The sequence below is a fragment of the Aquicoccus sp. genome (genome assembly GCF_041686535.1).
Classification (GTDB): domain Bacteria; phylum Pseudomonadota; class Alphaproteobacteria; order Rhodobacterales; family Rhodobacteraceae; genus Aquicoccus.
In genome coordinates, this window is the sequence record NZ_JAWLDS010000011.1 from 6,184 (window position 1) to 60,545 (window position 54,362).

A 54,362-nucleotide genomic window follows, 5' to 3' on the forward strand; every position below is an offset into this window, starting at 1 on the left:
CGGTCTTCGAAAGCTTGAGATTCCTGAGTCCGAACGCCAGGTCTTCCTCGACGATCGGATAGACGATCTGGTTGTCCGGGTTCTGGAACACGAAACCGACATGCCGCCTGAGATTCTTTCGTTCAGGCACCCCGTCCAGCAGCAACTTGCCGGATGTCGGCATCTCGATGCCGTTGAAAAGCCGTGCGAAGGTGCTCTTGCCCGACCCGTTGCGGCCGATCACGCCGACACGACGTTCTGAAAGACGGATGGATATGTCCTCAAGGACGATGACATCGCCCTTTTTCACTGTGACATCTACGAATTCGATATTCACTCGGGTCTGCCGGGCCGTCCCGCCCCGTCGGCCGGAGTCCGGGGCTGGATGATCGGGTAGGAGCGTTTCACGGTCATGATCACCCCCGCTGCGATCAGCGCCTTCACGATGTCACCGGGGATGAAGGACAGCGAGCCGGTTAGCGCCGTCCAAAGCGGGATCTTGGCAACGAATGCCACCCACGGCACGCCGATGGCATAGAGCACGATCACACCACCAAGGATGCAGATCGTGAAGGCAAGGACAAAGTTGAGCCGATCCCACAACCACTCGGTCATGTAGCCGATCGCGAAAGCCGCAACAATCCAGCCAATCAGGAACCCCCCGGTCGGCCCGAGAAACACGCCGAACCCACCTCGTCCACCAGGCAGAAGCGGCAGTCCGATCGCCACAAGGAGAAGAAACAGGACAATCGCAAGACCACCCCGAACCGCACCGATTACGCCACCCGCCAGCATGACCCCGAGGGTTTGCGCCGTGATCGGAACGCCCGCCAGGGGAAGCGTGATCGGGGGGAAGGCGGCAAGCGACGCGACAATCGCGGCAAACAGAGCGATGAAAACCACATCACGGGTTTCAAGAAGCGACCCCGACTCCGTCCGAAGTATAGCCATGGCAGTTTATCCAGTATTGGCAATCATTGAATGGTACCGCCCAAGGGACGGCCATATTCGTGGTAAGGAGGGTCCATATTCGCCCGATACGACAAATTCAATCCATTGTCAGTTTGCGGCGGCCGCACTCCACGCGAGGTCAACCGAACCGTCGATCGAGCGCCAGGCCGATCTCGTCAAGACTGCTTGCGATCTCGGCACCCGACTCCTTCAACAACTCGATCTTCGCGCTGGCGCTGTCTGCTTCATCGCCGATCATTGCCGCGACATGGCCGAAACTGACCCCTCTGGGATGATTTTCCTGGAAGCGCCCGGCGACGATCGCCACCACAGGTTTGCGCAATCGCCCGGACCGTAACGCGGCTGCGACCTCGGCCTCGTTGCCGGTCCCCGGTTCACCGTAGATGACCATTGCATCGGTTTGCTCGTCGGCATCAAAGAGTTCGAGATATTCACACATGGATCGCCCGGTTGTCCGGTCTCCACCCATCGAAACCGCCGTTGAAACACCATATCCAGAAGCCTTCAACGCCATGGCGATCTCGGCCGACATGCCTCCGGAGCGTGAAACCACGCCAATACGTCCCGCCGGATAGAGAGCGTCGGGGTTATCTCCTCCGATCCCACCGATCTTGCACTTTCCCGGAGAGATCACGCCATTCGTATTGAAACCGACCAACCATGCCCCCGCCTCTCTCGCAGCGGCCACGGCCCGGACCGCATCATGCCGGGGGACATTCTCGGTCGTCGCGAGAATCACCCCAATCCCGGCTTCGGCTGCCTCGGTGACAGCATCGCATACGCCGTTCACGGGGACATAGAGGACAGCGGCATTCGCATCCGTTTTGGCGACCGCCGCAGCCACGGTATCGAACACGGGCACGCCCTCAACCTTCTCACCGCCGCGACCAGGCGTTACGCCGGCAACGATATTCACGCCGTAATCGAGCGCGAGGCGCGTATCATAGCGCCCTTGGTTGCCCGTAATGCCCTGTACGACCACGCGGGTCGACTTGTCGATCAGGATGCTCATGCCGTGGCCCCCTCGTCTTGTTGTGCACTGACTTTCCGGGTCGCCTCGACAATCGCGCGGGCACCGTCCAACAGCGAAGCACCGGATGGCAGATAGGTAACGCCGCCGATTTGCGCCGCGAGCGCCCTTGCCTCGGCCTCACGTGGGCCGAAGAGCCGCAGGATGATCGGAAATCGTGATGTGTCCACCTTGTTGCGCTGCACTGAATTGGCGAGCGCCTCGACCACCCTGTCCACCGGTGCCATCTGAAGATGGTTGTAGCCGATCAAAAGGCTCCGGCTGCGCGGGTTGGTGAATACGGCATCAAGCACGGCCTCGGTCTTGACGGTGCCGGGGGCGGGGCTGATGTCGGAATGGTTGGCAGGTCGTCCGCCAAGATCGACGATCATGTCATGCTGAAGAAGCCCCGCACCACCGCCGGCGACAAGCAAACCTATATCGCCATCGAGTTCCACATAGCGCGCATCCCCCCCCGGGTTTGCACGGTTGACATCGTTGACCATTCGTTCGCGGGGATTGTCGGGACGTTGCGATGGAACGTCCGAAAGTTCCGGATGACGCCCGAGCGCACCGTCATCTATCTCGATCATCGTGCCCACCATCGAAAGGCGCCCGTCTGCATCTACCGCAAGCGGGTTGATTTCCATCATTTCAGCGTCCAGCTCCACAAACGCGCGCCAGAGCTTTGCCGTGAGGCGTCCGACATCGGCAAGCGAGCGACCTTTCAATCCGGCTCGTGACCAAAGGTCGATGGCTTCCCATGGCCGCAATCCCTTCAAGGGGTCGATCGGCGTCGTGACGATCCGTTCGGGCGTGGTCGCATGAACCTGTTCGATCTCGACGCCACCGGCTGTTGAGATCGTGATCATCGGCACCCGGTCGGAAAAGCTGAATGCGAGATAGAATTCCTGCGCAATCTCGGCACCCTTCTCGACATAGATCCGATCCACATAGCCCAGATCGGTTTGCCGCCCCAGCATCTCGGATGCGGCGCCTTCCGCATCGGCAGCCCCGACCAGGCGCACAAGGCCACTCTTGCCTCGCCTGCCCGTCGGCAAAAGCGCCTTCAAGGCAACCGTTCCCCCGAACTCCGAGGCCAGTTCACCGACCTTGGCCGCCGTTTCGGCCGGTGCACCCTCCGGCACCGGGAGTTTCAGTCGCCGCATGAGGCTTTTCGCAATATCTTCCGTGAGTTTCATGCAACCTCCCAGTCATTTTCTCATGTCGCTGTCGCCAAGCGAGTGTTCAGGATGGACATTCCCTTTAGGGTATTAAAGAATGTTAACAAACGCATTGTCAAACAAAAAGCCGCAGCAAAGGAGATCGCATATGTCGTGGCAACCGGAAGTGGATGAAATCGCGAAGCGAAGCGCATGGGCCGAAGAGATGGGAGGACGTGAGGGCGTCACCCGCCAGAAAGCCCGTGGACGCCAGACGATTCGCGAACGAATCGCCGCCCTCGTTGATCCGGGGTCGTTCCGGGAAGTGGGCAAACTGGCAGGAACGGGTGAATATGCCGACGGCAAACCTGTCTCGGTCACGCCGTCCTCCTATGTCATGGGATTGGCAAGGATCGACGGACGCGACGTCGCAATTGGCGGCGAGGATTTCACCGTGCGCGGCGGGACCGGATCGACCGCACGCCGCAAGGGCGGACAAGGCGGGTTTGTCGAGGACCTAGCCCATGAATACCGGATTCCCCTGGTCAACCTGATCGACGGCGCGGGGGGATCGGTCACGTCGCTCAAGCGCCGAGGATACGCGCCGATGCCCGGGACGGATGATTTCGGGCGCTCGGTCGAGCTTCTGGGCGAGGTTCCGGTGGTCACCTCCGTGTTGGGAACGGCGGCCGGCGGGCCGGCGGCACGGGCGATGCTGGCACATTTCTCCATGATGGTCCGGGAAACGTCACAGGTATTCGCCGCAGGTCCGGCTGTGGTCGAACGCGCGCTGGGCGAGACCCTGACGGCCGACGAACTGGGCGGGGCTTCGGTCGCGGTGGATATCGCGGGGTCAATCGACAATGCGTACCCGTCCGAAGCGGAGAGCTTTGAAGCCATACGCAGGTTCCTCGGTTACATGCCGCAAAATGCCTGGTCGGCACCGCCCTTCGTCGGGACCGACGATCCGGTAGACAGGCGCGATGACAGGCTCTTGTCACTGGTCCCACGCAACCGGCGGCAGGCCTACAGCATGCACAAACTGATGTCGATCATCGCGGACGAGGGATCGACCTTCGAGATCCAGCCCACTTTCGGCAGAGCCATCATCACCCAGTTTGCACGTTTCGGTGGCCATGTCGCCGGGCTGATCGGAAACAACCCGATGCATTATGGTGGCGCACTCGACGCGGACGGCGCACAGAAGATGACCCACTTCATAGATCTGTGCAATCAGTTCGGCATCCCGATCATCTATCTGGCCGACGTCCCGGGCTTCATGATCGGCTCTGCCGCGGAACGTTCCGGCGTGTTGCGGGCAGGGGTGCGCGCAGTGCATGCCGGGCTTCAGGCCAGCGTGCCATGCATGACTGTCATCATCCGCAAATGCTACGGCATGGCCGGGATGGCGATGGTCAATCAGAAGGGGCTGAACCTGAAACTCGCCTGGCCGTCAGGTGAATGGGGGTCGTTGCCGGTCGAAGGCGGTGTGGCTGTCGCCTTTCGGCGCGAAATCGCGACGGCGCCCGATCCGGCCGCGCGAGAGGCGGAGCTCGAGGCGGAATTCCGCACCTACGCCAATCCCTTCAGAACCGCAGAGGCTTTTGCCGTGGAAGACATCATTGATCCGCGCGACACACGGTTTCACCTCTGCCGCCAGATCGAGGCGGCACAAGAGAGACTGCGCACCGATCGGGGTCCGCGCCCGCAAGTCGGGGTCCGGCCATGAGCCGGACCCCCCGTCCTCGACAGGCGCTCACGCCATAAGGGACTTGCGCCTTTCCTCGACAAAGCCGGTCCAGATCTCACCGGCCCTGAAATCGGGATCGTTCAGAACCGCGATGAGAAACGCGCGGTTCGTCGCAGGCCCTTCGACCCGGGTCGCCTCGAGCGCAGCGCGCAGACGATCTATTGCGATGGTCCGATCCTCGCCCCAGGCGATGAGCTTGGCAATCATCGGGTCATAATAGGGTGTGATCGTATCTCCGATTCGCACCCCGGCATCGACCCTGATGCCTTCCATCTTGTCGGGAAGATCGAATGCCGCAAGCGTGCCCGGCGATGGCAGGAAGTTCTTCGCCGGGTTCTCGGCGTAGAGGCGACATTCGATCGCCACGCCAGCGCTCGAGACCGAGGCGAGCGTGTCGTGCAACTCCTCGCCCGCCGCAAGCCGCAACTGCAACCCCACGAGATCGCACCCGGTAACCATCTCCGTAACCGGGTGCTCAACCTGGATGCGGGTGTTCATCTCGAGAAAGAAATACTCGCCGGTCTCCGCATCAGCCACGAACTCGACCGTTCCGGCCCCGGTATAGTTCTGTGACGCGGCAAGCGCGCGTGCCGATTCCGCCATTCCGGCCACGGCCTCGGCCGAGAAGCCCGGGGCCGGGCTTTCCTCGATGATCTTCTGGAATCGCCGTTGCAACGAGCAGTCACGCTCGAACAGGTGAACGGCACGTCCATCGCCGAAGCCGAAGACCTGGATTTCGATATGCCTGGCCTTGGGAATGAACCGCTCCAGATAGACCGAGCCATCGCCGAAGCTGCGCTCGGCCATGGACTGCGTCGCCTCGACGGTCTTGCGCAGTTTCTCCACGCTGTCCACACGCCGCATGCCGATACCGCCCCCCCCGGCCGCGGCCTTGACCAGGAGAGGATAGCCAACGGCGTCGGCCATCTCTTCGAGTCCATCCAGGCCTCCGGGCAGTAGCCGGTCGGATCCTTGCGCAACCGGAACACCCGCCTTTTGGGCGAGTTGGCGGGCACGCTGCTTGTCACCCATGGCCTCGATCGTTTCCGGACGCGGGCCGACCCAGATCAATCCTGCGTCCATGACCGCACGGGCGAAATCCGCGTTCTCGGCCATGAAACCATAGCCAGGATGGATCGCATCGGCTCCCGTTTCCTGTGCCGCGGCAAGAATCGCATCCTGCCGGAGATAGCTCTCGGCGGCAGGCGGCGGGCCGATCCGCACAGACGCATCGGCCATTTCGACATGCATCGCATCCGCATCCGCGTCCGAATGGACCGCGACAGCCTCAAGCCCGAGTTTCCGGGCGGCCCGGATCACGCGACAGGCGATCTCGCCTCGATTGGCAACCAGTATTCGTTTCATTTCCTGCTCCCTGTCAAATGCGAATCGTGCGGCTCTTGACGCCCAACTGCTCAGGCAGCAGCCGCCAGGCATCATCCAGCCATTCGTTCAACAAGGAACGCGTTTCGCGGGGGTCGATGATATCGGGAACCTTGAACCGCTCGGCCGTGAGGAACGGTGATTCAAGATGATCGTACATCTGTTCCAGCTCGGCCAGCCGCGCGGCGCGATCCTCCGATGACAGCGCCTCGAGCTCCTTGCGATAGGCCGCTTCCACACCGCCGCTGACCGGGATCGACCCCCAGCGCGCCGAAGGCCAGGCATAGTGAAGGTTCAGCCCCTGAAGGCGCCCATATGTCGTTCCGGCCAGTCCATAGAGGCGCCGGACGATGATCGCGCACCAGGGCACCTGGCTTTGTTCGATCGCCGAAACGACGCGAACGGATCCCTTGACCGTTCCCTGAAGCTCGGCCTCGGGGCCCACAACGGTGCCCGGCTGATCGACGAAATTCACCACCGGAAGGTGGAACGTGTCGCACAGGTCGATGAAGGTCTCCATCTTCTCCGCGGCACCCCGGGTCAGGCCACCGCCATAGTGCATCGGGTCATTGGCGATCACGCCCACGGGCCGCCCGTCGAGCCGGGCAAAGCAGGTCACGACCGACCGGCCGTAATGCTTGGTCAGTTCGAAAACCGAACCCTTGTCCATGACCAGTTCGATCAGGCGCCGGGGCTTGTAGATGCGCCGTCGGTCGCGCGGGATGATCGAGAGAAGCTCTTCTTCGCGGCGGTCGCGCGGATCGTCACATTCGGTGACGGGCGGAATTTCGAAGACGCTGGAGGGCAGATAGGACAGGAACTTGCGCACCATCTCGAAGGCTTCTTCCTCGGATTCGGCCTCGTTGCCGATCACGCCGCTGCCCCGAACATGGACCTTGGCGCCGCCGAGGTCTTCCTTGTCGACCTTCACACCCATGCCCCGCTCGACCACGGGCGGGCCGCCCGCGAAAACCTGCGAGGTTCCCTTGACCATGACCGAGTAATGCGCACAGGCCGCCTTGAGCGCCCCGAGTCCGGCACAGGGGCCAAGGGCCAGCCCGACAACCGGAATATATCCCAGTTTCGAGGCCATCAGCCATGTCGGATAACCCGGAATCTTGGTCGATGCCTGCTGTTCCAGGAGGCGCACACTGCCACCAGCGCTCTCGACGAGACGAATCAGTGGAATACGCATCTCGAGAGCATAGTTCTCGGCGTAGATCCATTTCTCCGAAACAGTCGCCTCCGAGGAACCGCCGCGAATCGTCCAGTCGTCGCCGTCAACCGACACCTTGCGTCCGTCGATCTTGATGGTTCCGATCACAGCGTTGGATGGTCTTACCGACACAAGATTGTGGTTCTCGTCATAGGTCGCCTTGCCAGCCAAGGCGCCCAACTCATGAAAACTGCCTGGATCGGCGAGCTTGTCTATACGTTCGCGAACAGTGAAACGTCCGGCCGCATGTTGACGCTCGACCGCTTCAGCTCCGCCAAGGTCTTCTGCGATCTTTCTGCGTCTTGCTATTTCATCGACTTCTTTTTGCCAGCTCATACGGGATTCCCTCTTTGTATCTCCATCACCGGACGCGCCAGTGTGGGGTCAGCGTAACAAGTATTGTTGACATTGTGAATGATTTCATCATCAATCGGAGTCAGATTACGAGCGGAGGAAACACAATGTCCCGACACGAAGAGCTTGCCGATGATCTGGAGACACGCCGCAAGCGCGTTCTTGAAATGGGTGGCCAGAAAAAACTGGCCGCGCGCAAGGCGGCAGGCCAACTCAATGCACGGGAGCGAATCGATCACCTGTTCGATCCGGAAAGCTTTGCCGAAACCGGAATGCTCGCCACGTCGCACATCCCCGCGATGCGTGAGAAGTCGCCCGCGGACGGCAAGGTTTGCGGCTATGGGCGGATCGAGGGGCGGCCCGCAGCGATGGTGTCCTGCGACATCACCACGCTGGGCGCATCATCAAGCCTGACCAATGTTCGCAAGATGGGGCATCTTCGTCGCACCGCCATTCGCAATGGCATGCCGATGATCTTCCTGAACGAAACATCCGGTGCGCGCATCCCCGATACCATGGGTGCCCAAGGCACGGGAGCCTTGGGCCAAGACCCCGAGCAGTTCATCCGCGGCCGTGAAATCCCCTATGTTTCGGCTTGCCTTGGGCCGAGCTACGGCACCGGCACGTGGTACACCATGTTGTCGGATTTCGTGGTGATGCGCAAAGGTGCATGCCTTGCGGTCTCTTCACCGCGCGTGACCTCGCTGGCGATTGGCGAAGAGGTGCAACTCGAGGAACTGGGCGGCTGGAAACTGCACACCGAAAAGACCGGCCTTGTCGATTACGCGGTGGACAGCGATGAAGATGCGCTCGATCTGATAAAGCGGTTCCTGTCCTATCTGCCCTCCCACGCCGAGGAGCTTCCGCCGGCGGTCGAGCCGCCGGACGAAAGCCAGTATGATGGGTCTGCGATCACCGACATCGTTCCAGCCGAGCGGCAGAAGGTCTATGACGTGCGCAAACTCATCGCCGCGATTGCCGATCCGGACTCGGTTTTCGAGCTCAAGCCGCGATTCGGACGAGTCGCCACGACTGCACTGACGCGCATGGGCGGCAAGGTGGTCGGTGTGGTCGCCACGAACCCGATGTTCAAGGGGGGCGCCCTCGACCCGGACGGATGCGACAAGATCACCAGCTTTCTGGTCCTCTGCGACAGCTTTCACATACCGATCGTGATGCTGACCGATACGCCGGGTTTCCTGATCGGTGTCGAGGGCGAAAGGCGCAAGGCACCGGGGAAAATCATGAACTTCATGTCCGCATTGCAAATGTGCAGCGTGCCGAAGCTCTCGATCGTGACCCGCAAATCCTATGGGCAGGCCTATCTGAACATGGGCGGCTCGCGCAACTCGGATGAGATGGCAGCCTGGACGACCGCGGACGTGGGTTTCATGGACCCGAATATCGGTGTCAATGTGATCTACGGGGTGACTGCGGAAAGCGACCCGCAAAAATTCGAGGAACTCAAGGCGGAAATATCTCGGGAAACATCGGCCTATGATCTTGCCGCGATCTATTCGGCACAATCGGTCCTTGATCCCCGAGAGACGCGCCAATGGCTGTTGTCGATGCTGGACGTGCATTCCCGGGGCAGGGATCGCGGCTTTTCGCGTCGGGCACTCGCCACCTGGCCAACCACATTCTGACGAACCGAATCACTCAACAGACCAAGAAAGAAAGGTAGAAGAGACACCATGGCTGAAGAAAAAATCTGCTCGGAAATCACCGGAACCGTCTGGAAGATCGAAATGGGCGTGGGAGATTCCGTCGAAGAAGACGATGTAATCATGATCCTTGAATCCATGAAAATGGAAATACCGGTACTCGCACCTTGCGCGGGCACGCTTAAGGAGTTTCTTGTAGATGAAGGAAGCGCAATAGCAGAAGACCAAGTCATTGCCATTGTCGACACCTGATTCTATAGGTCGTGCTCAGATAAACAATGAGTGTTTCGACTGGAATCTGATGTGACCTTGGGAAGTGTAAATCGTCTTGAACACAGTTTGGGATCAATCCGCCCGGGCTTGACGGAGGGGCCACAGGCCCTTTCGCTTGCCGAGCAAATCGCGACGCAACTCGCGGACTCGATCATAAACGAGGAATACGCGCCTGGAGCGCGAATACACGAGATTGCCGTTTCCGAGCAATTTCAGGTGAGCCGGGGACCAGTGCGTGAGGCATTGCGCATTCTCGAAAACGCCGGCCTGGTCTCGATCCAGCCAAGGCGCGGCGCCATCGTGACCAACCTGACGGTGGCGGAAGTCGATGACATTTTCGAAATCCGCGCCGTTCTCGTCGGACTGGCGGCGCGGCGCCTGGCACGCAGCTCCCCGCCCAAGAACCTGTCCCAGATCGAAGAACGGATCGCGAAGCTCCAGCATCTGACAACGCAGGCCGATCAGGATGCAGCGCGCTATGTCACGATCAGTCAGGAGTTGAGCTTTCTTCTCTGCGCAGGCACAGGAAGCGAACAGCTCACGTCGATCGTCTATTCCCTGTTCCACCAGACCATTCGTTACACCCGCATCGGCCTGTCAACGCCCGAGCGGCGACAGACCTCGGCCAAGACCTGGGCGAAACTGCTGGAGTATATCCGCGCCGGTGCAGAAGACGACGCGGAAAGGACCGCCCGCGAACTGGTCGATAATTCGCGGGCAATGGCGATCAAGATGCTGCGCAGCGAAGAGGGCACCAGCTGAGCTTGCCTCAACCGGCACCGTCCTGATCCATCGACTGGCGGACACTCACCCAGGATGACATCGCCCCAAGTGCGCGTGCGGCCTCTGGCAACTCGTCGAACACTGCAAGACCGGCCTTTCGCGCGCGTTCCTTGTCGCTACGTTGCCGCGCGTCGGTTGCCTCGGACCCGTCGGACCGCAACACGAGCACGATACGCGGCGCCTCTGGCAGCGCGCTGACGCGCACCGCCTCACGCACCAACCCGCCGATCACGTCGACGGACTGGTTGGCCGAGCTGGTGAATACCGGCAGGTTCACATGCACGACGATGGCATCATAGGCATCTGCGCCGGCAAGAATATCAAGAATCTCGCCAGCCACCGCACCGTCCCGATGGCGCAACGTGCCGGCCGGCGTATCGACGGGATTGGAAAGCCCGGTCCCGGGCGGAAGCCCGAGTTTTTCCAGTTCCTGCAACGCATTCCGCGGCACCTCCGGTGTGGTCAGCCCGGCCCGGGAAAAGGCGTCGGCCGCCAGGACACTGGTGCCACCGCCATTGCCGAACAACGCCACTCGCCGCAGCGGTCGCGCGGGGCGATCGGCCTCGGTCTGACAGATCAACAAGGCATCGAGGAAATCATCCAGTGTCTCGGCGATCATCATGCCCGTCTGCTGGGCGATGCCATCCCACAGACGCGCCTCGGCGGCCAGTGCGCCGGTGTGAGAGGCCGCCGCCCGGCGACCTTCCGCGGTCCGCCCGCCTACCAGCAGGACAACCGGCTTGCGCGCACCGGCCTGCCGCAGGCGCGCCACGAAACGACGACCGTCCCGGACGTCCTCGACATAAAGCCCGATCACCTTGGTCTCGGGATCGCACAGATGATATTCCAGCAGATCGGCAGGGCCGAGATCGGCGCTGTTGCCAAGCGTGGTCACGGCCGAATATCTCAGACCGCGCTGCTCACCGCGCAGGATCACATCGACCGCAAGCCCCCCGGATTGCGAGATCACGGCGACACCACCGGGTTCCGGGGTGGAACCGCCGACAAAGGTCAACCCGCCGCGGGGGCTGTGTATGCCCAGGCAGTTCGGCCCGATCAGTCTCGTTCCGGCGTCGCGCGCTGCCTCGAGAAGGCGGGCCTCCCGGTTCTGGCCGTCCTCGGCCTCGCCAAAGCCCGAGGACATCACCTGAACGAAGCGCGCCCGCCCCGGGGCCGCGGCAATGGCGTTGATCGCGGCTTCCGCGGCAACGGCGACATAGGCGAAATCGACCGGCTCGGGCAGGTCGGCAAGCGTGGGAACCGCCGCGAACCCCTCCACCTCGGCGGCCTTGGGATGAACGGGTTGAATCCGCCCCTTGTAACCATAGGCAAGGCTATGGCGGATCACCTCGTTTCCGAAGCTCGTTCCCGACGCAGAGGCGCCAAGCACCGCGATCGACTGCGGCCGGAACAGGGGCCGGAATGTCTTTTGAACGGCTTCGGGATCGAGAGGCGGCGGTTCGGGCACCGGCTGAAGGGGGGTGGGCGCAAGGAGAATGCGTGCATCCACCGCAATGGCGCCATCGCCATGCACGATCAGCGGATTGATGTCGATGGCACTCGCCTGTCCGTCAAGCGCAGACATCAACCCATCGCGCCCGCCCAGAGCCAGAAGCGCGGAAATGATCGCCCCTTCGTCACAGGGTGCCATTCCACGCGCGCCGCGCAGCAGCGGCGCCGAGCGCAGGGCATCGATCATGCCGCGTGCATCCGCCTCGGTGATCGGACAGGCCCGAAAGGCGACATCCTCAAAGATTTCCACGAAGACACCGCCAAGCCCGAGCATCACGCAAGGCCCAAGCCGGGCATCCCAGAACCCGCCAAGCACCATCTCCAGACCGGGCGCGCTTTGCTCCTCGACGAGAAACCCGTCAATGGCGGCCCCGGCGCGATCGGCGGCCTTGGCGATCTCGTCGAGCGCATGGCGTGTCTCCGCCGCGGTCTCAAGGCCGAGCCTGACGCCGCCGAAGTCCGATTTATGGGCGCCATCACGGGTCAGGACCTTGGCAACCATGGGCGCACGCAAGCCTGCAAGTGCGGATTCGGTGGCGTCCTGCGCAGTGCGCAGTCGCCGCCCCTGCGGCGCCGGAATCCCGGCGGCCCGCAAAAGCGCCTTGGCTTCGAGCTCCGAAATCGCGGTCGCCTCTGCCTCACGTGCCGCATCGGCTGCGCGTGTCGCGGTCTCGATCAGCGAAATTTCCATTCCGGCGTCCTTTTCTCGTTGAAGGCGCGCACGCCCTCGGCCCGATCATCGCTGGCCGAGAGACGTTGATGAACGGAGACTTCCAATGCCAGGCCAACCTTGAGCGGCGCATCAATGCCACCATCCATCGCCCGCTTCGCGCCTTGGACTGCAAGCGGTGCGTTGGCCGCGATCCGCCGCGCCACAGCGATCGCGGCTTCCAGTTCTTCCCCCGGCGGATGCAGCGCGTTGACAAGCCCCCAATCATGCGCCTCGCGCGCAGCGAACTTCTCGCCCGTGAGGATCAACTCCTTGGCGCGGCGCAGGCCGAGGGCGCGCGGCAAAAGCTGCGTGCCGCCCGCGCCGGGCATGATTCCAAGCGTGATCTCGGGCAAACCGAAAACCGCGTTCTCGGCCGCATGAACGAAATCCGCACCAAGGGCGAGTTCGCACCCGCCCCCGAGTGCATAACCGCGAACCGCGGCGATGACGGGCCAGGGAAAGTTCCACAGGCTTTCGAAGGTATCGCGGTAAAGCGCGTGCTGCTTGCGCCATGCGTCGTTCGACATCCCGGCGCGTTCCTTGAGATCCGCGCCCACGCTGAAGGCCCGCTCCCCCGCGCCGGTCAGCACCACGGCGCGGATGTCGTCGCGCCGCCTGAGCGTCGTGCCGAAAAGCGTGAGCATTTCTTCGGCCATGGCGGTGTCGAACGCGTTCATCGCCTGCGGGCGATCCAGGGTGACGACGACCACGCCGCCCCCTGTCTCGGAAAGCTGCAGTCGCCGTGTCATCGCAACACCCCCGGCAGCCAGGTTGCCAGCCCCGGCAGGAAGATCATGAGGACAGCATAGACAATGCCCACCGCGACGAACATCAGTGCATTGCCGAACGCCCGATCCGCAGAGAGGTTGATCACACTGGACGCGGTGTAGAGCCCGACACAGACCGGTGGGGTCAGCAACCCGAGACCGGCAAAGGCCGTGAACACGATGTAGAGATGCGTCAGCGGTATGTCGAGGCTGATCGCGACTGCCATGAACACCGGGACTGTCAGATAGAACACCGGAACGATCTCGACGAACGTGCCCAGGATCAGGCAGATGACCCCAACCACGAAGAGGAACATGATCGGCGTTACGCCATATTCGACAAAGAAGGTGGTGAGCTTCTGCGGCGCCTGGGTATAGGTCAGCACGACCGACAGGAAGGTCGCCATCGCGATGATCGAAAAGATCACGGCCGTGGTAACCGCCGTTCCCTGTAGTGACTGCCAGAGCGTCTTGTAGGTTAGTTCACGGTGAATCGTGAACCCCAGGAAAATCGCCCAGATTGAGGCGACGGCCGCCGTTTCCGATGGTGTCAGCAACCCGCTGTAAATGCCGCCCAGGATGATCACCGGTGTCAGCAAGCCGGGCAGCGCCTCGCGAAACGTGCTGAGCCGATGGGCCAGGGTTGCACGCTTTTCCCGCTCCATGTGCCGACAGCGGATCACAACGACGATGACGAGGATCACGAGAAGCGTCAGGCCGGGGAATACCCCGGCGGCGAAAGTATCCGATACCGGCACGCCGGTGAGCGCCGAATAGATGATCGCGGCGTTTGACGGGGGGATCAGGGCCTCAAGCAGGCCCGCCGCCGCGGCAAGTGCCACGGTGAAAGGCGCGGAATAGCCCTTGCGCAACATCTGCGGCATCATGATCGAACCGACCGCCGTGATTGCGGCAAGGATCGAACCGCAAAACGCGGCGAAAAAGCCCATCGTGATGACCATCGCAACCCCGAGCCCGCCGGGCCAGTGCCCGACAAGCGCCATCGCGAAGTCGACCAGTCGCCGGGCGACACCGGAACGCAGCATGACGAGGCCGGCAAAGACGAACAGCGGAATGGCGAGCAACACCTGCTTGGTGACCGCGCCAAACGCGACCTGGATCAGTGTGGACCAGGGCAGGTTCAGACCCTGGGTTGCAACCGCACTCGAACCGATACCGAAGACAAGGAAAATCGGGAGCGACAGGAAAAGAAGAACGAGCGACAGCCCGATGACGACAGGGACCATGGATCATGCCTCCGCTTGGTTGGGTTGCGTTGCGGAAACGTCGGGATCCGTGTCCCCGACAATTGCTTTCAGGAGATTCTCCAGCGCGAAGCTGGTCAGGATGGCAAAGCCTACCGGGAAGGACAGGTAGATCCACCAGATCGGGAAGGCCCACTCCATCTCGGTCTTCTGTCCAACCGTCTTGAACAATGTCGTGGCATCAAAACCGGCATAACAGAACGTGACGCCGGCCCCGATCGCGATGAGCGCAACAATGGCACGCAGCGCGCGGGCGGGTCGCGGAGACAATCGCTCGGGCAGGAAATCGACCGCGATATGCGATCCGCTGCGCATGAGGATGCCGGCAACCGGAAAGATCAGCCAGGGCATGAGGATCGGCGGCAGCTCCATCACCACGTTGTATCCGATGCCGGTCACATACCGGGTGACCGCTCCACCAAACACCGTCAGGACCATGAAGCCGACCAGGATCCCTGCAAATGTCTTGACGACGATCTCAAGAATGTTGTTGAGCCCGACAAGGGCGCGCAGCGCGGATGTCATTGGAATCTCCCCGAAAATGAATTCAGTATGGGGGCTGCTCCGCACATGGCGGAGCAGCGCCGATATGGTGGTCTACTGGCTGGAATACTCCAGCACGGCATCCATCACCTCGGGGTCAATCATCTCGCTCAACCCGGGAAAGACTTCCTCCCGGTTGATGCGCTCGAACTCCTCCTGCGCTTCTTCGCTCAAGGTGTCCACCTGGCCGCCTCGTTCTTCGAATTCCTCCAGAACCTCGTCCGAGAAGGCCATGATCGATTCCGTGGATTCCTCCGAGATTTCCTCGCCCACTTCGATCAGCAGGTCCTGAACGTCTTCGGGAAGCCCGTCCCACCAGGCCTGATTGGCGAGGATGAACGAATCCGCGTAGAACTGGTGAGGCAGTTCCGCATACTTGATATGGTCCCACCAGCTATAGGCCTTGATGGCCGAGGGCACCGTCGCGAAAGTGTCGATCATCCCGTTCTGAAGCGCCGTGTAGACCTCGCCTGTGGGCATCGAGACCGCATCCGCGCCAAGAGCGCTCCAGCGCGGCCGTTCGACACCACTGAGATAGCGTGCCTTGAGACCGTCATAGGCGTCGGGCGAGGTCAACGGACGCTTGGCCGTGAAGGACATGAAGGGTCCGGTGGGATTGTAGGCGATGAACTTGGTGCGCGTCCGGGTTAGCACGTCATTCCAGATCTCTTGGCCCACCTCGGTTTCACGGAAGAACTTGCGAAGATGATCGAAGTCCTCGAAAACCCCCGGAAGCGCTTCGACGTTATAGTTCTGGTTCACCGGCGGGAAGCTCACCGTTCCGACAACGCCGCCAAGCTGGACAGAGCCCGAGGTCAACGCGCTCATGATCTCGCGAATGCCGAAAAGCTGCCCGGACGGAAAGGTTTCGATCCGGATCTTGCCTTCGCCTCTTTCATTCACCCGGTCGGCGAATTCCTGGCTGTATATGGCGCTGTGGTGTTTGGGGGCCCAGTGATAGCTGAGTCGCGCAACAATCTCTTCGGCCGATGCGACGGGGGCCCAAACGGCTCCCGCGACTAGGCCAAGCCCCAGGGTTGTGGCGGCACGGACGCGCCGCAGCGTGTTTGCAATATTCTCTGACATGTTTCCTCCCTACGTCCAGTTCTGGACTGCTTAGCGTCGCAATCCAAGGCAGGGCCAAAGATTCGACTACTGATGAATGTTGACATTCTTAATTTCCTTACGTCAACTCCTCTTTGTCCAAACAGGAGGGAAAACAATGCTGCGCACTGAATTTCAAAGCGATACTGTACTGGTCACGGGGGCGACGGCGGGCTTCGGGCTCGCAATCGCCCGCAAGTTCCATTCTGCCGGCGCCCGAGTCGTCGCAGTCGGTCGCCGTCAGGACCGGCTCACGGCCCTGCAGGAAGAACTGGGTGACCGCCTCTTGCCGCTTGTTCTCGATGTCGGAGACATGGCCGCCATCGCACGGGAAATGGAACAACTACCCGCAGACTTCCGCGATCTCACCTTGCTTGTGAACAACGCCGGGTTCGGCACCGACCGGGGCGCCGTCCAGGATGCGGCACTCGCGGATTGGGACGACATGGTGAACGTCAATATCCGGGGCCTGCTGCACATGACCCACCATGCGCTCCCCGGAATGCTCGCGCGGGGCCGTGGCCAGATCATCAATATCGGCTCGGTTGCGGGCCGGGCCGTCGGGCCGACCAACGCCGTCTACAGCGCAACGAAATCTTTCGTTCTTCAATTCACCAAGGCCCTGAAAACCGATCTGATCGGCACGCCGGTCCGCGCAAGCTACATTGCGCCCGGTGCGGCCGAGACCGAATTCTCGCTGGTCCGCTGGCAGGGTGACGAGTCTCGGGCCGCCAAGGCTTATGCTGGTTATCAGCCGCTGACCGCCGAAGACATCGCCGAAGCGGTGTTCTTCGCGGCCGCGATGCCCGCGCATGTCGATGTCACCGAGCTGGAACTGATGCCGCATCAACAGGGGTTCGGGCCGCGCATCTTCGCGCGCGACCAAGGGTAAGGCGGCGTCGGTCAGGCGCCCCCGCCGACATCGAGCGTCGAGCCCGTGATATAGGAGGCCTCGTCCGACAAAAGCCAGACTATCGCGTTGGCAACCTCGTCCGGGGTGCCTGCGCGCCCCATCGGCATCCGTGGCCCGACCTTCTCGATCCTGCCGGCCATCCCCGCGCGCGCGTGAATGGGCGTGTCGATCAGTCCGGGGCGCACCGACATGACCCTGATCCCCTCGCGCGCCACTTCCAGCGCGAAACCATGGGTAAAGGCATCGAGCGCCGCTTTCGAGGCCGCGTAGTGCACATAGAGTTTCGGAGCGCCATGAACGGCCGCAAGCGACGAGACATTGACGATCGTGCCCCCCGGACCGCCTTTTTCGGTCGACAGCCGTGCCGCGGCCTCGCGGGCGGCGATCATCGCCCCGGTGACATTCACGCGCATCAAACCGTCGATCTCGTCGCCATCCATCTCCTCGAGACGCATGGCGCGCGCAGCAACCCGCGCCGCATTGTTCACGAGGCCACCAAGCGGCGGCAAGGCGGCGTCCACGGCGCGAAACAGCTCGATCACCTCTTCCTCTTTGCCCATGTCGGCGTGAAAGGCCTGCGCCACCCCGCCCGCATCGACGATATCGGCGACGACCTTCTGCGCGCCTTCCCGACCGGACCTGTAGTGAACGGCGACGGCCCAACCCCGGGCAGCGGCAAGCAGGGCGGTCGCGGCGCCGATACCGCCCGCTGCACCGGTAACGATCACGGTCTTCTGTGTCATGCTTCTGTCTCCTTCTCGATTGCCTCTGTTCCCCGGACGACCACCACCGCGCTTACTGCGAACGCAACGGCAAGAAAGACGATGCCCGGCGTGTAGCTCCCGGTTGCCAGGACCGACATGCTCAACAAGGCAGGGCCAAAAAGCCCCCCCAGATAGGCAAAGACCATCGACCCCGCGGTCGCGGACAGAACCCCGCCCTGGCCGCCGCGTGCCTCACCGGCGCGCGCCACCTCGGCGAGCAACACCCCGCTCCAGCCCATCGGCACAAAGCCCAGCGCGATACTGATCAGGGCGATGGCCACCCATGGCCATTCCGGCCCCAGGAAAAGCAGGATCATCAGCAGCCCCGCCCCCGACCAGGCAAGCCATGACAGAACCTGCCGCGGGCGCCCCGAATCCGCGCGCCATCCCCAGTAGAGCCGGCCGAAAATGCTCGCCGTCATCGTCAGCGAAAGCATCGCCGCGGCGCCTTCGGGTGGCAGCTGGCTTTCGCGCCAGATCATCGCGATATAAACCGACATGAAGCCGAACTGCGCCATCGAGAAAGCAAAGACCGCAATCGCCAGACCGCGTTGCACCGGATCGGCCAGCACGTCCCGCGCCGGCGCGAAGGGCAGCTTGAACCGGATCGACACGCCCGCGAGTCCGTCCTGCCCGAGCCTGTTGCCGACAAGCGGTGACAACCCCGCAACCAGGATCGCCAGTGCCATGGTGGCGATTGCCGCCATGCGCCAGTCCGACATCAGCACGATAACAGGCAGGACAAAGCCCGCGGCCGCACCGCCGATCGCCACGCTCGATTGCTTGAACGAGAACACGAGGTTCCGGTGCCGGCCGACCGCGATCCGATTGAGCAGCCGCGACCCGATCGGATTGACCGGTCCATAGCCGATCCCGATCAGGATCGCGCCCAGCACAACCAGCACCGGCCCGTTGGCAAGCGCAAGGGCCAGCGCACCTAGGGCGACGACGGCAAGCGATGCCGACGCACCGTTGAACGACCCCCATCTTGCCACGACTCCGGCCGTCCCGGTCGACGAGACCAGCGCCGTGGCAAATATGATCGCCGTGAAAATCCCGATGAAATCGGCATCAAGGCCAAGCCCCAGCGCCGCGAATGGAGCCAGGACAGGGGCGGTTTGCACCGCCGCCACCACCGCCGTCTGGTAAATCAGCACGAAGCCGATTCCAAGAACGGCATTCTGGGGTGATGGCTTGCTCATGTGATCATGCTCCGCCAGGCCCACGGTCCGTGCCGGGCAGGATGGCACGGGTTCACGCCCAGGATCGAGCGATCTTCTTTCATCAGGTAACCTCGCGCAATGCCGGGCGCTTGGCGCCGCCGAGCGCCCGGCCCAAGGCCGGAAGGCTTCGGTGCAGGCGAAAGGCGATCTGGGGAATGGCCGTCATGTCGCCAAACCGCCCGCGTGTCAGCAAGCCGAAAGCCCAGATGCTCTCCTGCGCGCGCCCGTCATCGTCCAGAACGCGCCCGTCGCCATCGACCTCGAGACCCAGGCCCATGCTGTCGCGCTTCGCCAATCCGAGATCGCACAAGGCGCCGACGAACGGATCATCCGACAGGGTCTTCGGCCCGGTGCAATTGATCACGGTGTCAAAGCTCTTGCAGGTCGTCGTCCGGTCGCGCCCCACCAGCTGCGCCTCGAGGCGGTCGCCGCGCGCCTCAAGCCCCGCCAGGCGAGCCACGCGAAATTCCAGCTGACCGGCTTCCTCCATCGCCGCGACGATGGCGCCGGTCTGCGGCACCATTCGATACCGGTTGACGTCATACCACGGCTTGAGGTGGCGCAGGAACCGGCGCTTCTCGGTCTCGCTGAAATTCGGCCAGAGCCATCCCGCGGCATCCCGCGCCTCGTCGAAAGGGGCCTTCAGGTCGCGCCCTTCCGCGATGGCCGCCGCCATGTCCCGGCGCAGGGCCCGGACGGCAGCCCGGAGCGTCAGCCCCTCGCCGTGGCGCTCGATGAAACGCGGCATCGGCCGCGCCAGCCGCTGCATGAGCGCCGCCACGTCCGGCGCCTCGCCCTGGGGCTGGGGCAAGAGCCCCCTGCGCGATATCGCGGTTATCGGCCCGCGATGCCCCTGGCGCGACAGGGTCGCCACGACATCCGCCGCGGTCAGGCCCGTCCCGACAAGCAGAACCGCGTTATCGGGTGGAACCGCTGATACCGCCTCCGTGTCGAACGGATCACCGACATATCCGGGGTGGCTGCGCGCATCGGTCGTGACCGCCCCGGGCGGCGACGGGCGCTGCCCGCCAAACGCGAGGATGGTCAGATCGGGCTCGAGGGTGCGCCCCGAGGCCAGCGCGATCTGCACCCCGTGATCGACGCGGCGCGCGCCAACCGCGCGATCCCGGACATGGCGAACCGTGGACCCGTGGGCATTTGCCGCAAGCGTCGTCTGCAAGGTGTCGTTCATGTAACGGCGGACATCGGATCGGCGGACATATCGGACCCCTGACTCGGCGCGCGCCTCCGGATCCCCTGCCGAGGCCCCCGCAGCCTCGTACCAGCGCGCGAAATGACCTATGTCATCCGGAAAGAGAACCAGGAGTTCATGGGTGCCGTTCACCCGGTGGTCGGGATCATCGCCACCATAGGCAAGACCCCCGCCCAGTTCCTCACGCGGCTCCACGACCGTGATGCTCAGTTGCGCCGGCACGCTGGCGCAAAGTCGAATTGCAACGGCGGTCCCGGTAAAGCCGCCTCCGATGATCGCTATTTTCCGCATGCCATGTCTCCGCCTCGCACACAGACTGACGCGAAAATATTAATATTGTCAACATTAGTAACTTTTGACGTCCTCATGCTGCATACCCCCGATCCCGTCTCCGCGCGACCGGCGCTTTCACGAAACGTCCACATGGCAGGCGATCCGCCTGAAAATCAGGCATAATCGCATTGGACTGGTGGCGCAGAGCGCGCGGTCCCGGGCTCCGACTGGCTGTTGCAGGTCACGACGATAACCTCGGGCCACCAGTGACAAGAGACCCGCGATGATCGCCCGCACCGCCCCACCGTCCACCCATCAACGCAGCCAGGGTGCGGCGCATGTCACGCTGTTGCCCGGGCCGAACGGCGGGCGGCTCGACCGGCGGCATCAGGCAGGATCGGCCAAGGCATTCGTGCATCCCGGCCAGCCGGGACCGGAGATCGTCCTGCTCAACACCTCGGGCGGGCTGACCGGCGGCGACCGGCTCTGCTATCGCATCGACCTTGGCCCGGGATGTCGCGCCACGGGCACCACCCAGACCGCCGAGCGGGCCTATCGCAGCGCCGCCGGCGCAGCCGAGGTCACGGTGCACCACGCGGTCGGCGCTGGCGGGCATCTCGACTGGCTGCCGCAGGAAACCATTTTGTTCGAAGGCAGTCATCTTGCGCGGGAAACCGGTATCGACCTCGCGGCGGATGCCTCCTGCCTCCTGCTGGAAGCCATCGTGCTGGGCCGCGCCGCCATGGGCGAGACGCTGGCCCGTGTCACGCTGAAAGACACGCGTCGCATCCACCGCGCGGGCCGGCCGGTGCTGGTCGAACCGCTGCACCTGGGCAGCGCCGCGCTGACCGCCGGGCCGGCAATCCTAAACGACGCGCGCGCCTTTGCGACGCTGGCGATGGTGTCGCGAGGCAGCGAAGACGCGATTGGCCCGGTCCGCGCCGCTCTCGACGAACCCGGCGTGACCGGGGGGGCCTCGGGCTTCGACGGCAAGCTGGTAATCCGGCTGATGGCCGCCGACGGCTGGCCCCTGCGCCGACAGATCATGCGCCTTTTGCACATCCTGCGCCCCGGGCCCCTGCCCCGCGTCTGGCAGATCCAGGAGATACGACAATGAACCTCACCCCCCGCGAGAAAGACAAGCTCCTGATCTCGGTCGCCGCGATGGTGGCGCGCGGGCGGCTTGCACGTGGCGTCAAGCTCAACCACCCCGAGGCGGTGGCGCTGATCACCGATTTCGTGGTCGAAGGCGCCCGCGAAGGGCGCTCTGTCGCCGACCTGATGGAAGCCGGCGCCCATGTCCTGACGCCCGAGCAATGCATGGAGGGCATCCCGCAGATGATCCGTTCCGTGCAGGTCGAAGCCACCTTTCCCGACGGCACCAAGCTCGTCACCGTCCACGACCCGATCCGCTGAAAGGACCATCTCCATGCGCCATATCCTTCCCGTTCTGCTGCTGACCCCCTCATTCGCCCATGCCCATCCCGGCCCGCACCTGCACCCGCACGGAATCGACGTCATGTGGCTGGTGGTGGTGGCCCTGCTGGCCCTAGCGGGCGGGTATGTCATCGGCCGGGGCCGCAAATGACCCCCGGAGAGATCATCCCCGCCCCCGGTGACATCACCCTCAACGCCGATGCCCAGGTCACTGTTCTCGAAGTCGCCAATACCGGCGACCGGCCCGTGCAAGTGGGCAGCCACTACCATTTCGCCGAGGCCAATGCAGGGCTCAGCTTCAACCGTGCCGCCGCCCGTGGACAACGCCTCGACATCCCCGCCGGCACCGCCGTGCGCTTCGAACCGGGCCAGACCCGCGAGGTGCGGCTTGTGCCCTATGGTGGCGCGCGGCGGGTGTTCGGCTTCAATCAGCAGGTCATGGGGGAGCTCTGACATGGCCACGACCATCTCCCGCCACGCCTATGCCGGCATGTATGGCCCCACCACCGGCGACCGCCTGCGGCTGGCCGATACCGATCTCGTCATCGAGGTCGAGCGCGACCTGACAACCTATGGCGAAGAGGTGAAGTTCGGCGGCGGCAAGGTGATCCGCGACGGGATGGGCCAATCCCAGGCAACCCGCGCCGAGGGCGCCATGGATACCGTGATCACCAATGCGCTGATCGTTGATCACACCGGCATCACCAAGGCCGATATCGGCCTGCGCGACGGGCGCATCGCCACCATCGGCAAGGCCGGCAACCCCGATACGCAACCCGGCGTCGATATCGTCATCGGCCCCGGAACCGAGGTGATCGCGGCCGAGGGCAGGATCCTGACGGCCGGGGGCCTTGACGCGCATATCCATTTCATCTGCCCGCAACAGATCGACGACGCGCTGCACTCCGGCATCACCACCATGCTGGGCGGCGGCACCGGCCCGGCGCATGGCACACTGGCCACCACCTGCACCCCGGGGGCGTTTCATCTCGGGCGCATGTTGCAGGCCGCCGATGCCTTCCCGATGAACCTCGGTTTCGCAGGCAAGGGCAACGCGAGCCTGCCCGGCGCGCTGATCGAGCAGGTCCATGCCGGGGCCTGCGCGCTCAAGCTGCACGAGGATTGGGGGACGACACCGGCCGCGATCGACAATTGCCTCTCGGTCGCCGATGACATGGATGTGCAGGTGATGATCCACAGCGACACGCTCAACGAAAGCGGCTTTGTCGAGAACACCCTTGCCGCCTTCAAGGGCCGCACCATCCACGCCTATCACACCGAAGGCGCGGGCGGCGGGCACGCACCCGACATCATGAAGGTGGTGGGCGCGCAGAACGTGCTGCCATCCTCAACCAACCCCACCATGCCCTATACCGTCAACACGATCGAGGAACATCTCGACATGCTGATGGTCTGTCACCATCTCGATCGCACGATCCCCGAGGACGTGGCCTTTGCCGAGAGCCGCATCCGGCGCGAGACCATCGCCGCCGAGGACATCCTGCACGACATGGGCGCGTTTTCGGTCATGGCCTCGGACAGCCAGGCCATGGGGCGCGTCGGCGAGGTGATCATTCGCACCTGGCAGACGGCCGACAAGATGCGCAAGCAGCGCGGGCGCCTGCCCGAAGAAACCGGTGACAACGACAACGCGCGGGTCAAGCGCTACATCGCCAAATACACCATCAACCCCGCCATCGCCCACGGAATGAGCGCCCATATCGGCAGCATCGAACCGGGCAAGCGCGCAGATCTGGTGCTCTGGGATCCAGCCTTTTTCGGCGCCAAGCCCGAGATGGTGCTGATGGGCGGCTCGATCGTGCTCGCACAGATGGGCGACCCCAACGGCTCGATCCCCGCCCAGCCGGTGCATTCGCGCCCCATGTTCGCCGCCTTCGGCCGGTCGGTCGAGCGTTCCTCGGTCCTCTTCGTGAGCGCCGCGGCACAGGCCGACGGGATCGGCGCGGCGCTGGGTCTGGCCAAGGACACGCTGGCCGTGTCGAACACCCGCAGTATCGGCAAGCGCGACATGATCCACAACGATCTCACACCCGAGATCGCGGTGGACCCCGAAACCTACGAGGTGCGCGCGGATGGCGAGTTGCTCACCTGCGAACCGGCGCGCGAACTGCCGCTGGCGCAACGCTATTTCCTGTTCTGAGGTGCTTTCATGACCGATCTGCCCGTTGCCCGTGACCTGCTCTCCGCGGCCCCCGAAACCATCGCCGATACCGTCGTGCTCGACTACGACGCGCGGCTGATGCGGCGCAAGCTGCTGGTGGGCCGTGGCGGGCTGGCCTTTCTCGTCGATCTGGCCGAGGTCACCAACCTTGACGATCACTGGGGCTTCGCCCTCGAAGATGGCCGCGCCGTGGGGGTGGAAGCCGCGCCCGAAGACCTTGTCGAAGTGCGCGGCGACCTCGCGCGCCTCGCCTGGCATATCGGCAACCGCCACACGCCCTGCCAGATCGGCGCCGACCACCTGACGATCCGCCGCGACCACGTGATCGAGGCGATGCTGACCCATCTCGGCGCCGTGCTGACCCCGGTCACGGGGCCGTTCCTCCCCGAGGGCGGCGCCTATGGCAAAGGGCGCACGATGGGGCATGATCATGGCCACACACATCACACCCACACCCATGCCTGATGCTGACACCCGCGCATCTCACCCTGATCCAATGGCTGTCGCCCGCCTTTCCGACCGGGGCCTTCGCCTATTCCCACGGGCTGGAACACGAGATCGCGACCGGTATCGTTCATGACGCGGCCAGCCTCGAAAGCTGGCTGACGAATATCCTGCGCTTCGGCGCGGGCTGGCAGGACGCGGTGCTCCTGGCCCGCGCGCTCCGTGATGACCGCGAGGCGCTGGACGACCTGGCCCGCGCGCTTGCACCCTGTGCCGAGCGCTTGCAGGAGGGGCTGGAACAGGGCGCGGCGCTGGCCCGCACGGTCGCGGGCATCACCGGGCGCACCCTGTCCCCCCGGATGCTCCCGGTCGCCCTCGGCGAGGCGGCCGCCGCGCTCGACCTGCCCGAGGGGGACGTGATCGCGCTTTATTTGCAAGGCTTTGCCGGAAACCTTGTCACCATCGCGATCCGCCACGTTCCGCTAGGCCAGACCGAGGGGCAGGCCGTGCTGCACCACCTCGCGCCGCTGATCCACTGTCTCGCCAACCGCGCCGCCATGGCACCCCTGGGCGCGCTTGGCACCTGCGCGCTGGCCGGCGACCTGGCGGCGCTCTGCCATGAAACCCAAGAGGTAAGGATATTTCGCACATGACCGGAACGGCAATGAACGGACCGCTGCGCGTGGGCATCGGCGGCCCTGTCGGGGCAGGCAAGACCACGCTGACCGAAGGGCTCGCCCGGGCGTTGGCCCCGCGCTGCTCGATGGCGGTGATCACCAACGACATCTACACCCGCGAGGACGCGGAACATCTGATGCGCGCGCAGGTGCTGCCCGGCGAGCGTATCCGCGGGGTCGAGACCGGCGGCTGCCCGCATACCGCGATCCGCGAGGATGCCTCGATCAACCTTGCCGCCGTGGCCGGGTTGAACACCGCCTTTCCCGACCTGGACCTGGTCCTGATCGAATCCGGGGGCGACAACCTCGCCGCCACCTTCAGCCCGGAACTGGCGGATCTCACGATCTATGTGATCGACACCGCCGCCGGCCAGGACATCCCGCGCAAACGCGGCCCCGGGCTGACACGGTCCGATCTTCTGGTGGTCAACAAGACCGACCTCGCACCATATGTGGGCGTCGATCTGGCACAGCTCGAGGCCGACACCGCCCGCGCGCGTGGCGCGCGTCCCCATGTGCTGGCCCAGTTGCGCAGCGGCAAGGGGCTGGATGAGGTCATCCGCTTTCTGGAAATCCAGGGCGGATTGTCTCTCGCGGCCCCTGGCAGGGAGACGCCGCCGTCACGCGCGGAGATCGGCATCGACTGACCGGGATCGCACCGCGCGGTCCGGGCCCGGATGGTGTGCGCACGACGCGCCCGCACTCCCAGCGGCAAGGCGCCTCAAGTCTGCAGCGGCGGGTTGTCGCTTGCCCGCGGCGGTGGTGGATCAATCAGCCCGGGCGAGAAGAAGGTGTGACAGGCCCGCCCCTGCCGTTTCGAGGCATAAAGCGCCGTATCCGCGTCCGCCATGATCCGCTCGGCCTCGGGCGTGTCGTAATCACTCGAAAGGGCGGTGCCGCAACTGGCCGAGATCCGGCAGACATGACCCTCGAACGGAATCGGCTTTTCCATCTCCTCGATGATCCGGCTCGCCACGCAAGCCAGCGCCGCGCGGTCGGTCAGCCCCTCGAACAGGATCACGAACTCGTCGCCCCCGGTTCGCGCCACCGTGTCCACACCGCGGCGCGTGGCAGCCATCATGATCCGGGCGACCTCCTGCAACACGTGGTCCCCCGCCGCGTGACCCAACCGGTCATTCACCGCCTTGAAGAAATCTAGGTCGACATGCATCAGGGCAAAGGGCACCCCCGCCGCGATCACCCGGCCCAGCACGTGATCCAGCGCCCGCCGGTTCTTGAGCCCGGTCAGCGTGTCGGTGAACGCCTGTTCCTCCGCGGCGATCTTGGCCCCCTGCAGGCGCAGGTTGAGCAGGCGCGACGCCTCCATTGCCGCCGATTTCGCCTCGACAAGGTAAAGCATCTCGATCGCCAGATCGGTGGCCGCGAAATCGCCGCTGGTCAACCGGTAGTCGCGCACGGCATCGAGGATCGAGATCCCGAATGACAGGTTCACGATCGCACCGCCCCCGCCCGGCAGCGGCATCAGAACACCCTTGAGCCCGGTCGCGGGCGTGTCGCGAAACCGCAGGTGCAGCTTGATCCCCGACGAGGCCATCAGATCGGCCATCGACGTCACCCCGCGCGGGCGGCGCAGCTCGAACCTGTCAAGAAACCGCCCCCCGGTCAGTGGCGCGTCGGGGCGCAGTTTGCGCAGGGTCGGACCGGCATGAACGACATGCCCGCTCGGGTCGAGCACCACATGCATCGGGCAAAGCGTGTCGAGGACGCCGCGCCACGCCGCCACGTCGGAACCGGCACGCTCATCTGTCGCCCGGCACGTCATCCCGCCCGCGCCCCCAGGTCGAAATCGCGCCCCTCGGCAAAACCGGTCTCGATCAGCGTGATGTCGATCCACTCCTGCTCGTGCCGGGCACCGCGATGGTCAAGCAGCACAAGCGCGCCGTAATCGTCGGCAAGGGAGCGCAGGATCCCCATCATCACGTGCCCGAATCCGTCCCGCGATCCGCGCACCGTCAGGCTGAACCGGTCGGGCGCATGTTCGTGCAATTCGAGATCCGGCAAATCGAGGTCCGGCACCGCAAGCCGCGCCCGCTCGGGCAGGTCGCCCAGCGAATGCAGGAATTCCACGAAATCCACCCCGCCAAAGCGCAACAGGCGGCGCAATGCCTCGGCATTGGGATGGCTCACAAGATAGGTGCCGATATCCTCGAGCACCTCGTCGCGGGGCTTGCCAAGGTCGCCGCAAACCGCGTCGAGGACGCGCGGCGTCAGCGCGTTGTCATAGACCAGCATCGCCTCGAAATCGGTGAATCCCAGATCCACAGACCGGGCCACCTGCGCCCATCGCTCCGGCCCATAGGTATCGGTCACGAATCTCTGGATCGCCCTGTTGATCAGTCCATGCATGAGACACCCGGCAACTTGTTATCGGCACCGAGACTGCCCCGGCGGACCTTAACAGGAACTCAACGATCTCAATTGTCGGGAATTAGTTCCATGTCGCCGATCCGAAGCGCCCGGAGACCGGCCGGAACGATCTCGAAGCGCCCGTCCAACGCCGCGCCGATGATCGCCCCGGCACTGCCCCTTACCTGCGCGCCCGAATCGCGATCGCCGCTCATGTCTTGGGCCCCGCCCGTCCGTGACAAGACGCCATCGCGCAACAAGATGCCCTGCACCTGCAAACGGTCCGCTCCCATATGCAACAGCATGAAACCGTGTTCCTCGCCGATTCCCGGGTGGAACGGCCCGGTAACGGCCACGCATCCCGGCCGCCCGTCGCCGATCTCCGTGTCGCAGGCCCGTGCCCATTCGCTCAGCAGAAAGCCCGGCACCCGGTCCAGAGCCTCGATCGGCACGGTCCGCGCCCCGGGCATGAGCGTCAGCGTCGCACTCACCGTTTCGGCCATTTCGTCGCTGCCGGTCTCGCGGGTGGCCTGCTCGAAACCATAGCGCGACCGCGTCTCCCGCGCTTGCGCCACGGCCCGCGTCAGGCTGGCATCACCCTCCGCTTCGGCGCTGACCGATACCCGGTCCAGCGCCGCCTGCCCGGCATGACCCCAAAGCTGCGCCAGTTCCCACAGCGCCATTTCCCGCGGCTCCAGCCCGCCGCTCTCGATCCGCGCAAGCTGGCTCTGGGCGCTGATCCGCGTGGCGTCGATCACCGGCGTGAGCCACAGCCCAGCGGCCACCACCACGGCCATCGCCATCCACCTGTTGGCGCCCCGGATGCGCGCCATCCAGCCCGCACCGCGCAGCACCGCGCCCGCATAGGCCACCCCGTAGGCCAGCAGGAACACCGCCGCCAGCCCCGCCGCGAGGCGATCCGGGGTCCAGCCATACTGATCCACCCGCCGCCATACCGCAAAGACCGCCAACCCCGCCAGAACCGGCAGCATCAGCGCCATCAACCGCCCGGCGTCGCGGATCACGTCGCTTTGCGCCGCGCTCGCATCGTCACGGTCGGTCGCCGTGGAAATCAGCGTGACCGCCGCCAGCGCCACCCCCATCAGCGTGGCCGCCGGCGAAAGCCCCCCGAACAGCCCGTCCAGCCCCCGAAACGGGATCGCCGCCAGGAACAGTGCCACCACCGGCAACAGCACCGGCAACATCAGCCGCAGAAGGCGGTGGATGACGAAGGGCGAGACATAGGCGCGCATCTCGTGCACCACCTGGATCGCCAGCCCCAGCAACAACCCGCTCAGGACATAGGGCACCGGATCGAGGTCGATGAAATCGGCGATGATGGTGATCCCCACCAGGTGCAACAACTGGTCCGACAGCATCAGCACCGCCCAGAACAGCGCGGTGAAAAGCACCGCCGCGACGTAGCGCACCACGATCATCCACGCCGCATCGAACAAGAGCGGATAGCGCTTCCAGCCCCCCCGCTCGGCACAACCTGCGGCGGCGAAAGGCGTGGCGATGAACAGGATCGCGCCCAGCGCCACCGCCCCGTGCCCGTGTTTCATAAGGTCATGCGCCTGCGGATACCGCAGCGAGGCAAGCCAGATCAGCCCCGCCGCAGGCACCGCGATGCTCAGCGCGCCCAGCGCCGCACGCCCGATCCGCTCGGGTCCGCCCAGCGCCAGCAGCACACCGAACCCGCCCAGGATCAGCGTGGCCAGCACCAGCAACAGCCGCTGATCGCCCAGCGCATCGGGCAGCACATCCACGAACAGCCAAAGCGCCAGCCCCGCCGCCGCGCCGATCACGGCCATCTCCGCCCGGTTGCGCGTGATCCTGCGATCGCCTGCCCTTACCATGTCCTGCCTCCTCGATTCCACGTCAGACTAGCCGCATTCGCCCGGTTGACGCAGCCCCAAAATCCATAGGCCGTTCCAGCCCCGTGCGCACTGCATCAATCGGCCCGCACATCCGCGCGCGCCTCCTCGCGCGCAGGCGACGGCACGATGCCCTTCGGGCTCTCGCGCGACCGCTCGATCCGGTCGATATGCAACCAGATCCGCCAGACATGGTAATTGACCCGGTGCAACCAGCGCGCCGCATCCATCTGTGCCAGCGCCACGCCGGGGGTGTCGCCGTCCTCTCCCGCCCGTGCCAGAAGCTCATCGCGCAGCCGCCGCTCGCGGGTCTGGACGATTTCCTGCCACCGGCCGAACCACTCGGCCTGCTCGGACCCGTCCCCCGACAGGCCCCGGATCAGCCCCGCCCGGGTGATCCGCGCCAGCCGCGCCAGGCGCGACGCCCTTTGCAACGTCGCGACGCGCTCGTCCTGCGCCATGCGATAAGCCAGCCGCGTGAGATGGTCGAGGATATGCAGGATATCGGCGTAACGCCCCCGCACCGGACCAGTGAGCGTTGCCGAGTCGATGTTGTCGGCGAAACCGCGCGTCTCGTCCAGCGCGCGCATCGCCTGGCGCAAACGCGCATTGTCGCCCCGTGCCGGCCCCGACGGCGACAGACGCGCGATCAAAAGGCCCTGCATGTGCCGCGCGATATCGCCCACCGTCGCGCCCGCCGCATCCACCGCCACCGCCGGCTGCACCAGAAGCCGGGAATCCAATCGCGCCGTCAGCGCCTCGCGCCGCTCGCGCAGCACCGTCCGCACCAGCGCCATGAACGGCCCCAGCACGATCAGGATCGCCGCCACGCCCACGATGTTGAAAACGGTGTGAAAGATCACCAGCGACAGCCGCGCCGCATCGCGCCCGCCCTCGGCGATCCACGCCTCGGCCAGCGGCGCGAACGGAATGAGAAGCATAAAGGCCAGCCCCCCAGTCAGCAGGTTGAACAGCAGATGCGCAAGCCCCGTCTGCCTTGCGGCCACCGTGCCGCCCAGCGTCGCCAGAAGCGCGGTGAATGTGGTGCCGATATTCATGCCGATCACCATCACCGCCGCCTGCCCGAACCCGATCGCCCCGGCATCGAGCGCCACCAGCGCCGTCGCCACCCCCGCCGACGAGGATTGCGTCACCACCGTCACAACCACCCCGATCAGCAGAAGCTGCGCCCGGCCCAGCGCCGTATCGCCCGGGAACCGCTCGGGCGTGACGACCTCGCCCAGCCCCGCCATTCCCGCTTGCATCAGGCCCAGCCCCAGGAAAAGAAGCGCGAATCCCGCCAGCGCCCCGCCGCCATGCCGGACCCGCGCCCCGCCGAAAAGCCGCATCATCCCGCCCATGAACACCAGCGGCAGCGCCAACATGTCGAGGTCCAGCCGAAACCCCAGCGACGCCACCAGCCAACCGGTCAGCGTCGTGCCGATATTGGCGCCGAACACCACCCCCAGCCCCTGCGCGAAGGTCAAGAGTCCCGCACCGACGAAGCCGATCACCATCACCGTCACCGCCGACGAGCTTTGCAGCGCCGCCGTCACGACCGCACCCGCCGCCACGCCGCGCAACGGCGTGCGCGTGAACCGCCGCAAGAGCCGGCGCATCGACTGACCGGCCAGCGCCTGCATGCCTTCGGTGAGCATCGTCATGCCCAGAAGGAACAGGCCCACGCCGCCCAATGCCGTCAGGATACCGCTTGTCTCGCCCATGCCTGCCCGTCGCCCTTCACAACGATCACAAGGCGCTTCGCAAAAACCGAAGGCTCGGCTTCTCGTGAAACGCACGCACCGCTCATGTATCGCGCTGCGCTCCGCCTTATCCCTGTGCCGGGTCGATGGCGCAACGCTTTTGGCAGGCCCGCCCGCGCGCCCCGGTCTTCATCTTGACCGAAATACTCCCCGCGGAGCGCCCGCGGTCACAGCCCGGCCCCGTGACGCGAGAGAGGCTCAGAAATCGGTGGGCGCGCCGCCCTCGGCCTTGCGCCGGGCCACGAAATCGGCCAGCTCCTCGCGGATGGCCGCGTCCATCGCCGGCGGCTCGAAACTCTCGACGATGCGCCTGTAGAGGTGATGCGCCCGCTCGGGCGTCCAGACGGCACCGGCCACGTCCCATGCCTCGTAGTTGCGCCAGTCGCTCAGGAAGGGCTGGTAGAAGGCCGTGGTATAGCGGTCCTGGGTATGTTGCAGGCCAAAGAAATGCCCCTGCTTGCCGACCTCGGCCACGGCGTCGAACGCGAGTTCGCCCGGCGTGGTCGCCCAGATCGCCGGCTCCATGTAGCGTTGCAGCTGCTGCAGGATCTCGCAATCCATCACGAATTTCTCGGGGCTGGCGATCAACCCGCCTTCGAGCCACCCGGCGGCATGGTAGACCATGTTGCTCCCCGACTGGATCGCGGCCCAGAGGCTGTGCTCGGTCTCCCACATCGCCTGTCCGTCGGGCACGTTGGCGGCACAGACCCCGGACGAGCGCATCGGCAGCTTGTAGAACCGCGCCATCTGGCCGGTCATCTGCGTCGCGCGCATGTATTCCGGCGTGCCAAAAGCCGGCGCGCCGCTCTTCATGTCCACGTTCGAGGTGAAGGTGCCGATCGCACAGGGCGCGCCGGGGCGGATCACCTGCGCCAGCGCCACCGCGATCAGGCTCTCGGCGAGGCTCAGCGCCACCGCCCCCGCCATCGTCACCGGCGCCATCGCACCCGCGAGCGTAAACGGCGTCACCACCAGCCCCTGCCCCGCCCGCGCCATCCGCATCCAGCCATCCAGCATCGGCTGGTCATGTTTCAGGGGCGAGGTCGAATTGATGTTGGTATAGAATTTAGGACTGGCCTCGAATTCCTCGTGGCTGTGCCCGCCCGCGATGCGCACCATCTCGATCGCATCCTCGACCCGCTCGCGGCCAAGCGAATAGGTATGCACCACCTTGTCGGTCAGCGTGAGCTTGTCATAAAGCACGTCGAGATGGCGGATTCCGGCATGGATGTCCTGCGGCTCGACCGGGTAACCGCCGCAGAAATGGATGCAGTTGAAATACTGGCTCAGCTTGATCAGGTCGGCGCACATCGCCCGCGTGCCGGTCATCTTGCGCCCGGTTTCCATCGTCCAGTAGCTCGGCGGCGACGAGACGTTGCCGAACAGGATGTGGCCCCGCCCCATCACCACCTCGCGCGCGGGGTTGCGCGGGGTCATGGTCCAGCTTTCGGGCGCCTTTGCGATCATCTCCATGATGAACTCGCGCCCCACGCGGGTGTTGGTGCCGTTGATCAATGCCCCCTCGGCGCGGAAGATCTCGAGCGCCTCCTCGTTGAGTATCTCGATCCCCACCTCTTCGAGAATGCGCATCGCGGTGTCATGAATGGCGGCGATTCCCGCGTCATCGAGGGGCTCGGTCGGGCGGTCGGAATTGACCGGCAGCCGCCAGGGCATCTGCTCGATCACCGCCCCGCCGCGCCGCGCCGCATTGCCTGCACGCCCGCCGCCGCGCCGTTTCGTTGCCGTTCCCACCATGGCTGGCCTCCCTGATCGCTTCGCCCCGATCAAATCGCCTGTGCCCGTCCCGCGCGTGCTCATCCGCGACGGGTTCTGTCGGATTCGGAACAGGTGGTCCGGCATGACCCGCGCGGATTTGCGCCGCGCGATGCGCGTCGCGGCGGGGCGGGGCCTCGCTTCGCTCGGCCCGGCCCGGCAGGCGGCGACAGGCTGCTTGGGGAGACCTCGGGCGCGGTCGCACCGGATGAATTTGAGTATTTTTCCCAAGAAAGAGCAGTAGCGCGTGAAAGCACTCGACAGGGCGCACGGTGCATTGATCAATTTTCCCTTAACAATTGCCGCAGCGCGGCGGTGCACGCCCGGCAGCCGGGCGGTGGCCGGACCGTGCCATTGCGCAAAGCCCGGTCTCAGCGCAGGTTAACCCGCCGGGACGTTGCGCGGATGCAGGCCGATCAGGCCCGCGATATGCCCGATATCGGGCAGGATCACATCAGCCAGCGCCTCGAGATCACCATGCACCGCCATCCCGGTCAGCACGCCGATACGGCGCATTCCCGCGGCCTGGCCAGCCAGCAGGTCATGGGTGCTGTCGCCCACCATCGCCACCCGTTCCGGGGCGAGCCCGGTGTGATCGAGAAAGGCCAGAAGCTGCCCCGGCGCAGGCTTGCCGCCATGGCCACTGTCGCAGCCGGCGATGAAGTCAAACATGCCCACCACCCCCGCCGCCGCCAGATGCGCGCGGGCGGGCGCCTCGGCATCGTTGGTGGCCACACCAAGCCGCAGCCCGGCGTCGCGCAGCGCCGCGAGACAGGCGCGCAGCGGCACCGCCTCGGCCTGTGGCGCGCGCGCCGCCTCTTCGTTGAGGATCGCCACGAGCCGCGCCCGCGCCATCCCGGGCAGCCCGGGCAAGAGCGCCGTCGCCGCTTCGTCGGGGGTGCCCGCGATCACGATGCTGTCGGGCGCAAAGCATTGATTTTCATAATCGAACCCGACGCGGGCCCCGAGGTCCGCGGCCCATTCCCTGTCGCCCTGCGTCACCCGGTCGAGAAAGGCCAGGGCCCAGGATTCCCAGGTGGCGGCGAAATCGAAAAGCGTGCCATCCTTGTCGAATACGATCCCGTCAATCTTCATCTCGCCCATCCTGATTTGCCGATCCCGTCCCGACTCGCCCTCAGGTCCAGGAGACCTGCGCGCCGCCAGGCAGCGCCGCGCGCGCTTGTTTCGGCCTGTCATAGCTCAGCCCCGCGCTGTCGCAGAAGTCAATGATCCAGGCGTCATCCATCAGCAGGAAATCGAGGACCGAGGCCAGGAAATCGGCATCTTTCACGCGCTCGCGCAGCTCGTCCGCCGCCGTGCCGGTCGAGCCGAGGAACACGGGCAACAGCTCATCGTTGGCCGCGATCCAGGCCAGCGCCTGCAGCGCGACGGTTTCGGCGGAATCCTGCGACATCGACATTTTTAATGGTCCCGGAAAGGATTCCTTAACTACTCTGGTCAAATCTGGGCAAATGATCGCCGAGATACAAGCGACAAGTTGGAAAGGCCCCACGTGCCAGGCAAGGTGCTCATCATAGACGACATCGCAACCAACCGCATCACGCTCAAGGTGCGGCTGGCGGCAGCTTGCTACCAGGTGGCACAGGCCGCCACCGCGTCCGAGGGGCTGACCCTCGCGCGGCAGATGCGACCCGATCTCATCCTCTGCCCGGCCAACCTGCCCGACATGGATGCCGCCGGGCTGGCCCGCACCCTGCGCGCGGACCACGTGCTGGGCGAAACACCCCTGATCGTGGTGACCGCCGATCACGATCCGGCGACCCGTCTCGCGATGCTCGAGGCCGGGGCCGATGACATCCTGCTCAAGCCGCTCTGCGAGGATCTCTTGCGCGCCCGGCTGCGCAGCCTGCTGCGCCACCGTCAAAGCGAAGAGGCCGAGCAATTGCGCGACGGCGCGCAACAGGCGCTGGGCCTGGCCGAAACGCATGTCGGCTTCGACACGCCCGGTCGGGTGCTGCTGGTCGCCGAAACCGCAGATATCGCGCTGAAATGGAAATCTCTCCTGGCGCAATCCATGCCCGACCGGCTGACCGCCGTCGGCATCTCCGACGCGATGCGCCGGATCGATCGCAACGACGCGCCCGATGCAATCGGGCTGGCCCTGCCCCCCAATGCGCCCGAGGAGGGTCTCGCGCTGCTGACCGAACTGGCCGCCCATCCCACCACGCGCGAGGCCGGGGTGATCGTGGCCCTTGCAACATCGCGCCCCCGGCTGGCCGCCGAGGCGCTCGACAGGGGCGCCGCCGACGTGCTGGGCGACGGCGCACTCAGCCGCGAAATGGCGCTGCGCCTGCGCCGCCAGATCCTGCGCAAACGGCGGATCGAGGCATTGCGCCGCTCGATGCGCGCGGGGCTGCGCGCCGCCGTGACCGATCCGCTGACCGGGCTTCACAACCGGCGCTATGCCATGCCCCGGCTGGCACGGATGGCCGAAGAGGCGGACCGGACCGGCAGGGATTGCGCCGTGATGGTCGTCGATATCGACCATTTCAAAACGGTTAACGATACGTACGGTCATGCCGCGGGCGACGCCATCCTGTCACGTACCGGCCATATCCTGCGCGCCGCCATGGGCGAGGACGCCCTGGTCGCGCGACTCGGCGGCGAGGAATTCCTGATCGCCATGCCCGACACCGGGCCGGATCGGGCACAAATGGCGGCGCACGGCCTTTGTCGGCTCATTGCGGGCACGCTGTTTGACCTGCCCGGACAGTCGCACCCGATCCGCATCACCGTGAGTATCGGCGTCGCGCTGACCCTGGATCCCGCGGCCCATGACGGGGCGGCATTGCAGGGTGATCGCCCCGGCGCCGTCGCGATACTCGACCGCGCGGACCGGGCGCTCTACGCGGCCAAGGCATATGGCCGCAATCGCGTCACGTTCTGCAAACGGCAACCCGCGGCCTGAGGAAACGGCGCTCTCACATCGCGGCCAAGAACCCGTCAGCGTTGGGAATGCGCCTGCCAGCGCCGCCCGCTCCTGTCCTTTCCGGGCTTGGTCTTGCGCTCCAGTGCCTCGCGCAGCCGGTCGGCATAGGCTTCGCGCTCGGCATCACTCATGCTCTCCAACCGCTCGAGCAAAAGTTCGCGTCCCAGCCGTGCACCTTCGGCCATCACCTCCATCTGCCGCTCAAGGCTCGCGCGGACAGCCTCGGGGTCATAGGGTTTGCGCTCCAGCGCCGTGATGATCTGCTCGAACTCCGCGCGGATCCCGGCCCGGTCGGCACGCCGGTCACGATAGGCATGGCGCATCTCCCGGCCAAGCGCATGGCGGTCGGCCTCGCTCAGCGCGCGTGTCATCGGTCCGCCCACCTGATCCATGCGCGGCGGGCGCGAGTCCCTGCCGAACCCGTGCGCGATCATGACCCCTATCATCAGCCCGACGACCAGAAGGTTGAAGGCCAGCGACGTGAACAACACGATCCGCAGCCTGCGCCCCGCCCGAGGGGGCTGCGTGTCCGGTGCCGTATTCATCCTGCGTCCTCCTCGCCCGCCAGGGCCATATCGTAAAGATCGAAACCGAACCCTTCACTGGCATCGACCAGCGAGATCACGTCATCCGCAGGGCCGGCCAAAAGGATGTTCACCGCATCGCCCACGCCAAGCGTCGGGCTGACCCCGATCCAGAGCCCCGCCACCACCGCAGTGGCGAGTCCACCCATCGCGGGCCAACCGCCCAGCGCCGCCCAAAGGCCCCAGCCGCGGCGCGCAACGACCCGCTCGGCCGCGGGCACAGGCCGCGCCGCCTGCACGGCCAGCGCATCCTCCAGAACCCGCGCCATCAACGCGGCATCCGGTTCTTCCGGTGCTGAACGCGCCTGCGAAAACAGCGCCTCCAATCTCTCGTCCATTTCGCGATCCGTCTCAGTCATCGCCATACCCCAATGCATCGCGCCGCGCGGCCAGTGCCGCGCCCAGCGCCCTCTTTCCCCGCGCGGTCAGACTCTCGACCGCCTCGGTGCCGATCTCCATGATCGCGGCGATCTCGGGGTTGGCCAGCCCCTCGATGTGCCGCAGCACCACCGCCTGGCGTTGCCGCTCGGGCAGCGCGTCGAGCGCCGCCTGCAACGCCCCGGCCCGGGCCTTGTCCTGCAACCGCTCGGCCGGTCCCGCCGCGGCGTCCACCGGCTCGGCCACCTCGTCGAGCGGCGGTCCGGCACGGCGTCGCTGCCTGAGCCGGTCGGTCGCCAGGTTGGCCACCACGCGGTAAAGCCACGTGCGCACCCGCGCCTCGCCCGCCCGCCAGTCGGGCGCAATCCGCCACAGGCGCAGCATGGCCTCCTGCGTCACATCCTCGGCCTCGGCCCGGTCGCCCAGCAAACGATAGGCATGGGCCATGACAACCGGCGTAAAGCGCAGCGTGAGAGCGCGCGCCGCCTGCCGGTCGCCATCGGCGAACAGGGTCAGGAGCGCCTCGTCGGGCAGGTCGCTGCTGTCATCCAATGCCATGCTCATCGCCCGCTTGGCGTATCCCCTTCCCCGCTCTGCCACAAGCGGCCCCGGAACAGGCCAACAAGCCGCCCCGGGGTCTTTGTCACCTCAGTTGCGCTGACGATCACCGTGGCGGTGCATCTTGCCATGATCGCCATGGGATTTGCCGTCGCCGTGACGCATGTTGCGCTCGCCGCGCCGCTCCTGCATCCGCTCGCGCGCCGCGCTCATCTCCGCGTCCGAGATCGCGCCGTCACCGTCGCTGTCCAGCCGGTCGAACATCCGGTCCTGCATGGTGCGCTGACCGGGCATCTCGTCGAACGAGATCTCGCCATCGCCATCGCTGTCCATCCGCTCGATCATCCGCGACGCCATGCGTTCCATCCGGCGCTGGCGGGCCTCCTCGGCGCGCTGATCGGCCGCTGCCTTGATCTCGTCCGCGCTCAACCGGCCATTGCCATCGCTGTCGGCCGCATCGAAGCGCGCCTTGGCATGGGCGGTCATTTCCTCGCGCGTCAGCTTGCCATCGCCATCGGCATCGGCCTTGTCGAACTGCATCATCGGCATGTCGCCCATTCCGCCCTTCATGCCGCCTTGCTCGCCCTTCATGCCATGGGCCAGCGCCATACCGCTGCCGGCCGCAAGGCTCAGAAGGGTCAGGCCGGTGATCAGATAAGTCCGTTTCATAACAGGTCTCTCCTTGGTTTGTCGCACTTCCGACAGTTTTCCACCGGATCCAATGTTCCGGCTTCAGAAGGTTTCACGCGGCACGCCGCCATTTCCGTCGCGGCCCTTTGCGGTTTTTCATCCCATCCCGGCGGAGTTTTGCGACATGGCGACGCGATGACAGCGCACGATCTTCACATTTACGGGCTTTTCCGCCACTCTGTGCGCGCAAACGCGAGGAACAGGAATGCACAACCACGGCCTGGCACCCGATATCGGGATGTCCCCCCCGGAACGTCTGCTCAAGCCGGCCCTGCTCAGGGGCTGGCGGCGGTGCTGCCCCAATTGTGGTTCGGGTCCACTGCTCAAGGGTTATCTCAAGGTGCGCGACAGCTGCACGGTCTGCAGCGAGGATCTCAGCCACCAACGCGCCGATGACGGCCCGGCCTATCTCACCATCCTGATCGTCGGTCACATCATGGCGCCGCTTCTGCATATCGTCTTCGTTCAGTTCCGACCCGAACCCCTGGTGCTTTTCACCATCTTCGCTATTGGCTGTGTCGCACTCTCGCTATACCTTCTGCCAAGGTTGAAAGGCGCGGTCGTCGGATTCCAGTGGGCCCGGCGGATGCACGGTTTCGGAGAGGACGCCCTCGCAAGCGAGGATCGCGACACCCGGAGCTGAGCCCGCGCGCCCAAGGCAAAGCGAGGCCAGATGAGCGATTACACGACACCGCAAAAGGCGGACAAGACAGCGATTCGCAACGCAGCCACGGTGATCGTGCTGCGCGATCGGATGACAGAACCGCGGGTTCTGATGGGCCAGCGTGGCGCGCGCGCGGCCTTCATGCCCAACAAGTTCGTCTTTCCCGGCGGCGCCGTCGATCCCGCCGATGCGGGCGTGCCGCTGGCCCGGCGCATGCCGCAGATCTGCCGCGACCGTCTGCTTGAGAATTGCGAGGACGATTGCACCCATGCGCTTGCTACCGCGGCGATCCGCGAGCTGTGGGAGGAAACCGGCCTCGTCCTTGGCCAGAAGGGCGACTGGAGCGTCGAACCCCCTGACGACTGGGCCGATTTCGCCGCCGCGGGCTACGTTCCCGATGCCCATCCGCTGCAATTCGTGTTCCGCGCGATCACGCCACCGGGCCGGCCCCGTCGCTTCGACGCGCGGTTCTTCCTGGTCGATGCCGACGAGATCGCCAGCGATCTCGACAATTTCGATGGTGCGCAGGACGAACTTTCGCATCTGCAATGGGTTCCGCTCGACAAGGTGCGCGGCTTCGACCTGCCCTTCATAACCGAAGTGGTGCTGGCCGAGGTCGCCGCCCGCGCACGCGACCGCACGCCCCCCGAGAACGTGCCGTTCTTCCACAACGGCACCGAGGAGAGCCTCTTCCTGCGTCTCAAGGGCCGTGGCCCCCTCTCGGGCAAGGTGATCCGCCACGACTGAACCGGGTTGCTTTGCCCTATCCGAACAGAACCAGCACCAGGATGCTCGCGGTGAGGAAGCCGATCCCGGCATATTCGCGCCTGGTGATGTTCTCCTTGAAGAACATCACCGCGGCAAAGATGGAAAAGATGACCTCGATCTGGCCTACGGCAAAGACATAGGCCGCATTCTGCAAGGTAAAGGCGGTGAACCAGCAAAGCGACCCCGCCATGCCCGTCAGCCCCATCCATACCGCGCTGCGCCGCGCCGCGATCACCCGTGCCAACTGCCCCTTTTCCTGCCACGCCAGCCAGGCCGACAGGGCAACGGTCTGCGCCACCGTCACCACCGCGAGCGCCACCACGGCACGCAGGAACGGATCGTCGCTGGCCACGGCTAGCGTGGCGGCACGGTAGGTCACCGCCGACACCGCGAAAAACGCTCCCGACAAGATGCCCAACCCGGCGGCCCGGTTGAATACCCCTCCCCCGGCCACCACACCCTTCGACAGGATCAGCACCCCAATGAGCCCGAGAACGATCGCCCCCATGCCCGCCGCCGACACCCGGTCCCCCAGCAGGACCAGCCCGACAATCGCGGTCTGCACCACTTCGGTTTTCTTGAAGGTGATCCCGACAGCGAAATTGCGATGCGCAAAAAGCGCCACGACGCACCATGTCGCCAATATCTGTGTCAGCCCCCCGGCCAGCGCATAGGCCCAGAACCACGGCCCTACCCCCGGCCAGCCGCCCTGCACCCAGGCATAGACCAGCGCCAGCGTGACCATGAAAGGCAGGGAGTAGAGAAACCGCGACAGCGTTGCGCCCCCCGCCGACAACGCCCCCATGCTCAGATGTTTCTGAAGCATGAAGCGCAGCGTCTGGAACGCGGCGGCGGCGATGGAAAGGGCAATCCAGCTCATGCCTTCTCATGCCGCCAATTCAGGGGCGTTTCCAGAGCGGATGCGGCACCGGGTCTTTCGAACGGAAGAAATAGCGCCGGAACACTTCGCCGTAGGATCGGTAATGATAGTGATCGTTGGCCGTGCGAAACGCCTCGCGCTCGGCCTGGTAGAGCGACCAGAGCCGATACCACGGCACGCCCGGGCGGCTGTGATGCACCACGTGCAGGTTGTTGTTGAGAAACAGCAAGGCAAGCAGCCCCCGGTCCTCGATGATAACCGTGCGCCCCGGCACCGTCTCATGCGCGCGATGCTCGAGGAAGGTGCGGATCTTGAGGATCGACAACGCCGCATAGGTCGAAACCAGCCACGCCCAGACCGGCATCTGCCCGAAACGGACCATCCACCAGATCACCAGTGCCACGGCCGGGATATGAATGAGCCACGCCGCCAGAACCCCGGGCCGGCCCGCCCGGATCGCCCGCCAATCCTCGGCCATGAAAACCGCCTGCCCCACCAGCGGCCCGATCAGGAGCCGCCCGGCCAGCGTATTGTTGAACCGCAGTAACGCCCGCACCCAGCCCGGCAACCGTGCCCAGACCTCGGGATCGAGAAAGTTGGTCTCGGGGTCGTCATAGGGGTCTGTCAGCCGTTCGTCGCGGTGATGTTCGATATGCGTGTCGCGGAACCGTCCATAGGGAACGGAAAGTGCAAGTTGCGGAAAGACCAGCAGCTCGTTGAGCAAGCGGTGCCGCGTCGGATGCCCGTGCAGCGCCTCGTGACAGAGCGAGGAATGCAACGCCGCCGACAGCGCCACCAGCACCATGCCCAAGGGCAGGAACAGCCCCGACACGACGGTCGTGCCCAGCGCCCAGACCGCATAGGTGAGAACCAGGAGGCCGAGCGTGGGCCATTCCACCACCGGCACCCTACCCATGATGGCGCCCCCAGCGGATATGCGCCCAGATGCGCTCATAGATGAAATACATCACGAACCCGATCGCGGTATTGATCACCGCCATGGCCCCGCCGATGGCCGCCGAGCCGGTCAGGGCATGCCCGACAAGGCCCATTACCGCCAGCCCCAGAAGGTTCCACAAGATCGCCTTGAGCATGGTCCGCCGACTGCTCTCCATTCTACCTCCGATTTTTTGCTGTCACATATGCGTTACAGCCCAGCGGTGGATTTGCGAATTCCGAATATGGTTAACAAAACGCACGAATGGTGATAATAATCACGATATGAGATATAAAATCGACAAACGCCTCCGCGCTGCCCAGTTTCGCACCCGGCTCGCACAGGCCATGCAGAACCGGGGTGTCACCCAAAGCGCGCTGGCCCGGGCCACCGGGGTGGACCGTTCGACGATTTCGCAACTCTTGAAGGGCGAAGGCGCGCGGCTGCCCAATGCACAGGTGGTGGGCGAATGCGCCTCGATGCTGGGCGTGTCCTGCGACTGGCTCCTGTCACTGTCCGACCGGCCCGAAACGGCCACCGATCTGCTCGCCACCTCGCTCACCCTGACCGAGGCCCCCCGTGCGCTGGTCGACGAACAGATCTTCAACTGGCATCGCGAGGCCGCGGGCTACAAGATCCGCCACGTCCCCGCCGCGCTGCCCGACATGCTCAAGACCCGCGCAGTGCTCGAATGGGAATACGCCCCCCACCTCGGTCGCACCGCGCAACAGGCGATCGGCGCCTCGGAGGATCGCCTGGCATGGATGCGCGAATCGCAATCGGATTACGAGATCGCCCTGCCGCTATACGAGTTGGACAGTTTCGCCACCGGCACCGGATACTACACCGGCCTCGCCCCCGAGCTGCGCGTTGAACAGCTTGACCGGATCGAGGCGATCCATGCCCAGCTCTATCCACGCCTGCGCGTCTACATGTTCGATGCGCGGCGCATCTTTTCGGCCCCTGTGACGGTGTTCGGCCCGCTCCTGGCCGTGCTCTACCTGGGGCGCAACTACCTTGCCTTTCGCGATACCGAGCGGGTGCAGGCGATCACCGCGCATTTCGACGACCTCGTGCGCGAGGCCGCCGTTCCCGCCCGCGAGATGCCCGCACACCTTGCCCGGCTGCGCGCCATGGTGCCGGGCTGAGCGCCGCTCAGGCCGCGCTGGCCTCGAACCCCGCGGCCTTGATCGCGGCCACGATCGCCGCCGCATCCAGCACCGTATCGACCGCGACCTGACGTGCATCCAGATCGCATTGCACGTCCGCGCCCTCGTCGGCATCGAGGATCTTGTCCTCGATCGCTGACATGCAATGGCCGCAACTCATCTTGGGCACGCTGAACGTCATCATGGCGAATCTCCGTATTTCATGCGGGGCCCATCTCGCCCCTTTCCGCGCCGGAGGGTCAAGCCGTTTTCCCGCCTCACCCCTTGACCTTCCAGTAAATGGAATCCTTATCTGACATCAGAACCAATTCGAAAGGTCCCGCCAATGACCGCCATCAACGATCTGCGCCTCTCCATCGACGGCATGTCCTGCGCCGCTTGCGTCGGACGTGCCGAGAACGCCCTGCGCGATGTCGAAGGCGTGCAAGACGTCAATGTCAATCTCGCGAGCGAAAGCGCGACGCTGCATTACACCCCCCCCGCCGACCCGGCCCGCATCGCCGCCGCGCTCGACGCCGCCGGCTATCCCGCCCGCCGCGCCAGCGCCACGCTCGATATCGAGGGCATGACCTGCGCTTCCTGCGTGGGACGGGTCGAGGATGCTCTGGCGGCCCTGCCCGGCGTCACCGATGTCAACGTCAATCTCGCAAGTGAAACCGCCACCTTACGCTATCTCGAGGGCATGACCAGCCCGGCCGAGATCACCCGCGCCGTGACCGCCACCGGCTATCCCGCCACGCTGCGCGACGGCGGAGAGGCCGTTGGCATCGGCACCCGCAAAGAGGCCGAGGCCGCCCAGCTCCGGCGCGAGCTGACCATCGCCGCCATCCTCACCCTGCCGGTTTTCATCGTCGAAATGGGCGGCCACCTGGTCCCGCCCTTTCATCACTGGATCATGGCCAATATCGGGATGCAGGTCTCGTGGGTGGCGCAATTCATCCTCACCACGCTGGTCCTCGCCTTTCCCGGGCGGCGCTTCTATGCCAAGGGCCTGCCCGCGCTGATGCGTGGCGCGCCCGACATGAACAGCCTCGTCGCGGTGGGCACGCTGGCCGCATGGGGTTTTTCCACCGTCGCCACCTTCGCCCCGGCGCTTCTGCCTGCCGACAGCCGCGCGGTCTATTTCGAGGCGGCGGCGGTGATCGTCACCCTCATTCTCCTGGGCCGGTTCCTCGAAGCGCGGGCCAAGGGCCGCACCGGCGCCGCGATCCGCGCGCTGATGAACCTCTCGCCGCGCCGCGCCCGGGTGCTGCGCGACGGCACCGAGGAAGAAATCGAGGCCAGCGCCCTTGTCACCGGCGACCTGGTGCTCGTGCGCCCCGGCGAACGCATCCCCGCCGACGGGCACATCGAGGACGGCGAAAGCCATGTCGATGAAAGCATGATCACCGGCGAACCTGTCCCGGTGGCCAAATCCCCCGGCGATCCCGTCACCGGCGGCACGGTGAACGGCGCGGGTGCGATCCGCTTCACCGCCACCGCTGTCGGCGCCGACACCACCCTGTCGCAGATCGTGCGCATGGTCGAAGAGGCACAGGGCGCGAAACTGCCCATCCAGGCGCTGGTGGATCGCGTCACCCTCTGGTTCGTGCCCGTGGTGATGGCCGTGGCCGCGCTCACAATCCTTGTCTGGCTCGTCCTCGGCCCCGATCCCGCACTCAGCCACGCGCTGGTCGCGGGCGTCGCCGTACTCATCATCGCCTGCCCCTGTGCCATGGGGCTGGCCACGCCCACCTCGATCATGGTCGGCACCGGCCGCGCCGCCGAAATGGGCGTGCTCTTTCGCAAGGGCGACGCGCTTCAGGCGCTGCAAGGCGCCACGGTCATCGCCTTTGACAAGACCGGCACATTGACCCGCGGCCGCCCCGAACTGACCGACCTCGTGCCCGCGGGTGACTGGACCCGCGCCAGCCTCCTGCCGCTCATCGGCGCGGTCGAGGATCAGTCCGAACACCCCATCGCCCGCGCCATTGCCGCGACTGCACAAACCGAAACCGGCGCGCTCCCCGCCGCCAGCGGCTTTCGCGCACAGGCCGGTTTCGGCGTGCGCGCCACCGTCGGGGGCCACGAGGTGCTGATCGGCGCCGACCGCATGATGCGCCGCCAAAAGATAGACATCGGCCCCCTCACCGATCAGGCGCAGGAGCTTGCCAATGCGGGCAAGACCCCGCTCTACGCCGCCATCGACGGCGAGATCGCCGCGCTCATCGCCGTTTCGGACCCGCTCAAGCCGACCACGAAACAGGCCATCGCCAAGCTGCATGACATGGGCCTCAGGACCGCGATGATCACCGGCGACAACACCGCCACCGCCCGCGCCATCGCGGCCGAGGCCGGCATCGACCATGTCGAGGCCGAGGTTCTGCCGCGCGGCAAGGTCAAGGCGCTGGACGCCCTGCGTACGGAAGGCGCGCGGCTCGCCTTTGTCGGCGACGGCATCAACGACGCGCCCGCGCTGGCCTCGGCCGATATCGGCATCGCCATCGGCACCGGCACCGACGTCGCCATCGAAAGCGCCGACGTGGTGCTCATGTCGGGCGACCTGCGCGGTGTCGTGAACGCGCTCGACATCTCGCGCCGCACCATGCGCAACATCCGGCAGAACCTCTTCTGGGCGTTTGCCTACAACACCGCGCTCATCCCGGTCGCCGCCGGGCTCTTCTACCCGGCGCTGGGCTGGCAGCTCTCGCCCATGCTCGCCGCCGGGGCCATGGCGCTCAGTTCGGTTTTCGTGCTCTCCAACGCCCTGCGCCTGCGCCGCGTCCGCGCCCTCCTGCAAGAAGGACAAACCACATGAATATCGGTGACGTCGCCCGCCGCACCGGCCTGCCCGCCAAGACCATCCGCTATTACGAGGATATCGGCCTGATCACGCCCCTGCGTTCGCAGAACGGCTACCGCCGCTTCCGTGACAGCGACCTGCACAAGCTCTCCTTCCTGGGCCGCGCCCGCTCGCTTGGCTTTTCCATCGAGGATTGCCGCGCCCTGATTGCGCTTTACGAGGACCACAGCCGCGCCAGCGCCGACGTGAAACGCATCGCCAAGCAGAACCTTGAAAAGATCGAGGCCAAGATCGCCGAGTTGCAGGCCATGCACGACACGCTCTCGCACCTGGTCGAGAAGTGCCACGGCGACGACCGCCCCGATTGCCCGATCCTCTCGGATCTGGCGAAAGCGGCGGGGTGAATCCCGGCTAGGGCATGTCGCCTTTGATCGCACTCGCCCCGCCCGGAACAGCGGCGAAGCCGCCCGGGCAGCACACGGCCGCCCCCCGGCCGGGTGCTTTTGATGTGATGCGCACAGCTTCGGGCAGGGGATGACGTTGCAAGATAAACTGCACTGCGCCGATGTTGTAAGCACCCGACCGCGACCATGTGCTGCCCTCTCGTCCGGCAGGGGACGAATCCGACCAAGACCGGCACGCTCTAGGGCTTTCGCTTTACCCAAACGGTGCAGGCTGACTATTGTGCGCGAAAGCGTCGGAAGAATATTGATGAAAATCAACATTGTTGTCGCACTCGCCTTGTTTGCGCTCACTGCCTGCAACGATAAGCCTGAGTATTCTGTGATCGGCACGCAGGGAAAGATGAAGGCAATTGGCATTCCTGCCGAGCGCGTTGACGACCAAGAGCATTACCAGCGAATAATTGACGCTGAATGCCCACAGGATGGCTTCTGCATACTGTCCTTCTTTGTGGGTTTATCGTCGGTAAGCTACCCGTTGTCAGACACCACACTTACGGCTCAAACGGCACAGTATAACCGCAACCCTAACTCCGGGATGGATCGGCTACTTTTAGCCTGTCGGCTGGGAGACATTCCCGCCGATGAGTGTTTTTGAGTCTTCAACTCTGGCGCGCCGTGTTTCAGCAATTCCCCCACCCGGTCCACTTGCGAACCGGGCATACGCCCACCCCGGCGGCCACATGCCCTCTTTCACGTGTGAATGAAGCCGGGCACCCAGCCCTCACCAAAGCTTGCCCCGCGCAGTGACCGGCCAGACGCATTCCACCACGCCACCGCGCAACCCGACATACCAGTCATGCAGGTTGCAGGTCGGATCGCAATGCCCCGGCACAAGGCGCAGCCGGTCGCCGACCTTCAAGGCCCCCTCCGGGTCATCCACCACCCCGTGCTCGTCGGACGGCCCGACATAGGCCACGTCCTCCCGGCCAGAAACCCTTGGCAAACCGCTCTCGAAGGTCATCGCCTTCAGCCCGGCATCGACCACCGCCTGTCCCGGCTTCACATGGCTCATCACCGAGGCCAGCACGAAAAGCGCGTTCTCCCATTCGCCCGCATCGAGCCGCGCACCATTGGCGCCGCGAATGCGCCCGTAATCGGCATCCATGAAGGCGTAGGAACCGCATTGCAGTTCGTTATAAAGCCCCGATCCCGTCTCGAACGGATAAGACCCGGTGCCGCCCCCGGTCACGACAGGACAATCGATTCCCGCCGCCTCCAGCGCCGCAACCACGCCGCGCGCAATCGTGATCGCCGCCTCCAGCGCCCCGCGCCGCGCCGCCCAGTCCTCAACATGCTGGGCCGAACCGTGATAGGCCTGCACGCCCTCGAACCGCAGCCCCGGCGCCTCCAGAACCGCGCGCGCGATCTCGACGGCAGCACCCGGCGTCACAACGCCACAGCGCCCGCCGCCGCAATCGACCTCGACCAGCACGCCCAGCTCCGTGCCCGCGCGCACCGCCGCCTCCGACAACTCGCCGACATTGGCGATATCATCCACGCAAACCGACACGCTCGCCCCGAGTTTCGGCAACTCCGCCAGCCGCGCGATCATCCGCGGATCGCGCACCTCGTTCGACACGAGGATGTCGGGGATACCGCCGCGGGCAAACACTTCGGCCTCGCTCACCTTCTGGCAACAGACGCCGCGCGCCCCGCCGATCTCCATCTGAAGCCGCGCCACATCCACCGATTTGTGCATCTTGCCATGCACCCGCAGGCGCATCCCGTGCCCGCGAACGTAATCGCCAAGCTTGGCAATATTGCGCTCCAGCGCATCGAGATCGAGGATCAGGCAGGGCGTCGTGATCTCGCCCTCTTCCATCCCCGGCAAGGCCGGAACGTCGAACCCGACCTCAAGCCCCTCAAACTTCGTCATCCGCGCTTGATCTCCCGCCAGGGCCGCACAGTGCGTCCACGATATTTCACCGTCAGTTCCCCGGCAATCTCGCCCTCGTCATAAACCCCCAGCACGATCCCCTTGCCCCGGCTCTTGGTGCGCATCTCGATCAATGTCTCGCGCGACACGGTCGTGCGCTGTGCCGGCCGCCGCGCCCATTCGAAGAGCCGCGCATACATCGTCTCGATCACCTCTGCATGCTCGGCGCTCTCGCCCAGATCGACCAATTCATCGGGGTCGTTCAAGAGGTCGAACAGGATCGGCCGGTGCCCGCCCTCGGCATGGATGAGCTTCCAGCGCTTGTCCGCCACCATGAAAAGCTGCGCATCGTCGATATCGGCGTTCAAGAGCGCCGCAACCGGCGCGCCGGAATAATCGTATTCACAGATGACATACTGCCTCTGCGTCTCCTCCGCCTTCCCATGCAGCAGGGGCACAAGGCTCTCACCCTCCAGCACGTGATCCGGCACACTGGCCCCGGCCAGTTCGACGAATGTGGGGGCAAGATCGATCGATTCCACCAGCGCATCGCACACAGTGCCCCGCGTCGCATCGGCCTCGGACGACGGGTCATAGATGATCAGCGGAATGCGCGTGCTCGCATCGTGGAAAAACGTCTTTTCCCCCATCCAGTGATCGCCAAGGAAATCGCCGTGATCGGATGTCAGGACGATCAGCGTGTCGTCCATCCGCCCGGTCTCCTCCATCCACTTGAACAGCCGCCCCATCTGGTCATCGGCCTGCTTGATCAGCCCCATATAGGCCGGGATCACCGCTTCGCGCACCTCGTCGCGCGAAAACGCCTGCCCCACCTTGGTGTCCATGAAGCCCTTCATCACCGGATGCGCGTTCTGCCGCTCGGCCTCGGAGCGGTTCACCGGCAGCACATGCTCCGGCCCATACATGCTGGCATAGGGCTCGGGCACGATATAGGGCCAGTGCGGCTTGATATAGCTCAGGTGACAACACCACGGCGCCCGCGCCCCGGCCATGAATTCCATTCCCCGCCCGGTCAGGTAGGGTGTCTCGCTGTCCGCCTCGTCGATATTGGCGGCCATCGGCGAATTCTTGAGGAACCAGCCCGACAACACGTTGCCATCCTCATCCAGCCCCGAATTGGCAAAGTCATGCCACGGGTTGTCGCTCTCGTATCCCTTGGCGCACAGCCATTCGTTATAGGTCTTGGCCCCATCGGGGTCATAAGACCCGTCCGGCCCCTCGGGCAGCATCCCGTCATCGCGCTCGAACACGTCGAACCCGCATTCGCTGACCCGCGCCCCGATGATCGTATCGGGCGCCAGCCCCAGCCGCTTCATGCCCTCGACATCCGCGCGCATGTGGGTCTTGCCCACGAGCCAGCAATCCATCCCCGCGCGGCGCAGGTGATCGCCCATCGTTTCCTCGCCCACCTTGAGCGGGATGCCGTTGTTGGTCGCCCCGTGCGAGCTGGCATAGCGACCGGTATAGGTGCTCATCCGGCTCGACCCACAGATCGGCGACTGGATATAGGCGCGGGTAAACCGCACCCCCTTCGCCGCGAGCGCGTCGATATGCGGGGTCTCCAGGTGCGGGTGTCCGTAACAGCCCAGGTAATCCCAGCGCAGCTGATCGAACATGATGAAAAGGATATTCTTGGCCTGCGCCATGTCGCCACCTCCAAGTTTCGAAAATCACCGCCCCGTCATGATGCGCATTTTCAGCACGATGAAGCACCTCGCCCCGCGCTTCATCTTGCCCGAATACTCCCCGCGGAGCGTCCGCACCCGCGTGCTCTGCCCGGGGATTCAGCCCTTGCGCAAGCGGTGAAACCAGCCCTTTTTCTTGCCCTCGTGCTCGGCCTGCGCTTCTTCCGCTTCATCCGCGTCGTCGGGGCCCTCGACCGCGTCGGTGAAGCGGTCAAAGAACTGATCGGCCATCTTGCGGGCGAACCCGTCGATGATCCGGCTGCCCAGCTGCGCGAGCTTGCCGCCCACCTTGGCCTCGACATCATAGTGCAGAACCGTCGTATCCGGGTCATCGCCGTCTTCCAGCCGCACCTTGGCGCCGCCCTTGGCGAACCCGGCCGCGCCGCCCTTGCCCTCGCCCGAAAGCGTCAGGCTCTCGCGCTCGACCATGTCGGTCAATGTCACCGCCCCCTTGAAGGTGGCCTTTACCGGCCCGACCTTCTGCACCACCGTGGCCTCGAACCCCTCCTCGGGGCTGCCTGTCATCTCCTTGCAGCCCGGCACGCATTCGCCCAGCACATCAGCGGACAGAAGCGCGGCCCATACCTCGTCACGGGGGGCCGCGATCACGCGGCTGTCACTCATTTCCATGGTCGCATCTCCCTTACCCGGTTCACTCGGCCCATTCCCAGGGCCGTGTATAGGCGCCCAGCACCTCGCTCACGTCGTCCTCGCCGCTGCCATTGGCCGCGAGCTGCGCCACCAGTCCGCGCTTCTTGTCGTCGATCACGCTCACCACCCGCGCGGCCACGCCCGCATCTTCCAGCGCCGAATTGTAGACACGGGCGATCGCCAGCTTGCGCAGGTCGGGCTTGAACACCTTTCCCACGGCGGTCTTGGGCAACTCGTCGAGTATCTCGACATGCTTGGGGTAGGCCGCGCGCTCGTGGATATGCACCCTGGCATGTTCCATCAGCTCGTCCGCCGTCACCGTGCCGCCGCCGACCAGTTCGACATAGGCGCAAGGCACCTCGCCGGCATGGGCGTCGGGCTGGCCGATCGCGCCGGCAAAGGCCACGTCCCTGTGCGACAGGAGCGCATCCTCGATCTCGGCCGGGTCGATATTGTGACCGCCCCGGATGATCAGGTCCTTGGCCCGCCCAGTGATCCAGATATAGCCGTCCGCGTCGATCCGGCCCAAATCACCGGTACGCAGGTACTTGTGGCCGTCGATCTCGTGGTAGAGCTCCTTGTTCTTGGCGTCCTCGGTATAGGTGCTGCCCTGCATCACCCCGGGGTTGAACACGCAGATCTCGCCCACCTCGTCGGTGGCGCATTCGCGCACCTCGCCATCCTCGCCCGCGTGCATGATCCGCACATCGGTGTAGGGAAAGGGAATGCCGACGCTGCCAACCTTCTTTTCCCCGTCGATCGGGTTGCACGACACCAGAACCGTCGCCTCGGTCAGCCCGTAACCCTCGATGATGTTGATGCCGGTGGCGCTGGTGAACCGGTTGAACAGTTCCAGCGGCATCGGCGCCGAGCCGGAAAAGGCATTCTTCACCGTCGAAAGGTCCGCATCCACCTTGCGCTGCATCAGCGCCGAAACGGCGGTCGGCACGGTGATGATGAAGGTCGTCTTCCAGCGCTCGCAAAGCTTCCAGAAATTGTCGAACACGCCATCCCCGCGATAGCCCGCCGGCGTCGGGAACACCACATGCGCGCCCGACTTGATCATCGCGATCAGGATCACGTGACAGGCGAACACGTGGAAAAGCGGCAGCGGGCACATCACGCTGTCCTCTTCGGAGTAAAGCAACTCGTGCCCGATCCAGCCCTGGTAGATGATGCCCGAATTCTTGTGCTGCGCCACCTTGGGCATACCGGTCGTGCCGCCAGTGTGGAAATAGGCCGCGACGCGGTCTTCCTTCACATCCTCGAATGTCAGGGTCTTTGGCTGTTTCGCGATCTCGGCGTTGAAACTCATCACGTCCGCATGGTGATTCTTCTGCACCTTGGGCCGGATCAGCGGCACGATCAGCTTTTTCACCCCGCTCAGGTAGCGGTTGAGGTCCACCGTCAGGATCGTGTTCACGTTGGGCGCATGACGCACCGCCTCGGCCGTCTTCTGCGCGATGTCGGTCTTGGGGAAGGCATGCAGCGTCACCACCACCTTGGCCCCGGTCTCGCGCAGGATCGCGCCGATCTGCTCGGGCTCCAGCAGCGGGTTGATCGGGTTGGCGATCCCCGCCACCATCGCCCCGATCATCGCGATCGCCGTCTCGGTCGTGTTCGGCATGACCAGCGCAACCACGTCATCCTTCTCGACCTTGAGCGATCGAAACAGGTTTGCCGCCTGACAGACCTTGTCGTGAAACTCGGACCACGTCAGCGTTTCGGCCGGATCGTCCGGCCCCGACAACAGCTGATAGGAAACCGCCGGGCGCTGCCCGAACCTGTCGGCCGTTGCCTTGAGCATCTCATAGACCGTCGTGGGCAGGTCGCGCGCCTCCCACGGCATTTCCCTGGTCTTGTCGATGCTGTCCTGAAGCGTGGCAAATGTCATATCATACTCCTCCCCGGCACCCGCTCCACCGGGCACGCATTCTCCGGCATTGTGAGTGTCTTTGCGCCTGCGCGCAAGAGCGGGTCGCGCCACGTCACCCCCCAGGAACGATCGCCCTTGCACCGGCACCGCACGCCGCGTTAACCCCTTGGGACGGCACGCGGGGACTCGTCACCCGGCAGCCGGATGTCAGCCGGGCGGCAGCCGGGAGTCACCCCCCGATTTCCGCCCATTCGGCACCGTTAACCCGAGGTTGAAGAACCATGAAGATCGCCACCGCCGCCTACCCGCTCTCCTGGCTCGACGCCTGGGCCGATTACGAGGAAAAGATCACCGGCTGGGTCACCGACGCGGCCGCGCAGGGGGCCGATCTGCTGGTTTTTCCCGAATATGGCGCGATGGAGCTGGCCGCGCTTTCCGGTGCCGATGCCGCAGGCAGCGTGCAAGGCTCGATTGCCGCCGTGGGCGACTGGCTTGATCAAGCCAACGCCTTGTTTTCACGCCTTTCTTCGGCGCATTCCGTGCATATCCTGTCGCCCTCCGCGCCGGTCCGAGACGGCGAAATAACCGTCAACCGTGCCGGGCTCTTCACGCCCGCCGGCACCGTCGGCTGGCAGGACAAGCAGATCATGACGCGCTTTGAACGCGACGACTGGGCCGTCTCGGGCGGCGGCCCGCTTCGGGTCTTTGATACCGCGCTGGGCCGGATCGGCGTGCTGATCTGCTATGACTGCGAATTTCCCCTCTTGGCCAAGGCCTTGGCCGATGCGGGCGCCGAGCTGATCCTGGTGCCCTCCTGCACCGAGGCGCTCGAAGGCTACTGGCGCGTGCGCATCGGCGCCATGGCCCGCGCGCTCGAACTGCAATGCGTCACGGTCATGTCCTCGCTCATCGGCACCGAACCGCGCCTCTTCGCTGTCGAGGAAAATACTGGCACCGGCGGCGTTTTCGGCCCGCCCGACAAGGGCTTCCCGCCCACCGGCGTGATCGCCTGCGGCACGCTCGACGCGCCCGGCTGGACCCTCGCCGAGGTCGATCTCGACACCATCCGCGCGGTCCGGGCTGACGGCCATGTGCTCAACCTCACCCACTGGAACGAGCAGCCGCCCCGGGTGACACAGGTCGAATATTCCCGGCTGACCTGACAAAAGCCCTTGAAAAAAAGCTAAAACAGGCTCATTTAATCGACGCCCGCGATCTGGCGGGCTGTGCAATGAAGGAGAAACCATGGCCAAGGAAGAACTGCTCGAATTTCCCGGTGTCGTGAAGGAACTCCTGCCGAACGCGACATTCCTGGTCGAGCTGGAAAACGGCCATACCATCATCGCGCACACGGCAGGCAAGATGCGCAAGAACCGCATCCGTGTTCTTGCAGGCGACAAGGTGCAGGTCGAGATGACCCCCTATGATTTGACCAAGGGTCGGATCAATTACCGCTTCAAGTAAGCGCGAAGCCCGGGCTTCGCGCGGCGGGGCTGTGCGACCTCGCCAGAGGCCAACCGCAGCCCGCAAGTGTTTTCAAAGCTTTGCAACAATTCCGGAACAAGGCGCCGATGGCTGATACCGTTCCAAAGCTGATCCTCGGCTCGGGCAGCCCACGCCGGCGTGACTTGCTCGCGACCATCGGCGTCGTCGCCGATGCGGTCCGCCCACCCGAAATCGACGAAACGCCCATGAAATCAGAGCTCCCGCGCCCCTACTGCACCCGCATGGCGCGCGAGAAGGTGGAGGCGGTCAATGCCGACCCGGACGACATCGTGCTTTGTGCCGACACCACCGTCGCACTGGGTCGCCGGATCATGGGAAAGCCCGGGAATGCCGGCGAGGCGGCCGAGTTTCTCATGGCCATGTCGGGCCGCCGCCACAAGGTCATCACCGCCGTCGCCGTGAAAAGCGGCACGAAAGTCTGGGAACGCGATGTCGTGACCACGGTCAAGATGAAACGCCTCTCCAACGAGGAACTCAACGGCTATCTCGCCACTGGCGACTGGCGGGGCAAGGCCGGCGGTTACGGCATACAAGGCCCCGCTGGGGCGCTGATTCCGTGGATAAAGGG

At 64.9% G+C, this 54,362-nt stretch carries 56 protein-coding genes (1 of these 56 running past the window's edge); 23 read left to right on the forward strand and 33 right to left on the reverse strand.

The features are described 5' to 3' along the window. The 4 genes from ACESL9_RS04345 to ACESL9_RS04360 all read right to left on the reverse strand — a co-directional run. Positions 1–316, reverse strand: a 316-nt coding sequence (locus ACESL9_RS04345; protein ID WP_372674543.1) for an ATP-binding cassette domain-containing protein, incomplete at its 3' end; no start/stop codon positions are given. Next, a complete protein-coding gene (locus tag ACESL9_RS04350; protein ID WP_372610820.1) occupies positions 313–930 on the reverse strand; it encodes a biotin transporter BioY in 618 nt (205 codons plus the stop codon). The genes ACESL9_RS04345 and ACESL9_RS04350, both read right to left, overlap by 4 nt. Before the next feature lie 139 nt (positions 931–1,069). Then, on the reverse strand, positions 1,070–1,963 hold the full coding sequence (locus ACESL9_RS04355) for a succinate--CoA ligase subunit alpha (protein ID WP_372674544.1): 894 nt from the start codon (positions 1,961–1,963) through the stop codon (positions 1,070–1,072). Next, the gene (locus tag ACESL9_RS04360) at positions 1,960–3,162 is read right to left on the reverse strand and encodes an ATP-grasp domain-containing protein (RefSeq protein WP_372610816.1); all 1,203 of its coding nucleotides are present in this window, start codon (positions 3,160–3,162) and stop codon (positions 1,960–1,962) included. The genes ACESL9_RS04355 and ACESL9_RS04360 overlap by 4 nt, the downstream gene beginning before the upstream one ends. A 130-nt stretch (positions 3,163–3,292) precedes the next feature. Between ACESL9_RS04360 and ACESL9_RS04365 the strand changes: the two genes are divergently transcribed. Next, positions 3,293–4,852 (forward strand): acyl-CoA carboxylase subunit beta, encoded by a 1,560-nt coding sequence (locus ACESL9_RS04365; protein WP_372610814.1) that lies wholly within the window; start codon positions 3,293–3,295, stop codon positions 4,850–4,852. Between the two features lie 27 nt (positions 4,853–4,879). Here ACESL9_RS04365 and ACESL9_RS04370 read toward each other — a convergent pair whose 3' ends face one another. After that, complete coding sequence (locus tag ACESL9_RS04370) at positions 4,880–6,238, reverse strand: acetyl/propionyl/methylcrotonyl-CoA carboxylase subunit alpha (protein WP_372610812.1); 1,359 nt, start codon at positions 6,236–6,238, stop codon at positions 4,880–4,882. Between the two features lie 13 nt (positions 6,239–6,251). Beyond that, entirely contained in the window at positions 6,252–7,808 is a 1,557-nt protein-coding gene (locus ACESL9_RS04375; protein ID WP_372610810.1) for an acyl-CoA carboxylase subunit beta, read from the reverse strand. Positions 7,809–7,933: 125 nt separating this feature from the next. Here ACESL9_RS04375 and ACESL9_RS04380 point away from each other — a divergent pair, with 125 nt between their 5' ends. Genes ACESL9_RS04380 through ACESL9_RS04390 form a run of 3 tightly spaced genes read left to right on the forward strand, consistent with a single transcriptional unit; the run spans position 7,934 to position 10,525 of the window. Next, positions 7,934–9,472 carry an acyl-CoA carboxylase subunit beta gene (locus ACESL9_RS04380; RefSeq protein WP_372610808.1) on the forward strand — a complete coding sequence of 513 codons (1,539 nt, stop codon included), beginning with the start codon at positions 7,934–7,936 and terminating at the stop codon, positions 9,470–9,472. A 48-nt stretch (positions 9,473–9,520) separates the two neighbouring features. Beyond that, positions 9,521–9,742, forward strand: a complete 222-nt coding sequence (locus ACESL9_RS04385; RefSeq protein ID WP_372610806.1) for an acetyl-CoA carboxylase biotin carboxyl carrier protein subunit — start codon at positions 9,521–9,523, stop codon at positions 9,740–9,742. Positions 9,743–9,793: 51 nt separating this feature from the next. Then, the gene (locus tag ACESL9_RS04390) at positions 9,794–10,525 is read left to right on the forward strand and encodes a GntR family transcriptional regulator (RefSeq protein ID WP_372674545.1); all 732 of its coding nucleotides are present in this window, start codon (positions 9,794–9,796) and stop codon (positions 10,523–10,525) included. A gap of 7 nt (positions 10,526–10,532) precedes the next feature. On the opposite strand, the gene ACESL9_RS04395 is transcribed toward ACESL9_RS04390, so the two are convergent. The 5 genes from ACESL9_RS04395 to ACESL9_RS04415 all read right to left on the reverse strand — a co-directional run bounded on the left by ACESL9_RS04395 (position 10,533) and on the right by ACESL9_RS04415 (position 16,431). Continuing rightward, a complete protein-coding gene (locus ACESL9_RS04395) occupies positions 10,533–12,749 on the reverse strand; it encodes an acetate--CoA ligase family protein (protein WP_372610802.1) in 2,217 nt (738 codons plus the stop codon). Further along, positions 12,734–13,519, reverse strand: a complete 786-nt coding sequence (locus tag ACESL9_RS04400; protein WP_372610800.1) for an enoyl-CoA hydratase/isomerase family protein — start codon at positions 13,517–13,519, stop codon at positions 12,734–12,736. Before ACESL9_RS04400 ends, ACESL9_RS04395 begins: the two co-directional genes overlap by 16 nt. Continuing rightward, positions 13,516–14,784 (reverse strand): TRAP transporter large permease, encoded by a 1,269-nt coding sequence (locus ACESL9_RS04405; protein ID WP_372610798.1) that lies wholly within the window; start codon positions 14,782–14,784, stop codon positions 13,516–13,518. The genes ACESL9_RS04400 and ACESL9_RS04405 overlap by 4 nt, the downstream gene beginning before the upstream one ends. Positions 14,785–14,787: 3 nt before the next feature. Then, positions 14,788–15,327: a TRAP transporter small permease gene (locus tag ACESL9_RS04410; protein ID WP_372610796.1), complete on the reverse strand. Its 540-nt coding sequence runs from the start codon at positions 15,325–15,327 to the stop codon at positions 14,788–14,790. A gap of 72 nt (positions 15,328–15,399) precedes the next feature. Next, a complete protein-coding gene (locus ACESL9_RS04415) occupies positions 15,400–16,431 on the reverse strand; it encodes a TRAP transporter substrate-binding protein (RefSeq protein ID WP_372610794.1) in 1,032 nt (343 codons plus the stop codon). Between the two features lie 136 nt (positions 16,432–16,567). Between ACESL9_RS04415 and ACESL9_RS04420 the strand changes: the two genes are divergently transcribed. After that, positions 16,568–17,341 carry an SDR family NAD(P)-dependent oxidoreductase gene (locus ACESL9_RS04420; protein WP_372610792.1) on the forward strand — a complete coding sequence of 258 codons (774 nt, stop codon included), beginning with the start codon at positions 16,568–16,570 and terminating at the stop codon, positions 17,339–17,341. A gap of 11 nt (positions 17,342–17,352) precedes the next feature. On the opposite strand, the gene ACESL9_RS04425 is transcribed toward ACESL9_RS04420, so the two are convergent. From ACESL9_RS04425 to ACESL9_RS04435, 3 genes are all read right to left on the reverse strand, one after another. Further along, complete coding sequence (locus tag ACESL9_RS04425; RefSeq protein ID WP_372674546.1) at positions 17,353–18,105, reverse strand: SDR family oxidoreductase; 753 nt, start codon at positions 18,103–18,105, stop codon at positions 17,353–17,355. Then, complete coding sequence (locus ACESL9_RS04430) at positions 18,102–19,328, reverse strand: MFS transporter (protein ID WP_372610788.1); 1,227 nt, start codon at positions 19,326–19,328, stop codon at positions 18,102–18,104. The genes ACESL9_RS04425 and ACESL9_RS04430 overlap by 4 nt, the downstream gene beginning before the upstream one ends. Before the next feature lie 82 nt (positions 19,329–19,410). After that, the gene (locus ACESL9_RS04435) at positions 19,411–20,853 is read right to left on the reverse strand and encodes an FAD/NAD(P)-binding protein (protein ID WP_372674547.1); all 1,443 of its coding nucleotides are present in this window, start codon (positions 20,851–20,853) and stop codon (positions 19,411–19,413) included. Positions 20,854–21,118: 265 nt separating this feature from the next. Here ACESL9_RS04435 and ACESL9_RS04440 point away from each other — a divergent pair, with 265 nt between their 5' ends. Genes ACESL9_RS04440 through ureG form a run of 8 tightly spaced genes read left to right on the forward strand, consistent with a single transcriptional unit; the run spans position 21,119 to position 26,222 of the window. Next, entirely contained in the window at positions 21,119–21,952 is an 834-nt protein-coding gene (locus tag ACESL9_RS04440; RefSeq protein WP_372610784.1) for an urease accessory protein UreD, read from the forward strand. Beyond that, positions 21,949–22,251 (forward strand): urease subunit gamma, encoded by a 303-nt coding sequence (locus ACESL9_RS04445; RefSeq protein ID WP_372610782.1) that lies wholly within the window; start codon positions 21,949–21,951, stop codon positions 22,249–22,251. The genes ACESL9_RS04440 and ACESL9_RS04445 overlap by 4 nt, the downstream gene beginning before the upstream one ends. 13 nt (positions 22,252–22,264) lie before the next feature. After that, the gene (locus ACESL9_RS04450) at positions 22,265–22,423 is read left to right on the forward strand and encodes a hypothetical protein (protein ID WP_372610780.1); all 159 of its coding nucleotides are present in this window, start codon (positions 22,265–22,267) and stop codon (positions 22,421–22,423) included. Then, positions 22,420–22,725, forward strand: coding sequence for an urease subunit beta (locus ACESL9_RS04455; protein WP_372610778.1), 306 nt, complete (start codon positions 22,420–22,422; stop codon positions 22,723–22,725). The genes ACESL9_RS04450 and ACESL9_RS04455 overlap by 4 nt, the downstream gene beginning before the upstream one ends. Before the next feature lies 1 nt (position 22,726). After that, positions 22,727–24,433, forward strand: coding sequence for an urease subunit alpha (gene ureC, locus ACESL9_RS04460; RefSeq protein ID WP_372610776.1), 1,707 nt, complete (start codon positions 22,727–22,729; stop codon positions 24,431–24,433). Between the two features lie 9 nt (positions 24,434–24,442). After that, positions 24,443–24,919, forward strand: a complete 477-nt coding sequence (locus ACESL9_RS04465; RefSeq protein WP_372610774.1) for an urease accessory protein UreE — start codon at positions 24,443–24,445, stop codon at positions 24,917–24,919. Continuing rightward, entirely contained in the window at positions 24,919–25,551 is a 633-nt protein-coding gene (locus ACESL9_RS04470; protein WP_372610772.1) for an urease accessory protein UreF, read from the forward strand. Before ACESL9_RS04465 ends, ACESL9_RS04470 begins: the two co-directional genes overlap by 1 nt. Continuing rightward, positions 25,548–26,222, forward strand: coding sequence for an urease accessory protein UreG (gene ureG / locus ACESL9_RS04475; RefSeq protein WP_372610770.1), 675 nt, complete (start codon positions 25,548–25,550; stop codon positions 26,220–26,222). Before ACESL9_RS04470 ends, ureG begins: the two co-directional genes overlap by 4 nt. 74 nt (positions 26,223–26,296) lie before the next feature. Here the strand turns inward: ureG and ACESL9_RS04480 are convergent, their stop codons facing one another. The 7 genes from ACESL9_RS04480 to ACESL9_RS04510 form a co-directional block, all read right to left on the reverse strand. After that, a complete protein-coding gene (locus tag ACESL9_RS04480) occupies positions 26,297–27,358 on the reverse strand; it encodes a diguanylate cyclase domain-containing protein (RefSeq protein WP_372610768.1) in 1,062 nt (353 codons plus the stop codon). Then, positions 27,355–27,942, reverse strand: a complete 588-nt coding sequence (locus ACESL9_RS04485) for a heme NO-binding domain-containing protein (protein WP_372610766.1) — start codon at positions 27,940–27,942, stop codon at positions 27,355–27,357. The genes ACESL9_RS04480 and ACESL9_RS04485 overlap by 4 nt, the downstream gene beginning before the upstream one ends. Positions 27,943–28,010: 68 nt before the next feature. Beyond that, a complete protein-coding gene (locus ACESL9_RS04490; RefSeq protein ID WP_372610764.1) occupies positions 28,011–29,801 on the reverse strand; it encodes a DUF4153 domain-containing protein in 1,791 nt (596 codons plus the stop codon). A gap of 95 nt (positions 29,802–29,896) precedes the next feature. Continuing rightward, entirely contained in the window at positions 29,897–31,543 is a 1,647-nt protein-coding gene (locus ACESL9_RS04495) for a Na/Pi cotransporter family protein (RefSeq protein WP_372610762.1), read from the reverse strand. A 237-nt stretch (positions 31,544–31,780) separates the two neighbouring features. Further along, positions 31,781–33,337: a trimethylamine methyltransferase family protein gene (locus ACESL9_RS04500; RefSeq protein WP_372610760.1), complete on the reverse strand. Its 1,557-nt coding sequence runs from the start codon at positions 33,335–33,337 to the stop codon at positions 31,781–31,783. 399 nt (positions 33,338–33,736) lie between these two features. Next, a complete protein-coding gene (locus ACESL9_RS04505; RefSeq protein ID WP_372610758.1) occupies positions 33,737–34,450 on the reverse strand; it encodes an HAD family hydrolase in 714 nt (237 codons plus the stop codon). Between the two features lie 40 nt (positions 34,451–34,490). Next, positions 34,491–34,775: a DUF3572 domain-containing protein gene (locus tag ACESL9_RS04510; protein WP_372674548.1), complete on the reverse strand. Its 285-nt coding sequence runs from the start codon at positions 34,773–34,775 to the stop codon at positions 34,491–34,493. A 93-nt stretch (positions 34,776–34,868) separates the two neighbouring features. Between ACESL9_RS04510 and ACESL9_RS04515 the strand changes: the two genes are divergently transcribed. Continuing rightward, a complete protein-coding gene (locus tag ACESL9_RS04515) occupies positions 34,869–36,284 on the forward strand; it encodes a diguanylate cyclase (RefSeq protein ID WP_372610754.1) in 1,416 nt (471 codons plus the stop codon). Between the two features lie 35 nt (positions 36,285–36,319). Here ACESL9_RS04515 and ACESL9_RS04520 read toward each other — a convergent pair whose 3' ends face one another. The 4 genes from ACESL9_RS04520 to ACESL9_RS04535 form a co-directional block, all read right to left on the reverse strand. Then, positions 36,320–36,850, reverse strand: a complete 531-nt coding sequence (locus ACESL9_RS04520; RefSeq protein WP_372610752.1) for a periplasmic heavy metal sensor — start codon at positions 36,848–36,850, stop codon at positions 36,320–36,322. Next, entirely contained in the window at positions 36,847–37,248 is a 402-nt protein-coding gene (locus ACESL9_RS04525) for a hypothetical protein (RefSeq protein WP_372610750.1), read from the reverse strand. Before ACESL9_RS04525 ends, ACESL9_RS04520 begins: the two co-directional genes overlap by 4 nt. After that, positions 37,241–37,831: an RNA polymerase sigma factor gene (locus ACESL9_RS04530; RefSeq protein ID WP_372610748.1), complete on the reverse strand. Its 591-nt coding sequence runs from the start codon at positions 37,829–37,831 to the stop codon at positions 37,241–37,243. The genes ACESL9_RS04525 and ACESL9_RS04530 overlap by 8 nt, the downstream gene beginning before the upstream one ends. 84 nt (positions 37,832–37,915) lie before the next feature. Further along, positions 37,916–38,494 (reverse strand): EF-hand domain-containing protein, encoded by a 579-nt coding sequence (locus tag ACESL9_RS04535; RefSeq protein ID WP_372610746.1) that lies wholly within the window; start codon positions 38,492–38,494, stop codon positions 37,916–37,918. Positions 38,495–38,720: 226 nt separating this feature from the next. On the opposite strand from ACESL9_RS04535, the gene ACESL9_RS04540 reads away from it, so the two are divergent. Both ACESL9_RS04540 and ACESL9_RS04545 read left to right on the forward strand, forming a co-directional pair. Beyond that, complete coding sequence (locus ACESL9_RS04540; RefSeq protein WP_372610744.1) at positions 38,721–39,158, forward strand: DUF983 domain-containing protein; 438 nt, start codon at positions 38,721–38,723, stop codon at positions 39,156–39,158. A 30-nt stretch (positions 39,159–39,188) separates the two neighbouring features. Then, complete coding sequence (locus ACESL9_RS04545; protein ID WP_372610742.1) at positions 39,189–39,926, forward strand: NUDIX hydrolase; 738 nt, start codon at positions 39,189–39,191, stop codon at positions 39,924–39,926. A gap of 16 nt (positions 39,927–39,942) precedes the next feature. On the opposite strand, the gene ACESL9_RS04550 is transcribed toward ACESL9_RS04545, so the two are convergent. From ACESL9_RS04550 to ACESL9_RS04560, 3 genes are read right to left on the reverse strand one after another with little or no spacing between them, the layout of a single operon-like run. After that, positions 39,943–40,827, reverse strand: a complete 885-nt coding sequence (locus tag ACESL9_RS04550; RefSeq protein ID WP_372610740.1) for an EamA family transporter — start codon at positions 40,825–40,827, stop codon at positions 39,943–39,945. Between the two features lie 19 nt (positions 40,828–40,846). Beyond that, positions 40,847–41,743 carry a fatty acid desaturase gene (locus tag ACESL9_RS04555; protein ID WP_372610738.1) on the reverse strand — a complete coding sequence of 299 codons (897 nt, stop codon included), beginning with the start codon at positions 41,741–41,743 and terminating at the stop codon, positions 40,847–40,849. Further along, positions 41,736–41,942 (reverse strand): DUF2061 domain-containing protein, encoded by a 207-nt coding sequence (locus ACESL9_RS04560; RefSeq protein WP_372674549.1) that lies wholly within the window; start codon positions 41,940–41,942, stop codon positions 41,736–41,738. The genes ACESL9_RS04555 and ACESL9_RS04560 overlap by 8 nt, the downstream gene beginning before the upstream one ends. 106 nt (positions 41,943–42,048) lie before the next feature. Here ACESL9_RS04560 and ACESL9_RS04565 point away from each other — a divergent pair, with 106 nt between their 5' ends. After that, positions 42,049–42,912: a helix-turn-helix domain-containing protein gene (locus ACESL9_RS04565; protein WP_372610734.1), complete on the forward strand. Its 864-nt coding sequence runs from the start codon at positions 42,049–42,051 to the stop codon at positions 42,910–42,912. 7 nt (positions 42,913–42,919) lie between these two features. Here the strand turns inward: ACESL9_RS04565 and ACESL9_RS04570 are convergent, their stop codons facing one another. Continuing rightward, on the reverse strand, positions 42,920–43,117 hold the full coding sequence (locus ACESL9_RS04570; RefSeq protein ID WP_372610732.1) for a heavy-metal-associated domain-containing protein: 198 nt from the start codon (positions 43,115–43,117) through the stop codon (positions 42,920–42,922). A 141-nt stretch (positions 43,118–43,258) separates the two neighbouring features. Here ACESL9_RS04570 and ACESL9_RS04575 point away from each other — a divergent pair, with 141 nt between their 5' ends. The 3 genes from ACESL9_RS04575 (at position 43,259) to ACESL9_RS04585 (ending at position 46,774) form a co-directional block, all read left to right on the forward strand. Further along, positions 43,259–45,730 carry a heavy metal translocating P-type ATPase gene (locus ACESL9_RS04575; RefSeq protein WP_372610730.1) on the forward strand — a complete coding sequence of 824 codons (2,472 nt, stop codon included), beginning with the start codon at positions 43,259–43,261 and terminating at the stop codon, positions 45,728–45,730. After that, complete coding sequence (cueR, locus tag ACESL9_RS04580) at positions 45,727–46,119, forward strand: Cu(I)-responsive transcriptional regulator (RefSeq protein ID WP_372610728.1); 393 nt, start codon at positions 45,727–45,729, stop codon at positions 46,117–46,119. The genes ACESL9_RS04575 and cueR overlap by 4 nt, the downstream gene beginning before the upstream one ends. A 307-nt stretch (positions 46,120–46,426) precedes the next feature. Further along, on the forward strand, positions 46,427–46,774 hold the full coding sequence (locus ACESL9_RS04585; protein ID WP_372610726.1) for a hypothetical protein: 348 nt from the start codon (positions 46,427–46,429) through the stop codon (positions 46,772–46,774). 126 nt (positions 46,775–46,900) lie between these two features. On the opposite strand, the gene ACESL9_RS04590 is transcribed toward ACESL9_RS04585, so the two are convergent. The 4 genes from ACESL9_RS04590 to ACESL9_RS04605 form a co-directional block, all read right to left on the reverse strand. Beyond that, positions 46,901–48,055 carry a DSD1 family PLP-dependent enzyme gene (locus ACESL9_RS04590; protein WP_372610724.1) on the reverse strand — a complete coding sequence of 385 codons (1,155 nt, stop codon included), beginning with the start codon at positions 48,053–48,055 and terminating at the stop codon, positions 46,901–46,903. Beyond that, positions 48,052–49,722 carry a sulfatase-like hydrolase/transferase gene (locus tag ACESL9_RS04595; protein WP_372674550.1) on the reverse strand — a complete coding sequence of 557 codons (1,671 nt, stop codon included), beginning with the start codon at positions 49,720–49,722 and terminating at the stop codon, positions 48,052–48,054. The genes ACESL9_RS04590 and ACESL9_RS04595 overlap by 4 nt, the downstream gene beginning before the upstream one ends. A 138-nt stretch (positions 49,723–49,860) precedes the next feature. Beyond that, positions 49,861–50,391 carry a CoxG family protein gene (locus tag ACESL9_RS04600; protein WP_372615265.1) on the reverse strand — a complete coding sequence of 177 codons (531 nt, stop codon included), beginning with the start codon at positions 50,389–50,391 and terminating at the stop codon, positions 49,861–49,863. 22 nt (positions 50,392–50,413) lie between these two features. Then, on the reverse strand, positions 50,414–52,306 hold the full coding sequence (locus ACESL9_RS04605; protein ID WP_372615264.1) for an acyl-CoA synthetase: 1,893 nt from the start codon (positions 52,304–52,306) through the stop codon (positions 50,414–50,416). 263 nt (positions 52,307–52,569) lie between these two features. Between ACESL9_RS04605 and ACESL9_RS04610 the strand changes: the two genes are divergently transcribed. From ACESL9_RS04610 to ACESL9_RS04620, 3 genes are all read left to right on the forward strand, one after another. Beyond that, positions 52,570–53,451 carry a carbon-nitrogen hydrolase family protein gene (locus ACESL9_RS04610; protein ID WP_372615263.1) on the forward strand — a complete coding sequence of 294 codons (882 nt, stop codon included), beginning with the start codon at positions 52,570–52,572 and terminating at the stop codon, positions 53,449–53,451. 82 nt (positions 53,452–53,533) lie between these two features. Next, positions 53,534–53,752, forward strand: coding sequence for a translation initiation factor IF-1 (gene infA, locus ACESL9_RS04615; protein ID WP_008186030.1), 219 nt, complete (start codon positions 53,534–53,536; stop codon positions 53,750–53,752). A gap of 107 nt (positions 53,753–53,859) precedes the next feature. Further along, positions 53,860–54,362 carry the 5' portion of a Maf family protein gene (locus ACESL9_RS04620; protein ID WP_372674551.1) on the forward strand. Its footprint extends 88 nt past the window's final position, so the window shows 503 of its 591 coding nt (coding positions 1–503); the start codon lies at positions 53,860–53,862; the stop codon falls past the right edge of the window.

What these genes read in the sequence shown, in the direction of transcription:
- ACESL9_RS04350 (WP_372610820.1), bottom strand. Translation starts at nt 930, where the DNA reads ATGGCTATACTTCGGACGGAGTCGGGGTCGCTTCTTGAAACCCGTGAT.
- ACESL9_RS04355 (WP_372674544.1), bottom strand. Translation starts at nt 1,963, where the DNA reads ATGAGCATCCTGATCGACAAGTCGACCCGCGTGGTCGTACAGGGCATT.
- ACESL9_RS04360 (WP_372610816.1), bottom strand. Translation starts at nt 3,162, where the DNA reads ATGAAACTCACGGAAGATATTGCGAAAAGCCTCATGCGGCGACTGAAA.
- ACESL9_RS04365 (WP_372610814.1), top strand. Translation starts at nt 3,293, where the DNA reads ATGTCGTGGCAACCGGAAGTGGATGAAATCGCGAAGCGAAGCGCATGG.
- ACESL9_RS04370 (WP_372610812.1), bottom strand. Translation starts at nt 6,238, where the DNA reads ATGAAACGAATACTGGTTGCCAATCGAGGCGAGATCGCCTGTCGCGTG.
- ACESL9_RS04375 (WP_372610810.1), bottom strand. Translation starts at nt 7,808, where the DNA reads ATGAGCTGGCAAAAAGAAGTCGATGAAATAGCAAGACGCAGAAAGATC.
- ACESL9_RS04380 (WP_372610808.1), top strand. Translation starts at nt 7,934, where the DNA reads ATGTCCCGACACGAAGAGCTTGCCGATGATCTGGAGACACGCCGCAAG.
- ACESL9_RS04385 (WP_372610806.1), top strand. Translation starts at nt 9,521, where the DNA reads ATGGCTGAAGAAAAAATCTGCTCGGAAATCACCGGAACCGTCTGGAAG.
- ACESL9_RS04395 (WP_372610802.1), bottom strand. Translation starts at nt 12,749, where the DNA reads ATGGAAATTTCGCTGATCGAGACCGCGACACGCGCAGCCGATGCGGCA.
- ACESL9_RS04400 (WP_372610800.1), bottom strand. Translation starts at nt 13,519, where the DNA reads ATGACACGGCGACTGCAGCTTTCCGAGACAGGGGGCGGCGTGGTCGTC.
- ACESL9_RS04405 (WP_372610798.1), bottom strand. Translation starts at nt 14,784, where the DNA reads ATGGTCCCTGTCGTCATCGGGCTGTCGCTCGTTCTTCTTTTCCTGTCG.
- ACESL9_RS04410 (WP_372610796.1), bottom strand. Translation starts at nt 15,327, where the DNA reads ATGACATCCGCGCTGCGCGCCCTTGTCGGGCTCAACAACATTCTTGAG.
- ACESL9_RS04415 (WP_372610794.1), bottom strand. Translation starts at nt 16,431, where the DNA reads ATGTCAGAGAATATTGCAAACACGCTGCGGCGCGTCCGTGCCGCCACA.
- ACESL9_RS04420 (WP_372610792.1), top strand. Translation starts at nt 16,568, where the DNA reads ATGCTGCGCACTGAATTTCAAAGCGATACTGTACTGGTCACGGGGGCG.
- ACESL9_RS04425 (WP_372674546.1), bottom strand. Translation starts at nt 18,105, where the DNA reads ATGACACAGAAGACCGTGATCGTTACCGGTGCAGCGGGCGGTATCGGC.
- ACESL9_RS04430 (WP_372610788.1), bottom strand. Translation starts at nt 19,328, where the DNA reads ATGAGCAAGCCATCACCCCAGAATGCCGTTCTTGGAATCGGCTTCGTG.
- ACESL9_RS04435 (WP_372674547.1), bottom strand. Translation starts at nt 20,853, where the DNA reads ATGCGGAAAATAGCGATCATCGGAGGCGGCTTTACCGGGACCGCCGTT.
- ACESL9_RS04440 (WP_372610784.1), top strand. Translation starts at nt 21,119, where the DNA reads ATGATCGCCCGCACCGCCCCACCGTCCACCCATCAACGCAGCCAGGGT.
- ACESL9_RS04445 (WP_372610782.1), top strand. Translation starts at nt 21,949, where the DNA reads ATGAACCTCACCCCCCGCGAGAAAGACAAGCTCCTGATCTCGGTCGCC.
- ACESL9_RS04450 (WP_372610780.1), top strand. Translation starts at nt 22,265, where the DNA reads ATGCGCCATATCCTTCCCGTTCTGCTGCTGACCCCCTCATTCGCCCAT.
- ACESL9_RS04455 (WP_372610778.1), top strand. Translation starts at nt 22,420, where the DNA reads ATGACCCCCGGAGAGATCATCCCCGCCCCCGGTGACATCACCCTCAAC.
- ureC (WP_372610776.1), top strand. Translation starts at nt 22,727, where the DNA reads ATGGCCACGACCATCTCCCGCCACGCCTATGCCGGCATGTATGGCCCC.
- ACESL9_RS04465 (WP_372610774.1), top strand. Translation starts at nt 24,443, where the DNA reads ATGACCGATCTGCCCGTTGCCCGTGACCTGCTCTCCGCGGCCCCCGAA.
- ACESL9_RS04470 (WP_372610772.1), top strand. Translation starts at nt 24,919, where the DNA reads ATGCTGACACCCGCGCATCTCACCCTGATCCAATGGCTGTCGCCCGCC.
- ureG (WP_372610770.1), top strand. Translation starts at nt 25,548, where the DNA reads ATGACCGGAACGGCAATGAACGGACCGCTGCGCGTGGGCATCGGCGGC.
- ACESL9_RS04480 (WP_372610768.1), bottom strand. Translation starts at nt 27,358, where the DNA reads ATGACGTGCCGGGCGACAGATGAGCGTGCCGGTTCCGACGTGGCGGCG.
- ACESL9_RS04485 (WP_372610766.1), bottom strand. Translation starts at nt 27,942, where the DNA reads ATGCATGGACTGATCAACAGGGCGATCCAGAGATTCGTGACCGATACC.
- ACESL9_RS04490 (WP_372610764.1), bottom strand. Translation starts at nt 29,801, where the DNA reads ATGGTAAGGGCAGGCGATCGCAGGATCACGCGCAACCGGGCGGAGATG.
- ACESL9_RS04495 (WP_372610762.1), bottom strand. Translation starts at nt 31,543, where the DNA reads ATGGGCGAGACAAGCGGTATCCTGACGGCATTGGGCGGCGTGGGCCTG.
- ACESL9_RS04500 (WP_372610760.1), bottom strand. Translation starts at nt 33,337, where the DNA reads ATGGTGGGAACGGCAACGAAACGGCGCGGCGGCGGGCGTGCAGGCAAT.
- ACESL9_RS04505 (WP_372610758.1), bottom strand. Translation starts at nt 34,450, where the DNA reads ATGAAGATTGACGGGATCGTATTCGACAAGGATGGCACGCTTTTCGAT.
- ACESL9_RS04510 (WP_372674548.1), bottom strand. Translation starts at nt 34,775, where the DNA reads ATGTCGATGTCGCAGGATTCCGCCGAAACCGTCGCGCTGCAGGCGCTG.
- ACESL9_RS04520 (WP_372610752.1), bottom strand. Translation starts at nt 36,850, where the DNA reads ATGAATACGGCACCGGACACGCAGCCCCCTCGGGCGGGGCGCAGGCTG.
- ACESL9_RS04525 (WP_372610750.1), bottom strand. Translation starts at nt 37,248, where the DNA reads ATGACTGAGACGGATCGCGAAATGGACGAGAGATTGGAGGCGCTGTTT.
- ACESL9_RS04530 (WP_372610748.1), bottom strand. Translation starts at nt 37,831, where the DNA reads ATGAGCATGGCATTGGATGACAGCAGCGACCTGCCCGACGAGGCGCTC.
- ACESL9_RS04535 (WP_372610746.1), bottom strand. Translation starts at nt 38,494, where the DNA reads ATGAAACGGACTTATCTGATCACCGGCCTGACCCTTCTGAGCCTTGCG.
- ACESL9_RS04540 (WP_372610744.1), top strand. Translation starts at nt 38,721, where the DNA reads ATGCACAACCACGGCCTGGCACCCGATATCGGGATGTCCCCCCCGGAA.
- ACESL9_RS04545 (WP_372610742.1), top strand. Translation starts at nt 39,189, where the DNA reads ATGAGCGATTACACGACACCGCAAAAGGCGGACAAGACAGCGATTCGC.
- ACESL9_RS04550 (WP_372610740.1), bottom strand. Translation starts at nt 40,827, where the DNA reads ATGAGCTGGATTGCCCTTTCCATCGCCGCCGCCGCGTTCCAGACGCTG.
- ACESL9_RS04555 (WP_372610738.1), bottom strand. Translation starts at nt 41,743, where the DNA reads ATGGGTAGGGTGCCGGTGGTGGAATGGCCCACGCTCGGCCTCCTGGTT.
- ACESL9_RS04560 (WP_372674549.1), bottom strand. Translation starts at nt 41,942, where the DNA reads ATGGAGAGCAGTCGGCGGACCATGCTCAAGGCGATCTTGTGGAACCTT.
- ACESL9_RS04565 (WP_372610734.1), top strand. Translation starts at nt 42,049, where the DNA reads ATGAGATATAAAATCGACAAACGCCTCCGCGCTGCCCAGTTTCGCACC.
- ACESL9_RS04570 (WP_372610732.1), bottom strand. Translation starts at nt 43,117, where the DNA reads ATGATGACGTTCAGCGTGCCCAAGATGAGTTGCGGCCATTGCATGTCA.
- ACESL9_RS04575 (WP_372610730.1), top strand. Translation starts at nt 43,259, where the DNA reads ATGACCGCCATCAACGATCTGCGCCTCTCCATCGACGGCATGTCCTGC.
- cueR (WP_372610728.1), top strand. Translation starts at nt 45,727, where the DNA reads ATGAATATCGGTGACGTCGCCCGCCGCACCGGCCTGCCCGCCAAGACC.
- ACESL9_RS04585 (WP_372610726.1), top strand. Translation starts at nt 46,427, where the DNA reads ATGAAAATCAACATTGTTGTCGCACTCGCCTTGTTTGCGCTCACTGCC.
- ACESL9_RS04590 (WP_372610724.1), bottom strand. Translation starts at nt 48,055, where the DNA reads ATGACGAAGTTTGAGGGGCTTGAGGTCGGGTTCGACGTTCCGGCCTTG.
- ACESL9_RS04595 (WP_372674550.1), bottom strand. Translation starts at nt 49,722, where the DNA reads ATGGCGCAGGCCAAGAATATCCTTTTCATCATGTTCGATCAGCTGCGC.
- ACESL9_RS04600 (WP_372615265.1), bottom strand. Translation starts at nt 50,391, where the DNA reads ATGGAAATGAGTGACAGCCGCGTGATCGCGGCCCCCCGTGACGAGGTA.
- ACESL9_RS04605 (WP_372615264.1), bottom strand. Translation starts at nt 52,306, where the DNA reads ATGACATTTGCCACGCTTCAGGACAGCATCGACAAGACCAGGGAAATG.
- ACESL9_RS04610 (WP_372615263.1), top strand. Translation starts at nt 52,570, where the DNA reads ATGAAGATCGCCACCGCCGCCTACCCGCTCTCCTGGCTCGACGCCTGG.
- infA (WP_008186030.1), top strand. Translation starts at nt 53,534, where the DNA reads ATGGCCAAGGAAGAACTGCTCGAATTTCCCGGTGTCGTGAAGGAACTC.